Genomic DNA, 57,671 nt, shown 5'->3' with positions numbered 1-57,671 from the left:
TCAGGGGCTAAACCCATCAACAACACATCGCTAAAGTCCATTGGCTCGGTTTGACCACGGGTACTGATATATTTCATGTCTTAGTCTTATCCTGTCAGAAGATTACATAAACTTTAATAGAAACGTAAATTACAAAAAGAGTAGCATATTTTTAAGTATAAGCCATATTAAATAGATGGTTTTAGAGTTTTTGGGGTGATTTTTAACTCAATATGTGTGGCTATTCCTATTTTACGCTTGAATCTGTCTTAATTGGGGCTAAACCGCTCCGCAATGCAACGCAACAAACATTAGCTTCAATAATTATGTTCATACCGTAGCGTGTGCCTTGCGCACCTATTGGAAAACTTCTCCCTAGACTAAAAAAGGTGCGCACGGCGCACCCTTGTATCTACAGTACTTATTTAGCAATATTCTAATATATATATTCATATATCAATGTATAGTTATAAGCAAGCGTAGGCTGGGCATTTTGCCCAGCGAATATACGTTTAGAATCATGAAGCTGGGCTAAAGCACCAGCCTACAAAATCATGGTTGAAGATGGTATCTACTATCAAAAAACAGATAACATGAAAGCATAAAAAGAGTAGCCTATTTTAGGCATAAGCCATATTAAATAGATAGTTTTAGAGTTTTTGGGATAATTTTTAACCCAATATATGTAGCTACTCCTATTTTACACTTTTATCAGCCTTAATCAGATCTAAACTGCTCCGCAACACAACAAACATTCACGGCGTACCCTTGTATCTACAGTACTTATTTAGCAATATTCTAATATATATTCATATATCAATGTATAGTTATAAGCAAGCGTAGGCTGGGCATTTTTCCCAGCGAATATACGTTTGAAATCATGAAGCTGGGCTAAAGCACCAGCCTACAAAATCATGGTTGAAAATGGTATCTACTATCAAAGCCCAGATAACATGAAAGCATAAAAAGAGTAGCCTATTTTAGGCATAAACCATACCAAATAAACGTCTCATAGTTTTTTTGATAGCTTTTAACCTTAGTCACGCTACACAACTAATTTGTTAGTCATACCATTTAATGTTATAAATACTTTAACTACGTCTGGCTAATAATAGTCAGTCTAGAGATTAGTTTAACCACTTAACAACTTATAAAAAGGAATAGCAGCATGGCAGATATTGAAATCGAAAAAGAACACAATTTAGAATTTAGTAAAGCCCGCGAACAAGGCAAAAAATGGCTTGAGAATGCCAAAGAAAAGTTTGGTCTTGATGCCACCTATGTAGAGGGCGAGAATGAGGATAAGGTAACTATTAGCCGTAAAGGTATTGATGGCAAAGCCACTTTGGATGCCAATAAAATCCGCTTTGAAGCGACTTTAGGATTTTTGGCCAAGCCATTAAAAGGCAAGATTAAAGAAGTATTGCAGTCAGGGATTAACAAGTATTTTAGTTAATCGGCTATAGCTTAGCGTCATTAGCTCTATAAAATAAAAACCCCATAAGTTGGATTCAACTTATGGGGTTTAGTTTGTTTTAAACAGACACTTTTCTCAGCACCGCATAATAAAAACCATCGCCACCAACTGCGGGTACAGTGGTTTGTTGCTCGATATCCTGATCCACAGCTGTCGGCTCTAAGGCTTCAGTCATTTTATAGACTGGCAAACACTGACGACCCACTTCCTGCTCGATGCCCCAATTGGTTTGATCATTATCAAAAGCGACGGCCACTGCATCTTTATGACGCGTTAAGAAAGCTTGCATCTGTTCCACGTTTTCTTGTTTTAGTATTGAACAAGTAACGTATAACAAATAACCACCGACTTTTAGCTGTGGCCACAAGTTATCCAAGATTTGCTGTTGCAACTGAGCAGTATGTTGCACATCTTCCTCGGTACGCAGCAAAGTAATATCAGGATGACGGCGAATAACCCCGGTTGCAGTACAAGGGGCATCTAATAATATCGCATCGAATCCCGAATCAGACTCTTTAGCAGCTGGCTTAGCTTGCCAAGTAGTCGCATCAACGCATTCAATATCCAGATGCAGTTTGCTATTCACAATGGGAGCTGGAAGCTGTAGACGCTCTAAGTTCTCAAAAATACGAGTGATACGGGGCGCTTCGTTATCAATAGCAGTCAGCTCGACTTTGCTTATAGGATTGTCTTGACCGTCAGCCTGTTTCACGTGAAACAATCCCATTTGCTCAGATTCTTGCACGCCCAATAATTCGAGCCAGTGTGCCAATTTGCCACCCGGTGCTGCACAGGCATCCAATAAACGGATTGAGTCAGACGCTTCGCTGTTTGCTAACTTATTTTGTAATAAAGACTGAATGATTGGGGCCGCCAACTGAGCATGCGCATCTTGTACGCTAGCAATGCCCTCTTCAAATTCGGGTAAGCGACTAACCGGCACACTGTCGATCAGCTCTATTAGTTGTTGTTTAACCTCAACAACTTCTTCAGCCTCCCCATCTTTAATTGAAGTTTGAAGTGATACCAATTCTGCAGCTATCTCTGCTTCAACTAGCTGTCCCAAATAGCTTTCACTATCACTTTGCAGGCCATTCACTCGTAAAAACATAGGGGCTGACTGACGCAAACTTTGAGTCAGCTCATCATAATGCTCCCGCCAATCCGCTTTTAACTGCTGAGCTAGCCAATTAGGCAGGCTGTGGTTTTTGTTGGCTTTTTTGCGAAACTTATTGGGGTTTTTGGCCACTTTACGCAGCACTGCATTGACCAAACCTGAAGCGCGCGCAAAATCAATATGCTTCACCGCTTCTACCGTTTCATGAATGGCAGCATGGTCAGCGACATTGAGATAAAGCAACTGCGTGATGCCCAGCTGAATGGTGGTACGCACTTCCACCTCATCAATCGGATTATCCGCTAAGCTGTCTAATAGGCGTGCAGTGGCGTGCCAGTGACGCAAAGTCGTCAGCAATAAAGCATGAGCAAACCCTTTATCATCGCCATGTAAGCTGTTTAATAAAGGGTCTAGCAGACTGCTAAGTGACTGCCCTTGCTGAATGGATAGCAGGGTATTAATTACCGCAACACGGACGTTTTTGTGATGAATTTTGTTTTGGATAGTGCTATTTGGTTTGCTGCTCATTTAAATGAATGCCTAATAATGACGAGATGTGGTTAATGCGATGGGTTGGGTAAAAACTTATGGTTTTCTATTTCTATCAAACTTGTTCGCCTGCCTTTATACAAGCTTAGCTAATATAAAAGCTTGGCTAGTATAAAGGCCTAGCTAACAAGCTATTTGGCCGCTGCGACAAACTTATCACCATCATTAAGCTGATTGCCATGACACACTTGCTCAGCGGTAACTGGCTTGCTGCCCGCGAACTGCAATTGGGTCAAACGTAATGTCGTGCCCTCTGCATCAGCTTCTGGCTTACCACAAGCTACTAAAATGGCGTTCTTACCGACACTAATTACTGTTCCAGGCTCTGCTACTGTGGTCTGTGACGGGTTCACCGCCAATGCTGCCAGCACCTTAACGCGCTTCGGCTCACTTTTACCCTCTGGATCTGCCAAGAAGGTATAAGCACCAGGATAAGGATGCATACCTCGTATTTGACGTTCGATTAATTCAGCCGATTGAGTCCAGTCAATTTCACCCTCAGACTTGCTTAATTTTTCAGCATAATTAGCCAGACTATCGTCCTGCTTTTCCGCCTTAGCCTGATAACTGGGTAAATCTTTTAGTACCGTAACGATGGCTTCAGCACCCAGATCGGCCATTTTGTCATGCAAACTTGCGGTAGTTTCGTCAGCGGCGATGTCATATGCCACCTTATACAGCATATCGCCAGTGTCTAGACCTTTGTCCATCTGCATGATGGTAATGCCGGTTTTTTCATCACCGGCTAACAGCGCCCGGTGGATAGGAGCAGCGCCACGCCAACGCGGTAATAACGAGGCATGAATGTTTAAGCAGCCATGCGTTGGGGTTTCTAATACTCCTATTGGCAATATAAGACCGTAAGCGGCCACTACCATAATGTCTGGCTGATAATTCGCTAGGGTTTCACGAGCAGCTTGCCCCTCCTCCACCGACTTTCTAAAGGTCAGTGGCTGTTCAACTGGTAAGTTATGCTCAAGCGCCAGTTGCTTCACTGGAGAAGCGGTTAGTTTTTGACCCCGGCCTGCCTTGCGATCTGGCTGAGTGTAGACCGCAACAATCTCAATGTTGAGCGCCTGCTGCTGCTCAATAAGGGCTTTTAGGCTAATAGCTGCAAACTCGGGGGTTCCAGCAAAGATAACACGTTGTTTACAATAAGACTGATTTTCAATATTCATAATTTTTATTCGATATACAAGTTATAAAGTTAAGCGGGACAGCGGATATTCTAAGCTTAGCCCAGCCTTTGTTTCATTATAGTGAAATTATGGCTTCCCTGCCATGAGACCGAGGACTGCCTGTTAATTCTGCCAAAAATTTATTCCGAAGAGCTGGAGCTGGCTTAAGTTTTATCGGTTTAACCGGTGTTAGCTTAATCGTATTGGATTAACTTGTATTGGCTTAATTGGGTCAGCTTAAAGGGTAATAAAACAAACTGGCCATAAAAGCTGGCCCAAAGGTAATCACCCCAAATATTAATAATAAAAAAAGCCCTCCTAAGCTTTAAGAAGGGCTTTGATTTGCGCTGACCAATTAATAGCAAATAAAGTCATAAAACAAATTTACAAGTCATAGCGCTCTGTAGCGCTATATATGCTTAAAGCTGACTTATTCAGCAGCCACACTGGTCAGACGCTCAAGATAACGTGCAATTAAATCTACTTCGATATTCACCGCACCACCTATTTTCCAGTGGCGACCAATATTAGTCACCTCAGCGGTGTGTGGAATAATATTTAAGCAAACAATATTGTCTTTGACTAAGTTAGTGGTCAAGCTGATCCCATCCACGGTGATTGAGCCTTTAGTGGCTGCGTATTTCTTTAACGCTTCTGGAATGGCGATTTCTATATAAATAGAACGTGCATCTTCAGTCATCACTTCAATAGTGCCTACCCCATCCACGTGACCCGATACCATGTGACCACCAAAGCGAGTGGTTGGTAACATCGCTTTTTCTAAATTTAAGGTATCGCCTTGTTGCCAATTACCCATGGCCGTTTTGGCTAGAGTTTCACGTGAAACATCAACTGCATAACTATTGTCATCCATATCAACCACAGTTAGGCAAATACCATTGTTGGCGATGGAGTCACCTAGCTTGACATCACTAAAGTCTAAATCATCCGACTCAATTACTAAGCGCACATCACCGCCAACTTCTGTAATAGATTTCAAAGTACCTGTGCTTTCGATAATACCTGTAAACATACTTACTCCAACTTATTTAACTTTAAATAAAAATATTTAAAACCCAAAAGACTTTCCACAATAATAAACAGCCTATTTTAAACAGCCTATTTTGTACACAATCAAACAAAAACAGCCTGTGGATAACTTTTTAAAACTACTGTATCCAGTGTGAATAAAGGTGGGTAGTCATATAGTTATCCACAGCCTTGTATAAAACCACAACCTTATCCACCTTACTCACAGTTCCACGTGGAACCCTTGATTTTCGTAACTCTCAGAAAAATACATCAATAAGTCAGTTCCATGTGAAACATAATTAATCCACAGTTTCATGTGGAACATTAGCAAACGCTATCTTATTGCGGGGATAAATTTTGTAAATTGTGGATAACTTTAATTAGCTATGTCTGTCTAGACCGTTATATTCCCTACTTATAGCGTCGAATTTATAGCATAGAGCACTTAGACTATTTAACACCCTATTAACGCTCTATTAATACCCTACCTGTTAAAACCAAACAAGAGTTCGTTAAAGCTAAGCTTGGTTTGCTCTATAAACGAGCTTAAGATCAGTGCCAACTTGAGCACAGTCTATTAACTGAAAGCGGCGTTGACAGCACAAATTTTCAATATCAAGAGTGAGCATAGGTTTAGCACTGTGCCCCAACACACAGGGGGCCTGATACACTATTAACTCATCTACCAAACCAGCTTCTATAAAGCTTCCAGATACCTGAGAGCCGGCTTCAACCAGCACATCGTGAACTTGATACTCAGTAACTAGTTTGTGCAATAAGTGGCTTAAATCCGGCTCGGTCCATAATAAGGTGTCAGGGGTCTCAAAGACCTTATACTGGTCTTTATCTAGTCTCCGCCTTCTATCTAGCACCACAATTCTAGGCTGTGGCACCTTATCCACCGGCACACCCAGCTGATTTGAGCGCACATTTAGGCTAGGATTGTCCTCAATAATGGTCTGACTGCCAGTGATAATAGCGCCACTCATAGCCCGCAGCTTCTGTACATCTTCACGTGCTGCTGGGCCTGTAATCCACTTCGACTCTCCAGAGGCCATTGCCGTTCTCCCATCTAAGCTACTGGCAATCTTTAGTCTGACATAAGGCATTTTATGGCGCATAGATTTCAAAAAACCCAGATTCAGCTGCTCTGCCTGCTCAGTGCAGACCCCTACTCTCACCCTTATTCCCGCCTCTAATAGCATAGTCACGCCTCGACCCGCTACTTTGGGGTTAGGATCTAGGCCTGCTATGACCACTCTACTGACACCAGAGTTGATTAATGCTTCGGCACAAGGGGGTGTTTTTCCAGTATGACTACAAGGCTCTAGAGTGACATAAGCCGTTGCACCCTTTACTGATTGTGTAGAATTCCTTAAAGCAAACACTTCTGCATGAGGTTGCCCTGCCTTAGGGTGAAACCCAGAACCTATAATTAAGCCATTCTTAACTATTACACAACCTACTGCAGGATTAGGACGAGTGGTATAAATCCCTTTTTTGGCCTCTTCTATCGCCAAATTCATGTAATAAAAGTCTTGCGTTTCAGCCGCTTTAATACCATCGATAGATGCTAGATTGTTACTATAACAATCCTTTTTAGCAGACGCAGAAAGCTTGGATACAGTGGCAGATTTTGCAGATTTGGGAAGCATAAATATGGACCCTATTTAATCGAAAATTTTCATTAATTGGGATTAAGCTCATTCAAAACACAGGGTATAGGTCACGATTAAGTGACCGATTAAGTGACCTGAAACTGTGATTTCCCTTAAGCTTGTATGTGGTTACTTTTATGTTGTTACTTAGCTTCTGTAGGCTTGATATTTTGTAATTCTTGACGGAACGCTTCTATATCTTGGAAGTCTCTATAAACACTGGCAAATCGCACATAGGCCACATCATCAAGCTCTTTTAGCTCAACCATTACCACTTCGCCCAGTGATTTACTGCTGATTTCACGTTCCCCCAATTGACGAATGCGCTTCTCGATACGGCTGATCATCGCTTCTTGCTCATCTAGAGTGACCGGTCTTTTTTGGAGTGGTAACTGGATAGAGCGCCTAAGCTTTTGGGAGTCATAGGGCTCAATTCGCCCATTGGATTTAATAATACGAGGCATAACCACTTCTACCACCTCGAAGGTAGTGAAGCGCTCTTGGCATTTATTACACTGACGGCGACGGCGAACTTGAGCGCCTTCTGCAGCCAGCCTTGAATCAATAACCTTAGTATCATCAGCATTACAATATGGACACTGCATAGTTTCTTCCCATTAACATCAAATTAATTAGCGATATAAGCATAAGGCGATAAAAGGCAACACAGCTACTTACCAATACAGAAGCTGCCAAATATGCGTCCCAATAGATCATCCGCACTAAATTCGCCGGTGATTTCACCGAGGCTATATTGACCTTGGCGCAAGCTTTCTGCTACCAGCTCTCCGGCTTGATAATCCACCAATTGCACCTGAGCTTCTTGTAGATGCTGCTGTGTTCTGCGTAAAGCGTCTAGATGTCTAGTACGGGCAATCAAGCTGTTCTCAGGCGGGTGAAAGCCTACTTTATCGCATAAAGTATCAATTAAAGTCTGAATACCCTCTAATGTTTCACATGAAACATTCACTTGTTCATAACCAGCAACTTCGACTTTATCGGCCATTTCCTCAGACTGGGCTTGCTGCAGCAGATCTCTTTTATTGCCAATCAGTAGCAGCTTAGAGGGGTCATAATTAGGGCTGCCATCCTCTTTTTTACCAAACAGCTCTGCCGCTAATTCTAAGGGGTTGGCCTGGGTTGAAAGGTCATGTACCAGTAGCAGTAAATCCGCTTGATTGATGGCGGTACGCGCCCGTTCTATACCGATACGCTCCACTTCATCTGTGGTATCGCGTAAACCGGCGGTGTCAGTCAAATGAATGGTCAACCCATTGAGTACGATAGTCTCTTGCAAGGTGTCTCGAGTGGTTCCTGCCACATCGGTGACAATGGCCCGCTCTTGACCCGCCAAGCTGTTCAGTAAGCTAGACTTACCGGCATTGGGTCGTCCTGCTAACACCACATGCACCCCGTCGCGTAGTAATTGACCTTGCTGAGCGGTGGCTAAAATGGTCTTTAACCGCTGTTGGATGCTCTTTAATTTAGACTCAATTACCCCATCACTTAAGAAGTCCACATCTTCTTCATCCGGGAAGTCAATAGAGGCTTCGACATACAAGCGTAGCTCAATTAACGCCTCTAAAATATCATTAATTTTATTCGAAAACTCTCCGGTTAATGATCGGATAGCACTGCTGGCAGCTGCTGCACTGGTGGCATCAATGGCATCGGCAATGGCTTCTGCTTGTAGCAAGTCCAGCTTGTCATTTTCAAAAGCACGATAAGAGAACTCACCCGGTTGTGCTTGATGTGCTCCAAGCTCAAAAACACGCGCTAACAGCTGGTTTTGTAGCACCATGCCACCATGACCCTGTAGCTCGACAACATCTTCACCAGTGAATGAATAGGGGGCTTTAAAGTACAATACCAAGCCTTCGTCTAACACATTACGCTGCTCATCATAAAAGCGACAAAAGCTCGCTAGGCGCGGAGTAAAGCTGTCTTTACCAGTAAGCTGACAGGCAATGGCATAAGCTTTGGGGCCGGACAATCGAATAATCCCCACCCCACCCCTTCCTAAAGGTGTGGCGATGGCGGCAATGGTTTTAGTATTTGACATAAAAATTAGCTCTGATTATTAGCTCTGATTAATAGGTTAGCACGTTGATATTTTTATACTGATATTTTTGTATTGGCATTCTGATAAAGATTGCTGTAGATGGTCTTATAGTAGGTGCTAAATGGGCTTTATTCAATGTTAGTTAGTTTAACCGTTGCTATAAAACAAAAGCACCTATATGCGACATATAGGTGCTTTAAAAGTTATTGCTGAGAAGTTATAGCGAGAGCAGTGCTAGCTTAAGCTGCTGTTCTCTCCGCTTTTTCTCTTTGCTCTCTTTCTACTTTTTTGTTCACAATGTACTGCTGAGCCATGGTAAACAAGTTGTTCACAGTCCAGTAAAGTACCAAGCCTGCTGGGAAGAACATCATGAATAAAGTGAAGATAATAGGCAAGAACTTCATCACTTTGGCTTGCATCGGATCTGTCGGCTGCGGGCTAAACATTTGCTGTGCAAACATAGACGCCCCCATCAGCATCGGCAGGATAAACCAAGGATCCATGGCTGATAGATCTTGAATCCATAGAATCCAAGGTGCGTGACGCAGCTCGACACTCTCAACCAATACCCAGTATAAAGCTAGGAAGATTGGCATCTGTAATAAGATTGGCAAACACCCAGCCATTGGGTTTACTTGCTCTTCTTTGTAGATGGCCATCATCTCTTGTGACATCTTCATGCGGTCGTCGCCATGCTCTTCTTTCAGCGCTTGTAAGCGAGGCGCAATGGCACGCATCTTAGCCATCGAGTAGTAGCTCTTATTTGAGAACCACATTAAGGCAAGTTTCACTAAAATTGTTAGAGCGATAATTGACCAACCCCAGTTGCCTATCACTTTGTGAATGCCTTCCAAGATAGCAAACAATATTTTTGAGATTGGCCATAAGAAGCCATAATCTACCGTTTTGTTTAGACCAGGAGCTACTTCAAGTAGTGCTTTTTGATCCTTTGGTCCGGCATATAAAGTTGCTGCGATGTCTTTTTGCTTGTTGGCAGGTACCACAAAGCTTTGGCTGTTCATACCAATAAAGTGGTCGCCACTTCTTTCACGGCTAAAGAATTGGCCTGTGAAGTTCTGAGGCGTCCAAGCTGATACGAAGTAATGCTGTACCACACCAACCCAGCCTTCATTGCTAGACGCTTTTAAGTCGCCATCATTGAAGTCTTTAAACTTAAGTTTGTTGTAGTCATTGTCTGGCGTACCCCAAGCACCGCCTAAGTAGGTGGCCATGCTCAGTGCCCCTTTATCGGACATACCAGGGTCTTTACTGCTATCACGCTTTAACTGCGCAAACAGTTGACCATTCCAATCTTTACCGCTAGTGTTGTTAATATTGTAATTAACACTGATAGGATATTTACCTTCAGTAAAGGTGAAGGTCTTAGTAATGGTCACACCGTCATCTTGTTTATAAGTTAAGGGCACTTCCAACTTTTTCTGACCTGGCTGCATCACATAGCTGTCAGATTGATAGCTGTATTTTGCTCGTCCTGCTGCAGTATCAATGCCGTTAGGACCAATCAAACCTGACTGAGCAACATACACACGGCGGCCCGAGTTCTCTAATAAAACAAACGGCTCTTCACTATCTAAAGTGGCATCATAGTCACGTAAAGCGGCATAAACGACGTCGCCACCCACGGGATCAATTTTGACTTGATAGCGATCAGTAGTGACATTAATCAAGTCACCTTGTTTGGCATTGGTTGTCTCACCACCCACTTCGCTAGACGGTACATCGGTTGGTGCTGATGCGGTTGCTGCAGGTATATCACTGTCACCGGTACTAGTAGGAATATCAGCACCCGTGTTAGAAGTGGATACAGAAGGGGTTACTGCGTCTGCTGATGTGGCTGGCACATTGGCATAATCTCTTTGCCAAGCTAGCACCAACAAATATGCGGTAATCAACATCGCAATGATGATGAGCACCCGTAGTATCTTTTGCATAAGATTGTCCTAAACAACTCTAAATGAAGTTTTTAAATAAAAAAGGGTTGGCTTATTTATCCGGGATTTACTCAAAACAAGCTTACAGCAAATCCTTTACTTTTATGGCAGCTATTGTGAGTGTAACCTCATCTGTGTTGCCACCTTACCCTTAAAATATTTACAAAATGGGGACTATTTTACTAAAAAACCATCACAAATGATATAGAAGCAGTTTTTTTAGCCCTTATTGGCGATAAGAAGATATTGATAACCTGTTAATTTGCACTAACTTTTTTTTAACCTATATTTTCATTTATGCGCCAGGGGTAATTTTGCGGGTTAGGCAAATTTACGATTAATAGCTGCTGTGTAACTGCTTCTGTCTTTATACACCCCACGTTCTATAATTATTGTTTCACGTGAAACAGTAGGTGCAGATAATGTGGTAAAAATCATTTTGTATAAGGGAAGAGGCACAAAGTCGATACCGTGACCCCCTAAAGGATGACAGCGACATATTCGCTTAACGGCAAGCCACCCTCCCCGTGCTGGTCCATGCCAAAGCACGGCAGTTTTACCATAATCAGAACAGGTCGGGTAATAGCGACAGCGAGCAGGCAATAGCGGACTAATAAAAGTTTGATAGCCGTTAATAATAGTTAGCAGTAAGCGTGAGAAAAAACGTGACCACATCCCTCTACTCCTCTTATATCGCCACTATGGCACTAACTATAACTGAACTCTATGGCTGAATTAAACGATAATAAAATGGTTAATCACTCAATTATGACTGACTGTTTTTGGAGTTGGCTGCCAAATGACGACGCTGCTTAGTAATTACTTTGGCTAAGATGTCATCAATTTCTTGACGCATCTGATCATTGTTCAAGGCCTTAGTAGATTTTTTTAAAATAAAAACCAGATCTAACGCAGGTAACTGCGGGTGTTTATGACGAAACTGTTCCCGAATGATACGCTTAATGGTATTTCTCGCCACCGCTTTGGGGATTCTCTTCTTTGTAATGGCCATACCTAGTCTGGCTTGCTCGTTTTTGGAGTCATAAGCAAATGCCATAAAGTGCGAGCTGTGAATTTTAAAAAGAGGCTGGTTAAATACAGCCTTAAACTCATCAGGCTTTAATAACCTTTTTGCTTTGGGATAACAGTAATCAGTCATGGTAGGTCAACATACAATAAAAAATAACAAGGATTTTGGTACACATAATTCACAACGAAAGCATATAGGGATTGCTTTAACCCCAGCCCCTTATTTTTGCAGGCCATAATCAAAAAAAGCACCTAATAATTAGGTGCTTTTTATAAAAATCTACGAATTACTTGTCTGTCTAAAGTTTTTCGGTAATTAACTATCAATCGGTAATTAACTATAAATAAGTATAAAACCATCAATGAGTATAATTAATTACACAGTTAAACGATGACGACCTTTTGCACGACGACGTGCTAAAACTTGACGACCTTTTTTAGTTGCCATGCGAGCACGGAAACCATGAGTGCGCTTGCGTTTGATAACGCTTGGCTGGAATGTACGTTTCATAAATCACCTTTGACAGCAAAGAAATTAAAAATAAATAGCGTTCACTAAGAATTTGTTGTAGCGAGCGATTATGCCAGTTCAGCTTCTTATTGTCAATAATAAATAAACGTTTTAGGCGGTTAATGACAACGGATTGGGTAAAGTAGTCACTCAAGCTTAGCCAGTTAGCTAAAAATTAGCAGCGATTGCTAGGTAGCTGGTGCAAAAAACTAGGATCTGGTGCTAAAAACTGCGCTGATAACTGTGCTGATAACTGTGCTAAAAACCAGACCACTAATAACTGATACTGACAACCCTATTTCTCCACAAATCAACAAGCATTTCTACGAAGATGTTTCCCCGTCTTTTTTGCGTCAAACCAATTCTTATCGTTCGTAACTAAAACAGTTTGCAAAAAAGCTCTATCAATCGCCTATTTATAAAAATTACACAGCACTATTTTATCGCACTTTTTTCTTATTTGTATAGCTAATCTTAACAAATAGACGCGGTTTTTCCTACCTATTTTGGCGATTTATATTAAGATAAATTACATGATAGTTGTTTTTACAGCGGCCTGTTTTGCAATTTTTTTCTAATGAGCTAATTTTTTGGTTAAAAACTGCCCTTCGTACTTGGCCAAAAGTTATAAGTTTTAAATTTATGCTATTCACTGTGTATCACGGCGGTTTTTAAACATCTTGGATTAAGTGGCGAGCTATGCTGCTTAGCATTCAAAAATAAGTCCTTAGTACCACCGGACTACAAGACTAGACCGATAAGCAGACTGCTTTTTTGTACACTCAGTTTCTAATAGCAAACACTAACCCGCTGGCTTTAGTGAGTATTTAGCGCTAATGAGTGCTTGCTATGAGTATTTACCGTGAATGCTTATTCAATAAATATCTAACTTCAAACCAGTTTCAAACTAACTTCAAATTAAGTTCAAATTAAGTTCAAAACAGGAGTGATGTTTGCTTTATGCTGAATACTAAAACTTAGCTAGAGATCTTATTATTAGTAATTAATCTATTTTGTTTTAGAGTCTATTTAGCTGCTGTTAAGCCTGTTTTAAATTTTGTTTTCAGTTTAATTACTGGGCTAAGTCCTTGTTTTCTAGGTGATGCCTTTGTTGTTTTACTGCATAGGATTTTAATTTTGTTAAAAACTTATCCACAGAAAGCGATGTTGTCCATAACTATATATATAATAGTTCTTTTGTTATTGTTAGTACCCTATTTATCTGTGAATAACTGGAAAAAATACAATTAAATCAGTATTTTATCCTGTGGTTATTGTTGTTGATAACCTGTTGCTAAACTCTGTATAACTCTTCAAAAAAAGTTATCCACAACTTTAATCACAAAGTTATCCACAGAATAATTGTGATGATATTTGTGATTTTATATGTTAAAGTAGCCCCATAAAACAGGGTGAGACCGTCTTTTTTGCCTCCCCTGCTCTTCTTCTTTTGTCCGTTTTACTAGGGTTAATGGGTCATGTCAGATAGTTTGTCGTTATGGGATAGGTGTCTTAATGACTTAAGATATCAGCTCAAAGAAAATGAGTTTACGATGTGGCTTAGGCCACTGTCTGCTAAAGTGGTTGGCAATAAGTTAGAGTTACTGGCACCCAACCAATACTTTGTGTCTCATGTACAAGAAAATCACTTTAATGCGATCGAACAACTGGCAAAGCAGCACAGCAATGGGGAAATAAGCCAAGTTGTTATCCAGGTCGAAAGTAGTGTGCAGCAAGCCCCTCGGGACTCAGTAGACCATCAAGCTACTGCAGCTGGCCAATATATTGGTGCCAGGTCGAGCACGCACCCGGCCGGTGTGGAGTCTGCTGCTACTGAAGCTTCGCAGCTAGGCGCTGATAAATCACTAAGTTATATCAACCCCTATTTTACCTTTGAGACTTTTGTCAGTGGTAAGTCAAATATGTTGGCTTACAAAGCCTGCCAAGAGCTGGGTAAGAAGCAGTCACAAAACCGGCATAATCCGTTGTTTTTATATGGGGCATCGGGACTGGGTAAAACCCATTTAATGCATTCAGTGGCTCATAAATATTTAAAGATTGGCAAAACTTTTTATTATTTTTCTTCAGAGAAGTTTATCAATCAGCTGGTTTATGCGCTGCGTAACCAAAAGATTGAGCAATTTAAACGCAAAATTAAACGGGTAGATCTGTTAATTATTGACGACGTGCACGTTTTGGCTGGTAAAAGCAAATCCAGTAATGAATTCTTGTCGTTGTTTGCAGACTTTATGGTCGAGGATAAGCAGGTAATCTTGGCCTCTGACCGTCACCCATCTCAAATGACAGAATTTGATGAACGCTTTCGCTCCAGGTTTTCATCTGGTTTGGCAGTGGCAATAGAGCCGCCAGAGATGGAAACTCGGATGCAGATTTTGCAGAAAAAAGCCACCTTGTCAGGGGTAGAGTTGCCAAAAGAATGTGCGCTGTTTATCGCTCAAAACGTGGTGTCTAACGTGAGACGCTTAGAAGGAGCGCTAAATCAGGTGGTGGCCAATGCCAACTTGACCGGTAATCCTATTGACTTAGATATGGTGCAATATGCCCTAAAAGATGTGATAGCCATTCGCTCGCAAGCGGTAAGTATGGACAATATCCGTAAAGTAGTGGCCGAGTATTATGATGTGTCGGTGAAAGATTTGATGAGTAAGAAGCGCACTCGTAGTATTGCACGTCCGCGCCAAATTGCCATGGCTTTGGCTCGAGAGCTTACCAAAGATAGCTTTCCAGACATTGGTCAGTCTTTTGGGGGCCGGGATCACACCACGGTGATGCATGCTTGTGAGAAAGTCGCTCAGTTACGCAGTGAAGATCCAGTATTAGACAAAGAGTACAAAGCGTTATCGATGACACTACAAGCAGGATAATGAATCGGGTAGGGCGATAATCAATTATGATGCTTATTGTGCACAGCGCTTCTCAATTGGTTATACTTAACTGCTCTAACCATAAAAATAATTACCGACAATAAAAGTGTTAGCGAAACCAAATAAGTAATATTAAACTGGGTATAATCCCCATTAAGACCCCATTAAAGAGTCCAATATTATGCAACTGTCTATAAACCGTGAACTGCTGTTAAAAGCCATCAACTTGATTGCCAAAGCAGCAGACAAACGCCATAACATGGTCGTTCTGGGTAATATAAAGCTGGAAGTTACTGAGCAACTACTGATTTTGACGGCTTCGGATTTAGAAGTAGAGTTAAGTGCGGAGGTTAAGCTGGGTAATGGTGCCACAGGCGTTATAGGTGCCACCACATTACCGGCCTATAAACTGCATGAAATCTGTAAGTTATTGCCCAAAGACACCATGATCAATCTGACTGCTGAAGCCAACGAGCGCTGTATTATCACCAGTGGTAAGAGCCGTTTTGTACTGGGTACGTTACCTGCATCAGAGTTCCCAGTATTGGGTAATCCTGCCAACATCACACCTTTGACTTTAAGTAGAACTGTGTTGATGGATCTGATGGCGAAAACCCAATTTGCGATGGCCATTCAAGATGTGCGCTACTACTTAACCGGTATGCTTTTTGAGGTGGCGCAGCGACAGCTAACTACTGTGGCCACTGATGGTCACCGTTTGGCATTGGCCCGAAGTGTCATTGATGTGGCTGATGACTTTACCATGCAGGCTATCTTGCCCCGTAAGGCAGTTATTGAACTTGAGCGTTTGGGCAATGAGCTGGGTAAGTTAGTAGGCGATAACGATGGTAATTTGACCCTGGTATTTGGCAGAGAATTTTTACAAGTTACTTTGCCTTTTGGTAATGTCGATAGTACCGGTCAGATTGACGACAGTATCAAAGTGACGTTTACTGCGCGTTTAATTGACGGCAAATTCCCTGATTATCGCCGAGTAATGCCCAACAATACTGATAAAATAGCCTTGGTTAATAAAGATCAGATGACAGATGTGCTAAGACGCGTCTCTATTCTTAGTAATGAGAAGTCACGAGGGGTTATTTTTACATTCTCACAAGATGGCAATGTCGAAGTTCGTGCCAATAACGCTGAGCAAGATGAGGCAGTAGAAGCATTACAGGTGAAGTATCAAGGTGAGCCGATCGAATTGTCTTTCAATGCCGCTTACTTACAAGATGTGTTAGATGTATTGGCAGGGGAGGTTCAACTGCACATGAGCCAAGCCAACAGCTCGGTACTGGTGAATCAGTTGAATGATACCCAGCATCAATATGTCATCATGCCGATGCGTATTTAAACCTTGTTTTATCCAGTCCGTTATTGTAGTTTATCTAAAAAAGCAAAACCTTAAGGTTTTGCTTTTTTATTGCATAAAAAATATTTTTTCTCGTAAAGTTGTGATATATAAGGGTTTAACTAATTTAACATAATATAAGATAGGTGGTTTATATATATTATGTTAAATGAAATAGACCGGTTTGTTATTAAGGATAGTTATGAAAAACTTAATAATATCTGGTTGGTAATAATACTGGGCTTTAATCACGAGGGCAGTGCCCTCATCTATAGCATTCAATAGATAATAAAGGCGTGTTCTATGCTGACCCAACTTAGTATTCATCAATTGCGTAACTTGCAAGCGGTTCATATTCAGCCGGGGCAGTGTAATGTTTTTATTGGCGCTAATGGTAGTGGCAAAACTTCTTTATTAGAGTCTTTATATCTTCTTTCTCGCGGCAAAAGCTTTCGCCACCATCAGCCAAAACGCTACATTTCGCATCATGCGCCTCATACCACGGTATTTGCTAAGTTTGCCAATGGCAGTAGTATGGCGATTCAAAAGGCGCAAGATGCCAGCAGTATTATGCGTCTCGACCAGCAAGCAGTTTATGTCCAAAGCGCCTTGACCAAGCAGCTCCCTACTTTGCTTATTGATCCCTCTTCTATGGATATTTTGGAGATTGGCAGTGGCAGCCGTAGACAGTTATTGGACTGGATAACGTTTCACGTGAAACCTGGATTTCATCCTCAGTGGTTATCGTACCAACGCTTACTAAAGCAAAGAAATGCATTATTAAAGCAATCACCTAAGCTGTCTGCCTATCAGTTACAAGAGCTAGCAGCCTGGGATAAAGGGTTGGCCAATCACGCCGCGCTTATTACTCATTACCGTCAGCAGGCTTTTGAGGAGTGGCAGCCTTTATTTAACACCCTTATTCAACAGCTTTTACCTGACTACGCCCCTTTTATTCAGCTTAAGTTTTCAGCAGGGTATAACACCGAAGTTGCTTTGGACGAGCTATTGCAGCAGCGTTTGGCTCAGGATTGTCAGACAGGATATACCCGCATTGGTTGTCACCGAGCGGATGTGCAGGTGCTGTGGGTTGAAGATGAGACAGCAAGACAGCAAGTAGCCGCTTTTGAAGATACAAGCTCTCAACAGGTAGGGTCTCAAAAGATAGAGCAACAAGATACAGAACTTGAAAGTTTAGAATCACAAGCTTCAGAATCTATATTGGACCCCGATCAGCCCTATCAGGCAGCGCAGGACTTCTGTGACGCAGAGGAATCTAGCTTGTTAGGCAATGTACGAGAGCAGGCCGCTAATGTACTCTCTCGTGGTGAAAAAAAGCTATTAATCACCGCCTTAAAGTTATCACAGTTGCCGTTACTGGCGACCATGAAACAAGAAGAGGGCTTTGCCGCTATAAGTGAAGAGAAGTTGATGCCTCTGGTGCTGCTAGATGATATTAGTGCTGAATTGGATGAACGGGCCTTAAATATCTTATTAAACTCCCTGTCACAGCTTTCTTGCCAAGTATTTATTACCAGTTTAGAGCCGCAAATAATGGCTAAAATCAGTCATTATTGGCCACAGGCTAAAATGTTTCACGTGAAACAGGGACAGGTAACTGAAGCAGCAGCAAATTAAGCCTTCATCAATATAAGGTAGGGCAATTCAGCCCCATATCTCTCATGCTTTTATCCCCAAAAAATGCTATAATGCCGAATAAGTTTTATAGTGAAATTATTGGCATAGAAAGCTGCGTATTTGGCTAGATTGGAAGGCCAAACACTGCTTGATGGGCACAGATTTAACCAGATAAATTATAAATTAGATCCCCCGTTGAGTAAGTAAACAACCAGTTAAGTAAAGTTGAGCGAAAATGTGGGTAACATTACAAGTGAGCTGTCAAAACCCCTATGCCATTTGAATTGCTGATGATATCAGCATTGCCGTTTTAGGAAAGGATATAACATGAGTGAATCAAACCATAATACCGAGCAAGAGCTAGCTGCTAGCTTGCCTGAAGGGGTCGATTTATCAGACATCCCTGAAGGGGTGCACCCAGAAGAATATAGCTCAAAGAATATTCGAGTATTAAGAGGGCTTGAAGCAGTACGCGTACGTCCAGGCATGTATATCGGCGACACCGATGACGGCACGGGCTTACATCACATGGTATTTGAAGTCGTCGACAACTCCATTGATGAGGCGTTAGCAGGACATTGTGACCAAATTGATATCATCATCCATGAAGATGAGTCGGTTAGTGTCATGGATAATGGTCGTGGTATTCCAGTAGATGTGCACCCTGAAGAGGGCGTATCGGCCGCTCAGGTTATTATGACCGTATTGCATGCGGGTGGTAAGTTCGATGATAACAGTTATAAAGTGTCCGGGGGTTTGCACGGAGTAGGGGTATCAGTAGTAAACGCGCTGTCTAAAAAGCTTGAAATGAATATCTGGCGTGAAGGTCATCATTATCAGCAAACCTATAGCGATGGGGTGCCTGATGGTGACATCCAAATGCTAGAGGAAACTGAGCGTACGGGTACTCAAATTCGATTCTATCCTAGCCCAGAAGTGTTCACTGGCACGACTTTTGATTTTGACATTCTGGCCAAGCGTCTGCGTGAGTTATCCTTCTTAAACTCAGGGGTACGCATTGTTTTAACTGATGAGCGTAAAGATAAGCAGCATGTCTTTGAACACAAAGGCGGCTTGTCAGAGTTTGTGGCTTATATTAACTCCGGTAAAGAGGGGCTGAACGAAGTCTTCCATTTTGTTAGTGAACAAGATGACGGTATCGTGGTTGAAGCAGCCTTGCAGTGGACCGACACTTATAATGAAAAAGTGTTGTGCTTCACCAACAATATTCCGCAAAAAGATGGCGGAACTCACCTATCAGGTTTCCGCTCAGCGTTAACTCGTTGTCTAAATACTTATATGGACAATGAGAACATGCTAAAAAAAGATAAGATCAACACCACAGGGGATGATGCTCGTGAAGGCTTAACGGCCATTGTTTCAGTGAAGGTTCCAGATCCTAAATTCTCAAGTCAGACCAAAGATAAACTGGTATCAAGTGAAGTAAAATCTGCTGTCGAATCCGCAATGCATGATAAGTTTAGTGACTATCTGCTTGAGCACCCAGGCGCAGCCAAAGCCATTGCCAGTAAGATTATTGACGCCGCTCGTGCTCGTGATGCAGCGCGTAAAGCTCGGGAATTAACCCGCCGTAAGACCTCGTTAGACATTGCAGGTTTACCAGGTAAATTGGCAGACTGTCAAGAAAAAGACCCGGCCCTGTCTGAGCTGTATATTGTGGAAGGGGACTCTGCGGGCGGCTCTGCCAAGCAGGGTCGTAGCCGTAAGACACAAGCCATTTTACCGCTAAAAGGTAAGATTCTTAACGTGGAGCGTGCTCGTTTTGACAAGATGTTATCGTCCGCTGAGGTGGGTACCCTAATTACTGCTTTAGGCTGCGGTATTGGTCCGGATGAATACAATCCAGATAAAGTTCGCTACCATAAGATCATCATCATGACCGATGCTGACGTCGATGGGTCACACATTAGAACGCTACTCCTGACTTTCTTCTTCCGTCAGACACCAGAGCTGATTGAGCGTGGTTACATCTATATTGCTCAGCCACCTTTGTATAAAGTGAAAAAAGGCCGTCAAGAGCTGTATCTAAAAGACGATGAAGCATTAAAAGCTTATCTATTGTCATCAACCATTGATGAGATGAAATTACACATCAGTGAAGATGCACCGGCTATTACCGGTCAAGCGTTAGAGAAGCTATTAAATGACTATAACCAAACCCAACTGGTGAAGTCTCGTCTACAAATCCGCTATCCTGCGGTGTTGTTAGATGCCCTAACCCATGTGCCTAAACTGACCACTGAAATGACTTATGACTATGATGCCATGAGTGAGTGGAAACAGCAGTTACAGCAGCAACTAGAACGCTTTGGCAGTGACTTACGTCCATCGATTGAGCTTGATAACATCCATGACCCGCGCACCGATGAGCTGTCTGAAGCGGCAAAAGATGCCAATAATCAGTTCAAATTTAAGCTAGGCGCTAAAGTAGATAGCCCAAATGGGGATATTGAAGGAGCAGAAGTTGTGGAAGGCGAAGACAGCGAAATGCTGTCGACTAAGCCGCAGTGGTTGCCACGCATTACCATCTATGTGCATAATTTAGCGCAGCACTATTTGCTTGATGCCGGCTTCTTAAACTCAGGGGAGTATGCGCGCTTAATCCGTCTGTCTGCAGAATGGAATACGCTATTAACCGATACCGCATTTATTCGCCGTGACACCACAACAGGCACCGTAAAAGATGTGCTGCTTCGTGACTTTGATCACTTATGGCAGCAAGTGATGCAAGAGGCGCGCCGCGGCTTGTCTGTTCAGCGCTATAAAGGTCTGGGCGAGATGAACGCCGACCAGTTATGGGATACCACCATGGATCCTGAAAACCGCCGTATGTTGAAGGTAACGATTGAAGATGCCATTGCTGCGGATCATTTATTCACTTGTCTGATGGGCGATGATGTAGAGCCTCGCCGTCAATTCATTGAAGAAAATGCGCTGACTGTAAGTAACTTAGATATCTAATATCAACGTGTCATAATTAGTGTTAAAAGAAGTCATCTTGCTCGCAAGGTGGCTTCTTTGTTTCACGTGAAACATAGTTTTTAGGTTTAGACCGTAAAATTGAGGCTATAAAAGCGGCTACTGCTAAGTGGATAGGAAGTAGATCATGATCGAAGTTTTATTTTTGGCCATTGCCTTAGCGATGGATGCTTTTGCGGTGTCTATTGGGTTGGGGGCAAAACAGAGCAATACTGCCTATTCAAGCTCAGCAAAGGCGAAGGCTATGCTGTTGAGATTGGCACTGATGGCAGGGGTCTACTTTGGGATAGCCCAAGGGATTATGCCTTTAATTGGCTACTTATTAGGCTCAGCCTTGCTAGGTTGGTTGGCTTCAGCGGCCCCTTGGATTGGCTGTATTATCCTAGTGGTTCTGGGAGCAAAAATGCTGTATGAGGCAATAAGTGGCGAGGAAGAAGAGGAGATTGGAGTAGAGGACAATACAAAAATTGACCATAAGCTGATGACCACTATGGCGATTGCCACTAGCATTGATGCGATGGCAGCAGGGTTTACTCTAAATTTATTGGCAGTGAATGCTTGGATGGCTTGTCTAATTATTGCATTGGTTACGGCTATGTTTAGCTTTGGCGGGGTGTATCTAGGTCGTCAATTCGGGACATGGCTTGAGGATAAAGCAGAGATTTTAGGCGGTGTAGTATTGATCATCATCGGTATTAAAATGGTTTTATAGCGGCTATTTTGTATTATAGAAATATAAAATTTTACACATAAAAAAAGACCCTTTGTTCAATAACAAAAGGGTCTTTTTTTTGGGTTTAAATAAGTGAGCGAGGGTTAACTGCTGCTTATCTAACGCACTATTTAAAACGCCACGCCAAAATGCGACTGGCCTTTTGACCATGTTGCATGTTAATGGTTTTAATCTGTCTGGCGCCGACTTTTCTTAATAAGGCATCAAGGGGTTTTAAATTTTCAGCCCGTGAAACCAAGGTGGTAAACCAATTGACTTGCTGCGCATAGTCGACACTTTCATTAATCATGCGGCTAATAAAGGCAAATTCGCCGCCTTCAGTCCACAGCTCTGCGTTTTGACCGCCAAAGTTTAAGTTGTTTTTGGCATCAGCAAACTTATTGGCTTGACCATTGGGATTACGACGGGCACGGTTCTTTTGCAGTTTGCTTTGTTTGCGATTATTGGCATCCAGTACTTCTTGCATTGACCCATGAAACGGTGGGTTACATACGGTAATATCAAAATAATCGTGCTCACCGATGATGCCTTTAAAGATATGCTTTGGGTTCTTTTGCTGCTTAACGCTGACCAACTTCTTCAAGTTGGGATTGATTTCACAAATGGCCTTAGCAGTATTAATTGATACCGGATCGATATCGGTGGCGGTAAAGTACCAGCCATAGCTCTGACTGCCGACAATCGGATAAATCAAACTGGCCCCAGTGCCAATGTCTAGTACATGTGGCTTCTTGTTTTCTGAACCACTGTTATTATTGGCCAATAGATCCGCCACTTGATGGATATAATCGGCTCGACCCGGGATAGGCGGACACAGATAACCTTTGGGTAAATCCCAGTATTTAATATTGTAATGAAGGGCCAATAAGGCTTTATTTAGAGTTAATACCGCATCGGCGTCGGAGAAATTAATGGTCGGTTCACCATTAGGATTGGTGATGGTGTGCTTGGCAAGCTCAGGTAAGGCTTTGGTTAGTTTCTCAAAGTCATAGCGGCCCTGATGCGGGTTGCGCGGGTGTAAAGTGCTTTTTGCAGGGGCGGTCTTGGCGTGCTGTGTCATAGGTATTCAAGGCTTTTAAAAATATAAGAGGTAGGACTATAAACGGCTAGTTTAACAGGTTTACAGTAATTAAAACGTATTCAAATAATGTCAGTACTATTTGCCAACTTACTGTGCTGTATTTATTCGGTTGAAAGGCCTGGTGATACTTGTAGCCAATCACAGCATTAATGATATAAATAGTATAGGATATAAATACTAACGTATATAAAGTATAAAAAAGCCTACTTAATAAACGTACAATAAACTTAATAAACGTAAAATAAAATACCAACTATAAAACCTATAAGGGAATAGTCATGACAACTACTTCGACAGGAAACACTCAAAACCAGCGAATTACTTATGAAGCAGACGGTCATCTGTGTCTCATTGGCCTCAACCGAGCTGATAAGCGCAATGCCTTTGACAGTCATATGATTGCTCAATTATCACAGGCACTGACGGACTATGATGCGGATAACAGCCTACGCTGTGCGCTTATCTTCGCCCACGGAGAGCACTTTACTGCAGGACTTGATCTGATGGAGTTACAAGACAAACTGGATAAAGGGGTATTTGCTTTTGATAGTACCCAAATTGATCCGTGGGGCATCAGTGGCAAACTGCGCACTAAGCCTGTTGTCGTTGCGGTACAAGGTACCTGTTTCACAGCAGGTATTGAGCTGATGTTGAATAGCGACGTGGTGGTTGCCAGTGAGAATTGTAACTTTGCCCAGATGGAAGTACAGCGTGGCATCATGCCCTTTGGCGGGGCAACGGTTCGCTTTGTGCGGGCTGCTGGTTGGCAAAAAGCCATGCCTTATCTATTAACCGGCAAACCTTTTGATGCAGCTACAGCGGAGAAGCTAAATCTGGTGAGTGAAGTGGTAGCGTCAGGTAAGGAGTATGATAGAGCTTATGAATTGGCGGTTGAGATTAGCAAGGCCGCACCGCTAGGCGTTCAAGCGCTACTTGCGTCAGCACTCGACGGTGCGCGTAATGGCGCAGACAGTGCCCTGGGTAATATTCATAGCTTTTTACCGCCACTGTTTCATTCTGAAGACGCCAAAGAGGGCGTGATGTCTATGGTTGAGCGCCGTGAGGCACAGTTTAAGGGACGTTAACGTTCTGTTAGATAATGTCTTTAAGTTATCGAGGAGAGTATCAGTGATTCAAGTTTTAGGATAAAAGCTCATCCTTATCTAGCTTGTGCTTATCGAGGCTATGTTTTGTTAGTCATAGCCTTCTTAATTTTATAGATATAAGACTTTAATGACCAATTACAAATGGGACAGAAAATGAGCAAATCTATAGAATTTTGGGACACTGCTTCAAAAAAGTATGACAAAACAGAACAGCGTTTTGAATACATTCATAGTAAATCTAGGGAAAATACTAAAAAATATCTAAAAGATGATGATGTTGTTTTGGATTATGGATGTGGAACGGGCACCACATCCTGTGCACTTGCTCATCATGTGAAACAGATTCATGCCATTGATATATCGTCAAAGATGATTGAGATTGCCAAACAAAAAGCTATTGTGGGTAAAATTGAAAATGTAAATTTCTTACAAACTGATATTTTTGATAAAAGATACCATAATGACTGTTTTGATACGATTTTGGCTTTCAATATGCTGCATACCGTATCTAACCCTGAAGAAGTCACTCAAAGAATATATGACTTATTAAAACCAGAGGGGCTATTTATTTCGGTAACGCCCTGCCTACGGGAAAAGATGTCATTTTCAGTTAGTGCTCAAATTCAGTTGGTTCGAATGTTGTGTAAAATCGGCATCATTCCCATTGAAATTAGAATGCTTAAAAGTTCTGATTTAGATGACTTAATGGCGAATGCAGAGTTTGAAATTATTGAAACTGAAAAAATATATAAAGGTGCCTCTAGTTATTTTGTAGTCGCAAAAAAAACTTAAGAAGTAAAAATGCTGATAATTGGCTATTTAAAAAAGGGCCAATTAGTACTCCCATAAGTATATCCAAGTCTTACTTAGAGTAGTACTAATTCTTGCTATTGTTCTTATTAGACTGCATATTTTTTGGCCCCTGCCACACAAACGATAGCCCCTAAAGTGCTCACGATCATACTCAAGCTTATTGTCTCATGAAGCAATAACGACGCCAGCATTAATCCCATAAAAGGCTGTAGTAATTGCAATTGACCGACAGCAGCAATGCCTCCTTGAGCCAGACCTTTATACCAAAATATAAACCCGATAAACATGCTAAACAGTGACACATATCCAAGGCCTATCCAGCCTGTCATGCTGACGTTTGCAACACTTTCTGGTCGAGTGAATATAGCCAATGGCAACATAATAGGCAATGAAACAATAAGCGACCAACTGATAACCTGCCAACCACCGAATTCTTTGGTGAGTTTTGCCCCTTCTGCATAGCCTAGCGCACAAGTTACCACTGCACCTAACATAAAAAGCCCTCCAAGCATTGAGCTATGCCCTTCACTTAGCGCCGCAAAACCTGCTACAAAAGCGCTACCTGCAAACGCAAATAACCAAAACATCATTGGTGGTCGCTTGTCACCAAGCCATACCGCAAAAATAGCGGTCAATAAAGGCAGTATGCCTAAGAACACGATAGCATGTGCAGAAGTAATATGTTGCAGTGCCAATGCGCTAAGTAATGGAAAACCTACTACGACCCCTAAGGCAGTCACCACTACAGAAGCTAAATATTGTTTGTCGGGAACTTTTTGTTTGAATGCTATTAAAACAATAGCCCCAATTAATGCAGGGACGGTTGCTCGAACCGCAGTTAAAAAAACTGGGTCAAAGTCCATAACTGCAACTCGAGTAGCGGGTAATGACCCTGCAAAAATCACCACCCCGATAAAGCCATTTACCCAGCCTGCTGATATTTTGTTCATAAAAACCTCATAATTTATTTGATGTTTATTACAACAAATTATTATGTGGTTAACGACAGACAATCCAGTACAATTTATATAAACTGTTCGCTATCAATTACCCATACAGTTAGAATCAGACCTTAGAGGTTTCTAACTGCATGACAATCCCTCAATAACCTAATTGACTGAACTCACTCAGAACTAGATAGGGCTAACTGGCAGTTATTTATTAATCGTCTAAAAGGTAGTAGCAGATGTTTTATAAGTAATCACCAGTTGCTTAAAGGATGGTAACATCATATTTTTGCATAGGTTCAGTTGTAAGAAGTAGCTTAATGAAAACAGATAAAAAAGCCCCATCCACACGTATTGAACAAATCATGGAGAGTGTGAAACAAAAAATAGCCACAGTCACCTATCTACCTGGCACTCGTTTACCTTCAATACGTTTAGCGGCGAAAAGTCACAATGTATCTCCATCTACGGTGGCAGAGGCTTATGAACGATTGGTGATCGAAGGCGTTATTTATTCTAAAGTTGGGTCTGGCTTTTATGTGGCCAACAATTCGCTACCCTTATCTTTATCAGATTTAGGCCCTAAGCTTGATAGGGTGGTTAATCCTTTATGGATATCTAGACAATCATTAGAAATGGGTGATAATTCAATGAAGCCGGGCTGTGGGTGGCTTCCTGCTGATTGGTTATACGAAGAAGGTATGCGTCGAGGGTTACGTCAAGCATCTAAAGCGGACTCTAGTGTGGTTGGGGAATATGCTACGCCTTTAGGCTTGATTGAACTAAGGCAATATTTAGTACGGCGTATGTTGGGATTAGGGATTGAGACAACGCCTGAACAGGTGATGATAACCGCATCAGGAACACAAGCAATTGACTTGATTTGCCGCTATTTATTATCTCCTGGCGATACCGTTGTGGTTGATGATCCCTGTTACTTTAACTTCAATGCCATGTTATTGGCCCATCGAGTAAATATTGTTAGTGTTCCTTATACTAAATCAGGACCAGATATTGAATCGTTTAAGTCTGTTTTATCTGCTTGTAAACCTCGGCTGTATATAACAAATGCAACCATTCACAACCCTACTGGCGCTTCCTTATCGTCTAGTAAAGCTTATCAGGTTCTTAAGTTGGCACAAGACGCCGGAATTTATATTATTGAAGATGATATTTTTGCAGATTTTGAGGTTGCTGATTTTAAAAAACACCCTGCGCCAAGATTGGCAGAATTGGATGGTTTAAATAACGTTTTTTATATCGGAAGTTTTTCTAAAACGATTTCTGCATCTTTGCGCTGTGGGTTTATATCAGCACACAAAGAGTTGATAGACGAACTGGTAGATTTAAAAATTGCGACTGGATTTAGTGGTAGTCAATTGGCTGAATCTATTATTTTATCAGCATTGACTCATAAGGATTATAGTAAGCATATACAGGCTCTTCATGATCGTTTGGATCAAGTTCGTAAACACGTAGTTGAACGATTGGGTGAATTAGGAATTGAACCTTGGTTAATTCCACGATCTGGCATTTATTTATGGTGTCGTCTTCCTGAGTCTATTAGTGCTTCTGAACTTGCCAGACAAGCCTTACACCATAATCTTGTACTCGCTCCTGGTAATGCATTTAGTCATACCCAAAGCTGTGATAATTTCATGCGCTTTAATATATCTCAATCGATTGAGCCTTGTATTTACAAGGTATTAGCACAGGTTATTAGAGAAGTTGAAACTAATTAATACTAAATTAATTTCATTAAAATGATCCAAACTCAAAATTAATAACTCCTTATTCAATAAGTAATTTAACAAGTAACTTCTCTCCAACCAACTAGGCCAAACCTTATACTTATCTGTCCAATGACAGTGAACGATTACGATGCGGTATATCAGCTGTGGATAAACACCCTTGGTATGGGCTTAAACGATATCGATGACTCTTATCAAGGTATCGAACATATGCTAACCCACAATCCAACGCTCAGTTTTGTGGCAGAAAATGAATATAAAAAATCATAGGCGTTATTATCGCCGGCGCGGTTATATTTACCACACGGCGGTATTGCCGGAATATCGTAACCAAGAAATCGGTCAGGCATTGGTAAAAAATGTATTAGACCAAATGAATCAATTGTCCATATCGAAAGTGGGGTTGTTTATCTTCAAAGACAACCAAATCGGCAATGGCTTTTGGGACAAATTAGGCTTTACGGCGGGTATTAAGCTGATGTTGAATGCCGATGTGGTAATCGCCAGTGAAGACTGTAATTTTGCCCAGATAGAAGTACAGCGTGGCATCATACCCTTTGGTGAGGCAACGGTTCGCTTTGTACAGGCCGCTGGGTGGCAAAAGCCATACCTTATCTATTGACTGGCAAACCATTTAATGCGGCTACAGCAGAGGAACTAAACCTAGTAAGTGAGGCGGTAGCGACAGGCAAACAGCATGATCGAGCTTATGAGTTGACGGTTGAGATTAGCAATGCCGCACCCTTAGGTGTTCAAGCTTTGCTGGCTTCAGCACTTGATGGGACACGTAATGGTGCAGACAGTGCGTTTGGTAATATTCATAGTTTTTTACCGCCAATGTTCCACTCTGAAGGTGCCAAATAGGACATAATGGCTATGGTTGAACGCCGGGAGGCTCAATTTAAAGGTCGTTAATTTAAGCTGTTATACTTATTGCAGAACTGATTTATTATAATGGTTGAACCAGTGGTTGGTCGCCTTTAAAAGCTCTGTGTTTTCTCTTTTTAAACTCAGCTTTATTTATGCTCAGCAGAAAAGCGTGCCAAGCTGATCTCCCATCTTGATACCAAGCGGCAGTCTTATCTATGTTAGACATCCTCAACATTACCGCACCGATTTTTATCATTATCGCTCTGGGTTATCTGAGCGTGCGCACCCGCATTATTGACCCAAGCCACGCCAAAGGCATGGGCACTTTGGTACTGTATATTGCTTTACCTGCACTGATGTTTAACGCCATTGCAGAAATGCCGTTTCAGGAAGTCATATCGCCAAGCTATATCCTTATCTATGCCATAGGTTCAGTCTTGGCGTTTGTGATAGGTATTATTGTGACCAAAGGATTTTGGGGCCAGGATAATGTCTCTGCTGCTCTAAACTCTACGGCGTTGGCGTATGCAAATAGTGCTTTTATTGGTTTTGCGGTATTGTCAGCAGTCATCGGGCCTACGAAGGCAGCCACTTATTTATCCATGGTGGTGTTGATAGAGAGTTTTATCATGCTACCTATGCTGTTTATCATGGCAGATATGGGCACCAACTCCGGCCAGTCTTTGGGTCAATTATTACTGCGTATTGTCAAAAACCTCTCTCGTAACCCGTTGATTATTGCCATTATCGTCAGCGTGAGTTTCTCGATTTTTAGTATTCCTGTCCCGCAGATAGTGGCTCAAACGGCACACATGCTTTCAGGCGTCGCCGCCCCCGTTGCGCTGTTCGTTATTGGTATGAGCTTATCTGGTTTAGAGTTAAAAGGTGATTTACCCAAGATTACCACCATTGGCTTAGGTAAGCTTATTGTACATCCATTAATGATGTTAGTTGCGATTATGCTTATCCCAAGCGCATCAATAGAAAGCAAATATGTGGCCATGCTGTTTGCGGCCGCCCCGACCTTTTCAACCATTGCCATCATCGCTCAGCATTATGGGTTGGTTGAGCGAGTGTCGGCTATTGTTATTATCTCAACTATTGGCTCGTTTTTTAGTATGAGTGCGGTGCTTATTTATTGGGAGAGGATGGTTGGGTTTTAGGGTAGGAGATTATATTCTCAAATTAAAAAAGTGGTTGGAGAGAGACTTTCTTGCTTTAGTTTTCATTTATTATTTTAAATAATGAGATAATCAACCTATCCTTGTAGGGTGTTCGCATAATTCAATGCGCAAGGCGTACCCTACAGTTACTGCAAGATTTTAACTACCCAAACTAAACTAATCCCAAAACTAACAAGCAAACCCAACCAAATGCACAGAGCCGGTCGCATTCTGTTTATCTAAATCAGCACGGCGCACCAATGGCTCAGTACAACCTCGTGGTTGAATATAAGTTTCGCCAATCAGCGCTGCCACATTTCTGCTAATACGCTTCTCATCTGTTCGGCGTACCAATACATAATAAGGCTGTTCAAACGGCACAATAAAGGTATCTAAAACATAAGTACCGTCTGCAATCTTGGTCTGATGATGATTTTCTTCAACCAAACTCAAATCATAGGTTAAGTTTTCAATATCAGCTGCAATGTTGGTTCTTTGATTGCTGTTTTGACTGTTAATATTGTTTGGCTGAGCAGTTGACGTGGTTTGGCACGCTGTAAGCGGTAAAGCAAGTGCTAATAGTAGTGTAGGTAGTGCTTTGGACAGTGTTATATTAAATATTGTCATGATGTTAAGTCTCTGTTTTGTTAGCATAGATAAAAACTATAGTTGACCAAAAAATCGGTAAGTTAAGCTTTGAGCTTAGTCTTAATATACACTATAAAAGATGATGTTTTCATTGAACTTTATTCCTGTATCTTAGCCAACCAACAAGGCCAACCCCATGCTCATCCGCCCAATGACAATGAACGATTACGATGCAGTATACCAGCTGTGGATAAATACTCCTGGAATGGGATTAAACGATATAGATGACTCTTATCAAGGTATCAAGCGTATGCTAACCCGTAATCCAACGCTTAGTTTTGTGGCAGAAAATGAATATAAAGAAATCATAGGCGTTATTATCGCCGGAGAGGATGGTCGGCGTGGATATATTTACCATACAGCGGTGCTACCAGCATATCGTAACCAAGGACTTGGTCAGGCGTTGGTAAAAAATGTATTGGACGAAATGAGTCAATTGTCCATATCGAAAGTGGGTTTATTTATCTTCCAGCGTAATGAGATTGGTAATAAATTCTGGGAGCGATTGGGCTTTAACGTGCGTGATGATCTTTATTACCGTAATAAAGCAATAACAGTATTGGAGCGCATTGATACTTAAGGGCTAACAACAGAGGGGACGTGATAAAAGATAAGTTGTTGATTATCAACTCTCTGTCCTTGACGGTTGATTGTATGCCAGCCCACGCCATCAACGATTTTTACACTAAATAAGTCATTGTTAGAGGCACCAACCAAATCATATTTAAATGGAAGGATAACGTCACCCTTATGATTAATAAAACCATACTTATCATCAGTCATTACCGCTGCTAATCCGTCTTTAAATGATAAAGCGTGCTCATATATAAATGGAATTGTGAGGTGCTGTTCAGGGTTTATAAATCCATAGTTATCCTCCTTTTTAACAAGGGCAAGTCCCTCACTAAAGCCTTCTGCTTCTTCATACTGTAAAGGTATAACTATATTGGCTCGTTGATCTACATATCCCCATTGATCGTCCTTTTTTACCGCTAATAAGCCCTCTTCGTCAAAATAACCAATGTCATCGTATTCAATGGGAATTATGATATCTCCTTTTTTATTGATGACGCCCCACTTATCTTGTTGCATAACCCTTGCCAATCCATCGATAAAATCAAGGTAATGATTGTCGAATATAAAGGGGATAACAATCTCGCCATAGGTGTTTATCACGCCAGTTTTGGTATTTTTATGTACTGAAGCCAAACCTGCTTGGAACAGACTAGCATCATCAAAAAGCGGGAAGGCTAGCTGGCCTTGAGTATTAATAAATCCCCATTTATCATTAATTTGAACTCTTGCCAAACCACCTTCCGCGAAAGTATTAGCATGGTCGAATTTAAAGGGTATGACAACTTGATTATGACGGTCGATAAACCCGTACTTATCGTTTTTTTGCACAGGGGATAAACCTTGTGAGAAGGGTGATGCTTGTTCGTATTCAAAGGGAATAACAGTCTCGCCTTGATAGTTAATAAAACCACATAAAAAAAGATGAGTATCATCTTCGATTTGTACCCCAATTAGCCCCTCACCGAAACCGATTATGCCTAGGTATTTAGGTTCTATGATTAAGTTGCCTGACTTATCCATAAACCCGTACTTATTATCAACTTCAATAACTACCAAGCCCTCGTAAGAATTATTTAGATGAGGTTTGTTTATCATTGAATAGTAGGTTGTAGAGTTATTTGAGGGTGATAAATTTGACTGTGTCATAAGTTGCTTTTGGCTGTTATATTGCATGACTTGGTATAACCGCTGAGAAAGTGTGCTAGGTTGAGGGCAGTATCGAGGCAACAGATAATCTTCTGCTCTATAATGGGTGAGTATATACGTTTATTTGGGTATTTAGGAACAATCCATGCAATACAATTTTGATGAAGTCATAGACAGAAGCAATACCGGATCAATTAAGTGGCATTATGCAGATGATACCATTCCGCTGTGGGTGGCAGACATGGACTTCAAAGCTGCTCAGCCTATTTTGGATAGCTTACAGCGTGTTGTGGATCACGGCATCTTGGGCTATACCAAGCAAACAGATGAGTTGTACCAAGCGATTATAGATTGGCACACTCGCCGCTATGGACTGGCGCTGGAAAAAGAGCAGATATTGTTTTCCCCTGGGGTGGTGCCGAGTATCTCTTTAATGCTCAATCTGTTTACTGAAGTGGGTGATGCGGTATTGATTAATGACCCGATTTACACCCCATTTGTGACCAAAACCAAGTTGAATGGCTGCAAGGTGATCAGCTCAGCACTGGTAGAGAGGCAGGGACGTTATGAGTTTGATTTGGCGGACATGGAAGCCAAGATTAAGAAAAATAAAGTCAAAGTGTTTTTGCTGTGTAATCCGCACAATCCAGGTGGGCGAGTGTGGACACCCGATGAGCTAAAGGCGGTATTAGAGCTATGTAAAAAGTATCAAGTGGCCGTGGTCAGTGATGAGATTCATCAGGATTTGACGCTGAGTGGTCATAATTTCACCCCATTTTTAAGCCTGGCCAAAGGCTATGAGCACATGGTGGTGAGCTTAACCTCGATGACCAAAACCTTTAATGTGGCAGGTATTAAAGGCTCGATGATCTTTGTAAAAGATAAGGCGTTAGCGACGCAAATCAAGCAGCAACAGCAATTAAACGATGAATATGAGTTGAATTTATTTGCTTATACAGTGATGCAAAGTGCGTATAAGCAGGGTGGTGAATGGCTCGAGCAGGCTTTGGCTTATATTGAGAAAAATATCGATTTTACGATTGATTACTTGGCCACTCATTTGCCAGACATTAAGGTGATGCGTCCTGAGGCCTCTTATTTGATTTGGTTAGATTGTTCGGCTTATGCTGATGAGGATAAGGCATTATATGATGCGCTGCGTGATGCCAAAGTCGAGCTGAATTCCGGTATTCAGTATGGGGAAGAGGGACACTTAAAACTGCGTATTAATGTGGCTTGTCCCCAGTCTATATTGGCGCAAGGATTAAATAGAGTAAAACAGGCTTTGGTCTAGCCTATAAACTGTAAATCGCTACGTTAGTTATCAAGATTAAGCACAAAAAAAGGTTGGATTAGTCTGCTAATCCAACCTTTTTTACGGCTCTATTTTACGATTACGTGCTTCGGCTTTAGGGTTATGTGCGGAGAAAACTAGCTGTCACGTTTGTCTAGCGTTTCTGCGTTTTTTTCTTCCCCATTTTCCTCACGCATCTGCTCCCACTCATCTTGTAAGGCCAAAATTGAGCCTTCTGGAGCTTCTGAAGTTTTGCCTTCTTCCCAAGGGGCACTCTCTGCTAGCTCTTCAATATGAATCGTTTTTAGATAATAGTCAGGCTGATAATAAAGGTCATAACGTGCTGCTTTTATTACCGATAGCATCATTAAAGACAGAATAACAATCAGCGGTGCACCAGCGATAATCGAGGCAGTTTGTAGCGTCGCTAAATCGCCTAAGAACATCAAAATCGCAGGCAATAAACACAGGGTAAATGCCCAAAATAAACGGTTCCAACGGTGTGGCTCGTCGTCCACCTCTACTTGTACCACAGACGCTAAGATATAGGAGATTGAGTCGAAGGTGGTCGCGGTAAAAATAACCGCTAAGAAAGTGAATACTGCCACTACCGCATAAGGCATGGGTAAGCTGTTTAGGATAGCAAAAATAGCCGCGGTAGCCGATTCGTTATTAAGAATACTCACCACATCGACAGTACCGTTTAACTGTAAATACAAGCCATAATTACCTAAGATAATCATGAACATTGCACAGCCTAACGAGCCATAAAACATAGAGCCTACCACCATATTTTGAATGGTACGACCGCGTGAAATTTTGGCGATGAATAGACCAATGGTAGGGGCAAATACTAGCCACCATGCCCAGTAGAATACGGTCCAGTCTTGTGGGAAAGTAGTGTGTTTGAACCCGAAGTCACCAAAGTCTTTGAAAGGCTCAATATAAGTCATCATCCGTGGCATTTCAGCAATAGAGCGACCCAAAGCTTCAAGTCCGGTATTAAAAATAAAGACAGTCGGACCAGCGATAAGGATGAATAATAACAGTGCCACTGCTAAGTAAAAGTTAATATTCGATAGTTTTTGAATACCGCCTTTTAAACCTTGATAAGCACTATAAGCGAAAATTAAGGTGGTCACTAATAGCACTACCAACTGCATGGTAATGTTGCGTGGTAGGCCAAATAAGTTATATAGGCCCTCGTTAATTAGCGGTGACGCCAGACCTAAAGTGGTAGCACCACCCCCAACCATACCGAATACAAACAGCACATCGAGCATCTTCGCCCAATTGCTTCCCGCCAACTTCTCACCCAGTAAAGGCATTAGGGTTTGACTCACCTTCAATACTGGAGTTTGACGCACATAATAAAAATAGGCGATGGGGACAGCGGGCACTAGATAAATGGCCCAAGCCACAGGTCCCCAGTGGAAAATGCCATAGGTTGTGGCCCAGCGGATGGCATCAGTGGACTCAGCAGCAATGCCAAAGGGTGGGGCTTGGTAATAATAGGCCCATTCAATAAGACCCCAATACAAAATACTGGCCCCAATACCACCACAGAATAGCATGGCTGCCCAAGAGGCATCATTAAACTCTGGGGTGTCCTCGGGGCGACCGAGCTTGATATTACCAATGTCAGAGAAGACGATGTAAATTACAAATATCATCGCCAAAATACCAAAGGCCAAATAGGCAAAGCCAAAATTGGTGGTAACAAAATTACGTGCAATCTCTACCCAATGTTTCCCTTGTTCTGGAAAGAAAACTAAGGGAATACAGATGCCTAATAGAATCACCAAAACCATGCCGAACGTGAACTTGTCGATACGAGTGTCAGGCTCGTGATCGGGACGGCGCTGAGTGATGTTCATTGGCGCATTAAAGGTGCCTAAACGGGGTGGCCGTCTATGCTCGTAAGTACTTCGAATAAAATCAGGAAGATACTCTTTTGAGCTATGTCGCGAGTGGCTGGTTGAGCTGTGGTTTTTTTTGAGCCCACGCTCTGTGTCGTTACTCCGGTTATTACTGGAGTTTGTCATATTGCCTCTCCTGAGTTGTTATTAGCACTAAGGCTCTTTAATAAAACTTAATAGGTAGCGCTATCTTAACACAGTCTATTAAATTTATAGGAGTGCTTGAGCCACTGATAAACAATGAGGGGATAACAGAAGAGGGAAGCTAGTTTAGTAGGCTTATCTGTTACTTTGACCGCCGGTCTCGCATAAGAGTTAGCAAATAAAATAAACCAGTAGTAATAATGCTGAGTATGGCTATATAAGACAGGTCTTGTCCCAACTTTAATAGCATATTCAGCAAATAGTTGAGAATAAAGACGACAATAAAAAAGACAATTAACTGGGTAATTTTCATGAGCGGAGTCTTATGCTAAAAGGGTTATTTTTTTGGGTAGCCAGTAATGTCCTGAATACTATGATATAAGGGCTTTAAGCGGTCATACATCTTCAGATAAACCTCATTGTACAGGCGTTTATAAAGCGCAACATTTTCAGGGATGGGCAAAAACTCATCGCCCAAATGGGTCATAGCTTCAACTGCGGTAGAATAATCTGGATAAATGCCAAGGCCCACGGCACAGTTTATGGCAGCCCCCAATCCGGAAGCCTCATAAGTATGAGGGCGATAGGCTGGCATGGCAAAAATATCTGCGGTCAGCTGCATCGCTGCATCGCTTTGAGCTCCGCCACCAGAGACACGAAGGTGTTTAATGGTTTGGCGAGTGCGCTTCTCAATGGTATCAAACCCAAGTTTTAGCTCATAAGCCAACCCTTCCAAAATAGCCCGATAAACATGAGCGCGGGTATGCACATCACCAAAACCAATCAAGGCGCCTTTGCCTTCAAGTCCAGGGTGACGCACACCAGGTGACCAGTACGGCTGTAACATTAATCCCATGGAGCCGGCAGGAATGTCCTTAACCGCTTGATCCAATAAGTGTTCAGTATCAATGCCTTGGGTCTTCGCCAGCTGTGCTTCGTAATGGGCAAACTGCTCTTTAAACCAGCTGACCATCCAAAATCCGCGGTAAATCATATACTCGTGGTTGTAGTAATTTGGGGCCGCTGCGGTATACGCGGGCATGTGTTTTATCACCTCGATATAACGGGTTGAGGTGGTGTTAATAGTGGCCGTGGTGCCAAAGCTTAGGCAGGCGGTATCGGTAGATAAGCCGGCGCTGCCCAGTGCTTCACAAGCCTTGTCACTGGCCGCAGCAATCATCGGTGTTCCCTCAATAATACCTGTGGCTGCTGCCGCTTCGGCGGTAATATGACCCAGTTTTTGGCCAGGCTCGACCAGTCTTGGCATCTGTTCAATGCGGCAGCTGAATAAGCGCCACTTAAAGTTACTGGGCTTCATCCACTGTTGCGCCTTGTAGTCATAAGGCAAGTAGCCGGTGGTCTGACCCGATGAGTCGACTAAATCATCGGTCAGCTTATAAGTCAAATAGGCCGATAAGTTGACATAATGGGCAGTCTTCGCCCAAATTTCAGGCTCATGACGGGATAACCAATTACAGCGGGCTTTTTTCTGAGCCTCTTCTGCCAACTCTCCTAACCCGGCCAGTTTGATGAGGGGGTCAAAAACCCCCAAATCATTGGTCTCACCTTGGCGAAAATCCATCCAGACAATGGCCGGGCGTAGCGGCTGTTTGTCTTTATCAAGACAAATCATGGTATAGCGTTGTGTGGCCAGACTAACCCCAGCAATTTGCGAAGGCTTGATATCGCAGCTTTGCCATAATTGCTGACAGGTTTCACTAAGCTTTTGCCAATAATAATGGGCATGCTGCTCAGCAAAGTTGGCTTCAGTAGAAAAATAAGGCTCAATAGGGGTACGAGCCTTAGCAACTTCGGTGCCAAACTGATCAAAGATTAAGGCTCTGATGCTTTGGGTGCCATTGTCTATAGCCAATAAATAAATCGGGGTTTCATCTGTAACGCTCATAAAGGTGTGCCACTCGGTCATTAATAAGAAAATTGGCTTTGGGATATTGATAAAAAAATATTCCGTAGCTAGCCTACATTTTTGGATAGAGTCATCATAGGATGTTGCTAGGACTGAGGGCAGGGGATGATTAGGGAGCCTCATTATTAGGTTAAAAATATTAACCTATCAGGCCAAAAAGCGGATAACGCTTATTGCTAACCTTAAAGGTCCCTAAGAACTCAATCCTTTGAGAAACTTTATCCTTTACGACAATAGTTATAAATTAGGCCAGTTACAGAGTCAATGCGACTTACTATAATATAAGTTACTGGAAATCACGACTCTAAGCTAGCCTGTTAATCACTGTCGAAGTTGTTAAAATTGACGGATTATGCCGCCGGTAAATGGTAATAATTTTGCCAAAGGGCTTGATAACGGGCGACTTCTTGTTGCCATTTTTGTTGATCCCAACCAAGCTCTGTCTGACAAATTTGTTGCAGTTTATCGGTTACGGAATCTATCATCGCCCCTTGCGGCAAGATAAGACCTAGACGAGTACGACGCAGTAATAAATCATCTAGATGAATAACTTGCTCATAACGTGCCGCAAATCTAACCTCTGCCCACAGCGTATTGCTGTCAGCGACAGGGATAAGATCTTGATTATCTGCAAGCTCAAGTAATTGATCTAATTGACGGCCGTAAAAACCTTGCAAGCGGTACTGGAATGGGGCAGGTAACTGAGCCAATTTGTCATTGCTCGGTACCGGATTGCTAAAGACAGCATCATCTATGGCCGCATCATTGTCAATCGGTAATACCTGCTGACAGATTTCAAGCACGTCAAGGGCAATAAGACGGAAGGTGGTCAATTTACCGCCACTGACTGTGACTAAATTATTGTCCAACCACACGCTGTGATCCCGTTTCTCTTTGCTAGGACTGACCCTTTTGCCATCACCGCCTTCAGAAATCAATGGACGAACCCCTGCCCAAGTACTGATAATATCTTCGCGGCTCAACTCAGTATGATCAAACAGCCCATTTACCGCTTGTAATAGATAGTCGACTTCCTCATTGGTGATACCGACCTCTTGCTCATCAAGGGGTGGGTGGTCTAAGTCAGTGGTACCAATGACGGTTCTATTTTCCCAAGGAAAGACAAATAAGGCTCTTTTATCTACGGGGTGCAGTAAGGTATACGCCTGTTCAATCGGAAGTCGCTGCTGGCTAATCACTAAATGGCTGCCCCGAGACGGACGAATTTGCTTATGAAAGTCGCTGGATGTCTTAGATAAAGCTTGCATGCGCAGATCATCAGCCCAAGCGCCAGTGGCGCTAACCACTACTTTGGCATAAACTTCATAAGTTTCAGTGCGCTGTGGGGCGGCAGTGTCCACCAACCTTGCTCCGACCACTAAACCTTGATCGTTTTTTAACAACTGCTCAGCTTTGAGATAATTAATAGCCTGTGCCCCATCGTGCATGGCTTCAGCGAGCACTCGCATCACCAAGCGTGAGTCATCAGTGACCGCATCACTAAATTGACTGGCACCCAGTAATTTATCTTGTTTAATACCAGGGTTTAACGGTGAAAAAGCGTCTTTTTTGAAGTATCTAAAATAGCGTTTTCCGGCCAGTTTGTCATAGACCCTAAGTAGAGTGTTGAACATCCAAGGCGCTGGAAACTTGCCTTTATAATGGGGCATCATATAGTGCATTTCATTGACTAGACCCCCCGCTTCTTTCAGCATACGTTCGCGCTCACGAACACTGAGTACCGTGGTTTTGTAGTCTCCAGAGGCAATATAACGTAGCCCACCATGTACCATTTTGCTAGAGCGACTCGAGGTGCCCCAAGCGAAGTCTTTTTGTTCAATTAACAGTACCTGCAGACCACGTTTGGCGGCTTCTCGGGCAATACCAGCCCCAGTAATACCACCGCCAATAATCAACATATCCCAAGGCTCGGTACGCAAAAGGGGAGTTAAGGCGTGTTGACGCTGCTGTGTCTGGGTCATAGGTGACTCCTGATCAATGGGTGACAATTAATGTGTAGCAAAATGGCAGGGGTGGTTATTCCTACCGCTAGTACAAGCTTTAGTCTTTGAGTAATTTAGTCCTCTATTACTCCTCTAGCAAAGCACCTGGATTCATACGCTGTTCAGGGTCTAAACTTTGCAGCATGTCACGAGTCACTTGTAGCCCAAGCTCGCCTTTTTCCGCCACTAGATAAGGAGCATGGTCACGGCCCACACCATGTTGATGTGAGATCGTGGCTTTGCCGTTAGCGACACTGGTACTGGCGGCGTGCTTAATTTTCTGCCAACGCTGTAGCGTCTCATCATGGCTCTTAGCGGCTCTAAAGAAATAGGTGGTATATAAGCTTGCGCCCTGTTTATAAACATGCGAAATATGGGTAAATGCCATCACCTGTTCACCATGCTCTCGCAGTGATTCACGAACGGCTTTCTGCATAGCGGCCATTTGTTGGTCAATATTGGTCCAGTTGGTCGAGGTCTCAAAGGTATCGACCATGATGCCTTTTTCCCATAAAGTGCCACGCAAATACGGGAATTTAAAGCGGCCATGCGCCCATATTGATCCCATCAAGTCTGCTAACTTGCCACTAACACCGCCATTTTGCTTTAACAGTTGTTTAAACTGAGCCAATGCCAGTGCGTTTTGGGCTTTATTACCTGTCACGCCATAAGTGAGCATTACTTTATCAGAGCCTAATCCTTTAGATCTTAAGTAGGCAGTAATGGCTAAGAACTGACTGCGCGTGGTGCCTAAGTGCAGGTGGGCATTGGTCTCAGTGGCATTGCTTAGGCGTAACATAGATAGGCGAACATTGTTTTGAACCGCTTCTTTTAACACCTTTTTCCCAGCTTCCCAGTTGGGCAAAAATGCGACTTTAAACAGCTCTTGCTCAGGCTGAGGCTGTACCCGCATTTTGACTTCAGTAAAGATACCGGCACGGCCTTCAGTACCCATCATCATCTCACGCAAATCAGGACCGGCAGAGGAGGCAGGGATATCAGGTATGGTGAGCTTGCCTTGAGGGGTGACCAAGGTGCCGCCGGCGAACATTTGTTCGATACGGCCATAGCCTAAAGACTGTTGGCCACTTGAGCGAGCCGCAATCCAGCCGCCTAATGTCGATAATTCCCACGACTGTGGATAGTGTCCCAATCGGTAGCCACGCTCATTCAGTTGTGCTTCTACAGCAGGCCCTTGAGCACCCGCGCCAAAGGTAGCAATTTGGCTTTCCTCATCTAAATCAATGAGCTTATCCATATGTCCGGTGGCAATGGTCAATACTGGGCGAGGGTCTTTTGGTGGATTGATATGGCCGGCCACAGAAGTTCCGCCACCGTAAGGGATAACTACTAGGTCATGCTTACTGGCTAAGTCCAATAGCTTTGCGACATCTTCAGTGGTTTTTGGCATGGCGACCCCATCTGGGAAAACACCAAAATCACCACTGTGCATGGCAACCCAGTCAGGGAAGCTTTGGCCACGCGCATGTCTGACCCGTATTTCGTTGTCAGTAGAGACCATTGCCAATTCGGTTAAGGCTGTAGGCAGGCGTGAGGGAGGAACTGTCTTTAATACCGAGTCTAGACTGACAGAAGACAGTTTTTGAGTTTTGCCGATATGAGATTTAATCAGCTTAGCCCCATGAGGTGAGACCGCTTTATTGATATTGATATTGCCCCAGCCATTCCAACGGGTCTGTTCTTTGGGGGTATTGCTTTTGGCAGGGAAGTCTAATGCGGGTTGGTCGGTCTTATTGGCAGGCGACGTATTAGAAGCTGTGATTTTACGTAAAAGGGAGGTGATTTTGCTCATAGGGATATAACCTTTCCATTTGTTATAGTCATGATTTAAATAATATATTACTAATTGTTTGTATTCAATACAACACAATAAACTATTTATTAACAAAATTTAAGTAATATAGATTCAATCTATTGCCTTACTGAATTAATTACACTTTTCGAAAGCATTTAAAAACACAATTCCCCATTAGGGCTTAGATTCTTGTTAAAATAGCCAGATATAATTTTACCCCTATTTCTACGTCACGGTTAGATAACCTTTATATCAATCTGTAAATTGACCTGACTTAACTTTGAATTAGACTTGCCCAATTGGACATCACTATGAGTAATAACACACCTGCCATCAAAGAAGACCGTATTTTAATTATTGATTATGGTTCACAGTACAGCCAGCTTATTGCCCGCCGTGTGCGCGAAGCCGGTGTTTTCTGTGAGATGTATCCTTATGACATCGACACTAGCCGTATTGAAGCGTTTGGTGCCAAAGGCGTTATCTTATCCGGTGGTCCTGAAAGTGTGCACGACGAAAACAGCCCAAAAATCAATCAAGCACTTTTTGATTTGAATGTGCCTATTTTAGGTATTTGCTACGGCATGCAAGCGATGGCTGATCACTTTGGTGGTAAAGTACAAGCCAGTGATGTGCATGAGTTTGGGGCAGCAACCATTGATATTACAGGGGCTAGCACCTTGCTTGATGGCATCGAAGATGAGCATCAAGACAACAGCCGCTTGCATGTATGGATGAGCCATGGTGACAAAGTGGTTGAAGCTCCAGAAGGTTTTGAGGTGGTAGCCAGCACCCCAAGTTGTCCAATTGCTGTGATGGTTAATGAAGACAAAAAATATTATGGTCTACAATTCCATCCAGAAGTCACTCACACTTTACAGGGCGATGTTTTATTATCGCGCTTTGTGCATCAAATTTGTGGCTGTGCTGGCAGTTGGACGCCAGACAACATTATCGATATGCGTGTGGAACAGCTAAAAGAGCAAATTGGTGATAAGCAGGTTTTATTAGGCCTATCGGGTGGTGTGGATAGCTCTGTTGTGGCGGCGCTACTGCATAAAGCCATTGGCGATCAGCTGACCTGTGTGTTTGTGGACAACGGTCTATTACGCTTGCATGAAGGTGACCAAGTGATGCAGGTATTCGCTGAAAACATGGGGGTAAAAGTTATCCGTGTTGATGCTGAAGACCGCTTCTTAACTGCGCTGGCGGGTGAGACTGACCCAGAAGCGAAACGTAAAATCATTGGTAAAACCTTCATTGATGTGTTCTCTGATGCGGCGCGTGATATCAGTCAAGGCAGTGATGGTAAGCCTATTGAATTCTTGGCACAAGGTACAATTTATCCTGACGTTATTGAGTCAGCGAAGTCGCACCAAGGCAAAGCTCACGTCATTAAGAGCCATCACAACGTAGGCGGTCTACCGGACGACTTACAGTTTGAATTGGTTGAGCCTTTACGTGACTTATTTAAAGATGAGGTGCGTAAGCTAGGTGTGGCGTTAGGTTTACCGCACAAAATGATTTACCGTCATCCATTCCCAGGTCCAGGCTTAGGGGTGCGTATCTTGGGTGAAGTAAAAAAAGAATATGCTGATATTCTACGTCAAGCAGACGCTATCTTTATGCAAGAGCTTGAGAAATCAGGCTGGTATGAAAAGACTGCTCAAGCCTTTGCGGTATTTACCCCAGTGAAGTCTGTGGGTGTGGTCGGTGATGGCCGCCGTTATGCTTGGGTTATTGCCTTACGTGCGGTTGAAACCATCGACTTTATGACCGCGCGTTTTGCCCACCTGCCTTATGAGTTAATCGAGACGGTTAGTAACCGTATCATGAATGAAATTGCGGATGTGTCCCGTGTGACTTACGACGTATCTAGTAAGCCACCTGCCACGATTGAGTGGGAATAAGTTTAAGTTTAAGTTACAAATCGTATTGTTAACGAAAAAGCACCCAGTGGGTGCTTTTTTTTGTGTCAAAACATAGCCACCCCATATAAAAAAAGCACAAATAATATTTTAGTTGAAATAACACTGTTATAATTATTAGTAAGGATATCAATTAGTTAAACTTCGATGTTAGCCCTAAAACTGGGTTGAACAAATCCTTATTTTGCCGTATAAAAGACGAGCACTACTTTAAAATTAACAGCATAAAAATTAAGAGTAGAGCTATTTCACTCCTCATACTGAGAAAGGTTATTACGCTGCACTGTTTAATCTATCTTATATAGTTTAACTGCTCTAATGATAGTTTGCTCGACGTAATATGCTATTAATAACTTTTAAAACAATTAAACATTTAGAGAGAAATATGAATTCTGACAATAAAATAATAAGTCTTGAAGAAGCTTTAAGCTTGGTAAAAAGTGGTGACCATGTTGTTACAGGACTGGGAGCTGGTGAGGCAAAACTATTTTTAGAAAATCTGCATACCATCGCTGACCGTGTTGATAATGTCACCATTACTAATAGCTTATCTATGCTACAACCTAAGTTTTATGAAGCACAATATAGAGACTCTTTTAATATTGATAGCATGTTTTTTTCGTCTGTAACGAGAGGCGCGCATAAAAATGGCAATGTTAATTATGTGCCCAATCACCTGTATTTATCAGCTTCTGATAGGATGAAACATATCACACCTGATATTTTTATTGGTTCGGCGACACCTCCTGATAAGCATGGCTTTATGTCATTATCTTTATCCAATGTTTATGAAACCCAGTTTATAGAAAATGCTAAGTTGGTTATTTTGGAGATTAATGAAAATTTCCCTAGAACTTTTGGTGACAATGAAATACACATCGATAATGTGGATTATTTGGTTAAAGCGGATTATCAGCCTCCTTTAATACCAGAGGTCGAACCCAACGAAAAAGATTTAAAAATAGGTAAGCTCATCGCAGAGCATATTGAAGATGGCGATACCATTCAAATTGGCATCGGCGGAATCCCAAATGCGGTTGCTGCCTGCTTGAAAGATAAAAAAGATCTGGGCATTCATACTGAAATGATGACGACGGGCATGTTAGATTTAATCGAGCAAGGCGTTGTCACTGGTAAGAAAAAGTCATTACATAGAGGTAAGGTCGTGTTTTCGTTTGCCTTGGGCAGCCAGCGTCTATATGACTACTTAGACGACAACCCCTCAATTATTGTGGGTAGAGGCTCCTACGTCACTGACCCTTATGTGATCAGTAGAAACGATAATATGGTTTCTATCAATACCGCCATGGAAGTGGATTTAACCGGTCAAGTCTGTTCTGAATCTATTGGTTATAAGCAGTTTAGTGGTACAGGCGGACAGTTTACCACGGCTGTTGGCGCTCAGATGGCCAAAAATGGTCGTAGCATCATCGCTTTGTATTCCTCTTTTACTACCAAAAACGAGCAGGGCGAACGGATAGAGATGTCCAAAATTGTTCCTTCGTTAAAACCAGGATCTATCGTAACTTTAACCCGTAACAGTGTGGATATGGTTGCCACAGAATATGGGATTGTTAGTTTAGAAGGTACCAATATTCAGGAACGTGTTGAGCGCTTAATCTCTATCGCCCATCCTAAGTTTAGAGATCAGCTGCGTGCTGAGGCGGTAAGTTGTGGTTTGCTAGTAGAATAGTTTTTATTAATAAAAGTGGTATTTTTAACGCGAAAAGCACCCGATTGGGTGCTTTTTTTATATATATAAGATATTGATTTTAAAGCAATTAATTTTACAGTTAATTGACTTGGTAGCCGTTTTGGTAGCCTTTTAATCATATATCTATCAAATTTTCTATAAATTAACCTTTTTATAACTTTCAAAAACTAATTAAAAAAGCGTAAATTTAAAGACTTTCACATTCTTAGCTACTGCCATACTTTCTAGCTTATCGAGTAAGGCATCTCTCCCAAACAAAACAAGAGCATCAATGTCATTTAGCATCTGTTCGGGTGTTTCTGCGTGTTCTACTTTTTTAATTGATACATGATCAATAACTTTGTTAAATCAACTAACTATGCACCTTTTTTCATTGACTAGGTTTATGGCTCTTAGTTATTATTCTATTGTTCTAAATCGTTTAATTAAGTGAGGAAAACATGGGAGAGGCTGTTGCTAGTACTATTGGATCTTTAATTGTCGGTGCTGTATTTGGGATTATTTGGTTTGCTTACCAGTATTGGAAAGAGAATAAAGACAAGTAGATACTATTTCCACTAATGGGGGTTATTCAATTTTAATTGTCATTTTGTCGCAGTAGTGGGCTGTTGCAAATATTTGGTTTAAACGCTTTTTAGATTACTCAAAAACTTTCTTTAAGGGCTCCGAAAAAGTTTTTTCAGAATGTAAAAAAACTCTTATTAAGGAGTAAGGTTCATTTTATTGCAGTCCGAAAAACTAAAATAAAACTGAAGTTTTTTGAAGTAACAACGGTAGTTTTCTGTACTAGTTTTGATGTTAACAAATGTTAACAAGTAGGGAATAAAAGTTAGGTTTTATTAGGTTTTAAATTTCAGGTTTTTTCAGGTTCTGCAATGACCAAAACTTTTAATTTTGCGATAATAAATATTTATACAAGGCAGCGATCATTTAACCAAACGCTCTAAACTTTAATATTGCCCCCTGCCTTTAACATTATCTGCAAACCATTTTTTTATACGTGTGATTGCGTGTGCTGTTCTCTGTCATGGCTTATGGTTATTGCCAACACCCCCCCATGTGCTAACGTGCTGTTCTCTGGTGATGTTAACAAGTTTAACCTTTTATTCGTTTCTCTGTGGCTGTGTAAGCGTGTCTAACAACCTTTCTTTTATGGACTCCAAAAACCTCTCTAATGTGTCCGAAAAGTACATAAAGCGTGTATAAAAAACCGCTTTCTCGTGCGTGTGCGTACTGTTCCATAAACCTCCTTGTCCATAAACCTCCTTGTGTTGTCCGAAAATTACCCCTTTTTTTATAATGTTCAAAAACCCTTCCTTGTAGTTGTCACTAAATCCCTTTTTATAGCACTCCGCAAAATAAATTCAATCTGAGGTTTTCTCAGGTTTTGGTTAAAGGTTCAGATACAGTTTTAACTGCAAATAAAAAGGGTCACACTTGAAGTGCAACCCTTTAATTAACTTTAATTCTACTGGCTGAATAGTTGTTAGCTAGTTTGCCTTTGTAGCCTTTACCACGCTGTTTAGCTAAGTAACTGCCACGTTTAAACGCCTCGTTAAATTTATCTTGGTCATCTCTTTTGATTAGGTAATAGCAGTTTTTAGGCGTGTATGCAGATAAATTATATATTGATGCCATATAATCTATACGCTCGATTATTCGCTTTGGGTGTCTAACTTTGTTTGCGTCAATCATCAGCATTAAATGATAGTGCTGTTGCTTTGACTTCTCCCTTTCTCTAACCCATAGATGACCAACTTCTTTAATTTTGTAGTTGTTTCTAAGCCATTTTTTTAACTGCCTTAAAAATTTGCTTATCACCTTGTTATCATCTGTGTATTCATACAATCGAATATCGGCTCTAAGCAACATAACTTTGCAGTGAATGTTAATCATAGCAGTCATTTGGCTGTGTAAAGCTTCGAGTATTTCAACGTAACAACCCTGCTCACTATTTGCATTTACTGGCAACTCTAACCCATTCAGCACAATGCTGTTTTTATGGATTATCTGCCTCATGTAAAACCTGTATGGATTAAACACTATAAGATATTATGAAAAACCGACCTATTTTTATTAATCTATCCACGCCCCCATGCTATAGGCTGTATTGGCTATGGGGGAATGGATCAATTAAAAAATCAGGGTACAATATTGACATAGTTCACAGTTGTAAACTTAATCAGCGTTTAACCTCAAACGGCTTTTAGTGGTCATAGATAACCTTAATTTTCTAGCCAATTTGCCAAATTTTGGGGGTCTATGGGTTGACAGTACGGTATCAAGGCATAATTGCACCTTTATACTTCCCGATATACCTATAGCCCCCCTTATTTTATCTTTGCCGTTTTCTTTGACTGCCTCAGCCATATAAAAACAAATTGGTTCGCCTTTCAAGTATTTACGTGTGAGGTACTGGTCATCTAAAGGGCATATGGGGGCATTGCAACTATGAAACCGATTGCATCTATGCATTTTCATAACTCTGCCCCCTGTAGCTTATCCATAGCCATTACTGGTTTTTGCTGGCAAGTGGGAGGTATCAAAATGATTGTAGCGGTAGAAACAATCAATATAGTTGAATAGTTTTTAAAAATACGGTTTAATAATCCTGCTTGTTGCTTTGATTTGCTTTGGGTTCTGTTAAAGGGGCGATTACTTCTTAGCATGATTAATCACCTCCTTTAACGTTCCTTTAGTGCTTAACTTGCCTGCGTTTCTATCTATATCCTCTCTATCTATCCAATAAACTGCGTGTTTAACTTTCTTTCCTACCATTTCAGTTTGAATAGCTAAACCTTGTTTACGTAATCTATAGATCACATCTCGATAAGCTAGACATTTAAAATCCAGCATTAACTCTAAGCCTGTCACTTGGTTTCCTGATAATAGATATTCTTTAACTCGCTGTGTCTTGCTGCTTTGAATATTCATTGTCTAAACCTCCTGTTCTTTTTCTAGCTGTTCAAGATCAAGCTGTGAGTAGTACGTAAAATCTTGTGCTAGATATTCGCCTAAACTGGCTAAGGCTTTGGCTGAATGACCTTTATTGGTTAAATCTGTTCTGATCGCTTTGAATAGGACTTCAAAGTACGATAACCGCTCGAGTTCTACCGCTATACTGAATGAAAAGTCATCTAGTAATTCATTTGCTGATCTGATTGGTTTATTCATGATTAAGCCCCTTCTGTGCGGTGGGCTTTTTCAAGCCATGCCAATATGTCAGCATTCTTAAATAATAAGATGCCGTTAATGTTGATAGGTTTTGGGAATTTGTCAGCTTTCCACCATCTGCGTAAAGTTTGGTGATGCACGCCTACGAGGTCAGCTGTGGGCTTGATACGAATTTGCCCTTGTGGGTGTAAGCCGTACTGGTTTGAAGTGGTTTCATGAATGTTAAGCATGATGCTAACTCCTGTTTAGTTATGGGTTTAACTGATAACAGGTGTTAGCTTAGTTTATTGATATACCGTTATGGCAATACCGTTAGGAGTAACGGTGGAAGGGGTTACGGTGAGGTTACGGTACTAAATGCCATTGAGTTTTAAGAGCCTGAAGGTGTTACGGTAAAAGTTTATTTTGCACTAGGATGACGGGCAATCCTGTCTATCCACAATGCCATGCTATCGGTAATTATGGGGTAATTTTCTTTTACCCATTCTTTAATTGTGTGCTGTTTTGTGGCGTTCTTTTGTTTTGGGTCATAGTCTAGCCAAAATTTCTTAACCACTGCATTAAGAGCATCTATAGCAGGAGTAGTATACTCTGTGGTAGAAATGTCGCTTTGCTGGCTGGACTGACTAAGCTGTTGTTCAAGCTCTAATATTCGAGCTTGCAGTTTTTGCACATTATCGTCTGTAGAGCTACTAGACAACCAGTCATCCAGTTCATCTTTTTTTATTCTGACTTCGTGTGGCTTGATTTTATGCTTGATAACTTCGCTTTTATCATCATCGAGGTGGAATAGATAAAAACTATAATGATATGGGTTTATTTCTACGTGACTGTCTCTAATCCATCTGTATAACGATATAACATCAGAGTTGTCTTCTCCCTTTTCTTCTAGGTTTAAGCAAACATCTAGTTCTCCATCATACCCATCATAATTATCTAAAGCTGGTTGATCTAAAAAGCATTTTTCAAAACGAACATCTTCTTTAGATATTAAACTCTCTGTTTCAGTTAAGGTGAAATAACCGCCTATTTCAGTCACTGCCTCTGTTTCGTCATAGTGAAATTTAGCATATCCTTGAAAGAGAAAAACAGGCTGAATAACTTGGAAAGTTTCTAAATCTTTTAGGTTTTCAAATGAAAAGTCATAATCAACCTTGTTGTTAACATACTTGATAGCTTGTTCTATCGTAAAGTAATTGAACATAACCATGCCTTAACTAATCCATGCCTTGAAAAAATAAGGTGCAGGGCGTGCCAGCCTAAGGCATGAAATGGCTAGTTTTCGGGTAATTACTCCTAGCCCTGCAATTTGGTTAATGGCTCTTAGCCGTTTTGTGCTTTCTGCTGATTAAAGTCGGCATAAATCATATTATCAAACTTACCAGCTCTAAGATCGTCTAAATAGTTCGCCCAATCATTCATCATTTTGGTTCTTTGGTCTATGCCTGCCATACGGTTATAAGCCCTTCCATATTTATTAAGCATAGTATGACCTAAAGCCAGTTCTGTTATCAGTTCATCATAGCCTCGCCTTTCCATCAGCATAGTTTTAGCTGAAGATCTAAACCCATGTGGGCTATGGATACCTTTATACCCTCTTCCGTCATTCATTAAGCCACTATTTAAAACTTTGTTAACTTCTTCAGGGTTGTGGTAGGGTGCTAATTTGCGTCTTGAGTTGTAAAATACATGGTCTTTATCGCCAGTAAATTTCTGTAATTTTTTTAATATCTCTATTGCCTGCGGTGCTAGTGGTATTACCATATCGGCTACCATATCGCCCCTGTTACCTGCCTTTTGTGGCTTAAACTGCCATTGTTTAGTCAGCCAGTTAATATCAGCCCACTGCATAGATACAACATCACCAATTCGAGCACAAGTTAAAGCCAGTAACTGCAATATGCTTTTGTTGTAAAGCTGTCCAGCATCATCTAGTTGGTCAATTTCTCTTAGTAGTTTTGCGAATGGTTCAGGGTTTGTAATAGCAGGCAGATGTTTTGTCTTAGGGGTTTTAAGTGTGCCTTGCAAGTCACTTGCTGGGTTAGACTCAATAACTCTATGTTTTAACGCAAGTTGTAAAATGCTTTTAAGTGCGGTCTTAACTCTTAGTCCTTTGTTTGGGGTTTTTTCTTGTATGCCGTTAATAAACTGAATGACTATACTAGGGGTTATATCAGTAACACGCATATGTCCTAGTTGTTGTCTAATAGGTCTTAATAGTCTTTCGGTCTTTTCTATAGTGACAGGTTTTAAATTCTTGGTACTTCGAATATTCTCCCACTCATTAATAAAGTGGTCTAGGGTGTTCATACGGTCTATTAGTTCTTTTTGTTTTTGGTTATCTCGATGCTCTATCGGATCAATACCCTTAACCAATAATGCCATATTATCACTGTGCATCTGTCTAGCATCAGCAAGGGTTAAGGCTGGATATTGTCCTAAAGTCATATATGGGCGTTTGCCAGTAATAGGGTGGGTGTAACGGTGTCTGAAGTCGGCTGTGGCATCAGTGCGGTCTTTATGTGGGCGTATTCTAAGTTCGAGCCCTTTATAACCTATCAGCGGTTTAATAGTTGTTTTGCCGTCTTTGATTGCTTGCTTAATTGCTTTTTCTATTTGGGTTATTGTAGTTATACCTTTGTTAGTTTTTGACATTTTCATAACCTAGGACAGTTGATAAATTCTGGTAGCCAATATGGTAGCCAATTAAAGTGCTAATGGTAGCCAATTTGTGCTAACTTGTGGTAATAGATTTTATCAGCAATCCCTTGTTATTACTAGATATTGATAATAATAGATGATATTAGGTAATCAAAAAGACGCACCCGATTGGGTGCTTTTTTAAGGTATAGAGGAGTCGCCTTACATGCTTAACAAAACCTTGTTTTTTTAGTGTTGTTGCTAGAGATAGCTATTTATAGCGTTAAGAAATAGAAAAGTTAATTTTCTTCTAAAATTAACAGTAAATATTGTCGGGTTGCCATACTTAATATAAACTATCGAGCGAAGGAATACTCTAAACTCGTTTTTTGCTTTTAAAAAGTAATTTTTAAACCAATTAATCAGTCAGTAAAGAGCACACTCACAGACAAGGAAGGCACCTATGCATTATTTCAATAAACTCACTGCAAGTATTATAGCCACTTTATTTCTCGCCTCATGTAGCAGCGGCGGTAGTAGCAGTTCAACTCAAACACCAACCACGCCACTACCTGATAAAACACCGCCACCTTCCATTAAGCCAGAACCAAAACCAGAAGCGACAAAAACTGAAACAGGTAAGTACTTAAAGATAGTGGCTTCTAATGGTGCTGAAAAAGCAACCACGGGGTCAATTAACAGCAGTAATCTTGATATGCTCAAGATTGAAGACAAAACTATAGTGATCTCTTATCCTAATATATACGCAGGAACCTGGACTAGCATAAATGATACGGCTACTTGCTGCGGCAAGACCGATTATAGCAAAATCGGCTATTACAGCGATGGACCCGCTATGAGCTATATGTTTTTTAATGGGGATGTAACTCCTGAAATGCCGAATAGTGGTATTGCTGAATATAATGGATATTTCTTATATCGGGGGGCTAATAGTGCTAAAGGCGATCTGATTGACGGAACTGCTAACTATAAAGCCGATTTTGTAAATAAAGAATTTACAGGGAAACTTAAAGCTGACAGTGTATCGATAGGTATCCAGGCTAATATAGAGGGCAATAAACTAACGGGGACAGCGCAATCCTCTTTAGATAGCTCAAAGGGCATCGTATCAGGGGGTTTTTATGGGCCTAATGCTGCTGAAGTTGCTGGCATGATTGAAGGTACCAAAGCTGGTAAGACAGAATGGACAGGTGTCTTTAACGGTAAACAGTAGTTAGTAGGCTCTACAGTTAATTGTTAGTAGAGCGGTAGGAACCATCGATTTTATGACTGCAGGTTTTGATTAAATTGCAATAAGTCTAAGTTATAGGCATTGTTTTAAAACGAAAAGCACCCGATTGGGTGCTTTTTTATTGGGTGTCTAAAAAGTTAGGCCTAAACATAAAAATAATAAAACCTGCGACAATCTATTGATTTTTAAATAAGTACTAAAATCCTAAATATAACCAAATAATTATAACTGTAGCCACGTTTATAACGATGATTGGCATTTGAACATAAAACAAAGTGCGTACGTATTTATCTGCTTTGTGGCGTTGATAAAAAATTATTTTGATGGCGATAATCGCTGCTGTTAACGCTAGGCCTAACCCAATAGTGGTAGATGTTGATAACAACAAATTTTCAGTAAAACTGCCAAAGACTAAGAAAATTATAATAAGAATAAATAATTTAAATTCCTTTTTTTTAAACATTAGTATTAATTCAAAAATGGAACAAACCAACAGAATTAAAGAAAGCAATAATGACAATATTGAAAGGTTAAAGTTCATTTAAGGGTCCTGAGTTGAAAAAAGATATTTAATGTCATTAATAGTTTTTGAGGTGAGAAAAGCTTTTGATTGCATGGAAAAGACGGGCTTTATGATAATTAGCTGACTTTAAAACCAACAATCGACCTTACCTGATCCGCTATACTTTATCATTTATTAAAACTTTATTATTAAAAATAACTTATTTAATCCATTAGTTATAATATATTTAAAGCCTTTTTAATAATCTAGATTAGAAATAGATTTTATGATTAAGCAGTATTGTTAAATATGGTTAAATCAAAAAAGCACCCACTAGGGTGCTTTTCATAACTCTATCTATAATCGGCTCGAATACTATCAACTATCTTCATTTTATAGACCGCTCTTAACCTTCAATCGTATTAAGGCCTTAATAACACCTTGCCTTTTTTACCCTTTTGCACCTTACCCGACACAGCTTCTTTAATATCCTCAAGGTTATAAATGGCTTCTACGGGTAGCTTAAGCTGTTTATTAACGCCACGTTCAATGAGCTCATTGATTAAGCGTCTTTTGTTATTAAGATCCATTTCACGGCTGGTTTTACTGCCCCAGAAGCCTTTGATTACTGCTTGTTTGAAAATCAAATTACTAGGGTTTAAAACCATCGGCTCACCGGCCATGACACCAAAAGAAACCAAGGTGCCATTAGAGCCCAATAGGTCTAATAAATCATTGCTGGCTTCACCACCCAATGAGTCTGCTGCAGCACTGATTTGAGCCTCACCAACGAGTTCACGGACCTTGTCTTTCCAGTTAGGCTCAGAGGTATCAACCACATGCTGAAGTCCTAAGTCCCTAAGCTCTTGAGCGGCATCGCTGCGGCGTACCAAGCTGATGGTATGGATACCACGGGCCGCAGCAATCATCGCAAAAGACTTACCTACTGCACCATTAGCTGCGTTTAAAATGGCCCATTGACCGGGCTGTAACTGCATAAACTCCAGCAGCATCAAAGCACTAAGTGGCATAGCAATCAATTGTGCCGCTATTTCATCTTCAAGCTCATCTGGCACAGGGAACACCATAGTGGCTGGCGCGGTAAAGTACTCCGCCCAGGTACCGTGAACACTGGCTGCTGCTACCCGATCGCCGACCGAGAAACCTTCAACGTTTTTGCCTACCGCATCGATTACTCCTAAAGCTTCACTACCAGCTGTGGCGGGTAAATCTGGTTTATCCCCATATTGTCCCTTCACAGTAATCAAATCGTGATTATGGATACTGGCCAAGATAGTTTTTACCCGAACCTCATTGGGGCCAGGTTCAGGCATAGGGTTGTCAACTATACTTAAAACTTCAGAGGGTTTGCCAAAACTGTTATAAGAAGCACTGCGCATGGGAGAATCCTTTTTTATTATTAATCGTCAAATGGTTTTTTAGTTTGATCTTATAGGGGTTATAACCATAACAAGGCACTGAGGATGCTATCAGTATTACTTTAGTTAATAGTGTATTTGGTTAATACTACGCAGTAGCTTTTAATAAACTTTACTCTGGGTCAATCACTTCAAAGTCGCTATTGACCATATTGGTGAGCAGCGGTTCGCCTTTATCATTCACTCGAAATAAGCCATATTTTGCTTGCTCAAAAGCCGCGGCCTGACCTTCTTGAAAGAAGAACGCATTGGTAGCGATTTTTAGTTGACCATGACGCAGCCGATACGCCAAGAGTAATTCCTCTTTTGCCAAGCTTAATTGATCCTCCTCCGAAGGACTCACCAATCGCACAAAATGGCCCACACCTTGCGAATCCTTTTTGATTACCACTAAGCCATCTTGAGACAGGTTATATAAATTCTCTATCTGCTGTTGATCCTCAGTAGAGGTCAATTGCTGTTCTATTGCCGCCATAATTTGCTCAGAGACAGCATAGTTTAAGGCCATATAATCGCCTTGCATTAAGCTACGGGGGTCAACTGGAGCCAGTTGTAGTAGCACCTTCTCAGCAGTTGCCAAATGAGTTTCATATTTTTTTATACCCAGATTCACCACTACTAACACGACGACTAAGCCAATAATGGCCAGTAATAGGTTGAATTTAGAAGAGGATTGAGGGGTAGGCTTTAATCCAACTGAACTCATGGTAACTCCTCATCTTTTGTGGTGGTCTGTTCTGGTGCAGCAGTCTCAAGCTTAGGCAGACTAGTATCGTCAGAGTAGGCTATCTTTATTAATTTATAAATTGCAAACAATACTAGGGATACCGCCAATAATGACCCTGATTTCTGTAGCAAACTGGTATCAAGCTGATAGTAATACCAAAATATATAACCTACTAGGGCGCTAATTCCTAACGTTAATAAGGTCTTATTGGCATTAGCAATGGCTAATACTATCACTAGGCTAGTGGCCAATACACCAGAGATATAAATAGAAACCAGGCCTAAGCCGATAATGGCTAGGGCAATCAGTCGGCCTATTTTTGAGGTTAGCTTTAACGAATATTGGCTCAAAATAATGTGGGCCACATATAAGCAAACAGCGATAAGTAGCCCTTGCGACAAGAAATAGTTGTAAAAGAAGTCACCTGCGACCCCAACGATAGATTGTGAGTTTTCAGCGACAATAAACACTACCGACACCATAAGTAACATTATTGTACTGGCGTAATTCAGGGCTCTAAATAGAGTATATCTATGAGGGGCTTCGCTGCTCTGAGCGGCAGTCATTACTTTAGAGTTGGGCAAAGAAACCACACTGGCAATCAAGGCTAATAAAGGAGCCGATAATTCAGGTAGTTGAAAATAGCTGAGCAACCAAACCATACACCCTAAAGCCATAAAGGCACTAAAAAAACGATGTAGGGTGTCTTTAAAGACTATCAATAAAACTAATTGAAGCAGCATAAAGGTCGAAACCACGGTTACAGTAGCTTCAAACTGCTCAACCAGGGCTACCGCTAAAAATGCCTGAGCTGACAAACTTAAAGCAAAGGCAAGGCCATCACTAAAGGTATACGGTTTATGTAGAGTATCGGAGCTTTGGCGTTTGAATAGTGCTAGGTTAAATAGCACAAAGCTAATCAATAACAATAGCGCACTTAGTATCAGCTTCATCAGCATATCGCGCAAAGTATTGCCAAAAACCACCATTAAAAATCCGGTTATCAACGCTCCAGAAAATAGGCCACTTAAGGTCAATAACAGTTGTATATACCAAGGAGTGCTGACTGTAGAGTGGGTAGGGGAATTGTCTACCTCTACATTTACAGCACCAGAATCTATTGTGGTCTGAAGTAGGGACTCAGGCAGCAACTGAGGCAGAAATTCGGGCGACTGCTGGGCCACAGCGGACGGCTGTTTTATCGAGTGGTTTAATTGGCGTAACCAATTTACGGCAAGAGCAGTGACAGCGATGAGTAAAAATGCCATAACAAATAAAGCTGCATCGCCTAAATAGGGAGCTATATACTGTGAGGCCATCACCATTAGTACTAGAATGACTGAGCCACTAAGCAAGGTAAGCATCAGCAGATCAATTTGTTTCTTATAAAAGCGCCAATAAAAGAAACCCATAACACCCGCCCACGCCGCAAGACTGATGGGGGTTGCTACTCCTTTCTCGAAAAGAAAAACAGAAAATAACCCTAAGCGTGTCGCCCAAAACATCACCGCTATGGCTATAAGATATAAGCTCCAGTGCAAAGAGCGGCTACTGAGCTTAGGCTGTGCTTTATCTTTAAACGCCATCAAGCCCATTACAAGGGCCAAAAGGTTTATTGCGGTCAAGACCAATAGACGCAGTAAGTCAAAGGAAACGGCACTGGTAACGAAAAAGCTAGCGGCTGAGGTATAAAACAGGAAGCTTAGATTAATCAGTCCCAACCAAAGCAGCCAAAGCGCTGGCAGGCGAGCCACAATGACCCACGGAATAATCAAAACAGCCCAGCCAAAAAATAGTTGCCAACTGTCAGCCCCCGTCTGGTAAACCTGACCCACCAAGGCCAATAGGCTTCCAGTTATAAGGCTGGCAATAAGCAGTAACAGCGGTTGACCCAGTTTAAAAAGCCCTTTATGAGCCAGTAGCGCATAGCCTAAGACGGTGAGGACTAAAGCCGCCTCTACTAAACCAAATTTACCTAGCTTACCCAGAGCCATCCAGTTATAAGCCACAAAAAACACTAACGCCAATACCAGTGAAATGGCAGAGGTTATCGCAGTAAATCGAACGAAGAACTGGTACCAAGTCTCACTGCTAACTCCAGGCGTAGTAGTTTGGACTGGGGCACCAGATAGAGGTGAAGGAGTAGTGGGGCGCGTCATAATGCTCTCAAGGCTAGAGGTTACTGGTTACTAATTTAGGGGGGGTCACAATCTTGTTGTGTTGTCAGCGGGTATGGGAATAGCATACAGCAGACAGAGGTATTGGCAGTATTTATAAAAGGTAACCACGTTCAATCTATAGGTTAAATTATTAGGTTAAACCACTAGCGATACTAGGCTAATTTTTCAATTCTGCTAAAACTAAGTCAGTCAGTTACAAGATAACAAGAAAATAAACTTCCTAGTCAAACCTAATGTAAGTAGTTGATAATTAATAATTAACTTTAAATCTCGTAACATAAATGCATGAATATTTGTTGACACGATGATATATTTTTTTTATTAATATACCTATAATGAATAACAACTGTAAGCTTTGGTTACCTTAATGAATAGATATTAGTCTTTAAGTGACCATTGTTAATTAATTGTTTTTGAACTATATTGCTCGCGGTTGTCATGACCTAAAAGCTATTTAAGCTATTGAAGAAGCTAATTATTTTGGCTTCTACTTGCCATTATCTAAAAGGATTTTATTGTGCGTAAATCAACCTCCTTAGTGAAGAAAGTATTAATTCCTACCAGCTTAGCCGCCGCCATGATGATGGTAGGTTGTGGCGATAAATCGGCTGGTACTAGCAACTCAGCAAACATTGATCCCAATGTATTAGCCGACACACAAGAGTTAGTTATTAATAACTCAGCTGAACCAGAGTCACTAGATCCGCACAAAGTATCTGGCGTGCCTGAAGCAGCTATTATTCGTCAAATGCTAGTG

At 41.5% G+C, this 57,671-nt stretch carries 47 protein-coding genes and 1 pseudogene (2 of these 48 cut by a window edge); 18 read left to right on the top strand and 30 right to left on the bottom strand.

Features of this window, described 5'->3' with window-relative positions:
* On the bottom strand, positions 1–77 hold the beginning of the coding sequence (gene thrC, locus G561_RS0100530; RefSeq protein WP_028857792.1) for a threonine synthase. The gene continues 1,339 nt to the left of window position 1, outside the view; only the first 77 of its 1,416 coding nucleotides appear in the window; it begins with the start codon at positions 75–77; its stop codon lies beyond the left edge, outside the window.
* 1,070 nt (positions 78–1,147) lie between these two features.
* Between thrC and G561_RS0100525 the strand changes: the two genes are divergently transcribed.
* On the top strand, positions 1,148–1,435 hold the full coding sequence (locus G561_RS0100525; RefSeq protein ID WP_028857791.1) for a polyhydroxyalkanoic acid system family protein: 288 nt from the start codon (positions 1,148–1,150) through the stop codon (positions 1,433–1,435).
* 79 nt (positions 1,436–1,514) lie between these two features.
* Here the strand turns inward: G561_RS0100525 and G561_RS0100520 are convergent, their stop codons facing one another.
* From G561_RS0100520 to rpmH, 10 genes are all read right to left on the bottom strand, one after another.
* Positions 1,515–3,101: a transcription antitermination factor NusB gene (locus G561_RS0100520; RefSeq protein WP_028857790.1), complete on the bottom strand. Its 1,587-nt coding sequence runs from the start codon at positions 3,099–3,101 to the stop codon at positions 1,515–1,517.
* A 152-nt stretch (positions 3,102–3,253) separates the two neighbouring features.
* A complete protein-coding gene (gene fmt, locus G561_RS0100515; protein ID WP_028857789.1) occupies positions 3,254–4,300 on the bottom strand; it encodes a methionyl-tRNA formyltransferase in 1,047 nt (348 codons plus the stop codon).
* A gap of 430 nt (positions 4,301–4,730) precedes the next feature.
* On the bottom strand, positions 4,731–5,333 hold the full coding sequence (locus G561_RS0100510; protein ID WP_028857788.1) for a riboflavin synthase: 603 nt from the start codon (positions 5,331–5,333) through the stop codon (positions 4,731–4,733).
* Between the two features lie 517 nt (positions 5,334–5,850).
* Positions 5,851–6,987, bottom strand: a complete 1,137-nt coding sequence (gene ribD / locus G561_RS0100505) for a bifunctional diaminohydroxyphosphoribosylaminopyrimidine deaminase/5-amino-6-(5-phosphoribosylamino)uracil reductase RibD (protein ID WP_081794327.1) — start codon at positions 6,985–6,987, stop codon at positions 5,851–5,853.
* 146 nt (positions 6,988–7,133) lie between these two features.
* Entirely contained in the window at positions 7,134–7,595 is a 462-nt protein-coding gene (gene nrdR, locus G561_RS0100500) for a transcriptional regulator NrdR (protein WP_028857786.1), read from the bottom strand.
* 65 nt (positions 7,596–7,660) lie between these two features.
* On the bottom strand, positions 7,661–9,052 hold the full coding sequence (mnmE, locus tag G561_RS0100495) for a tRNA uridine-5-carboxymethylaminomethyl(34) synthesis GTPase MnmE (protein WP_028857785.1): 1,392 nt from the start codon (positions 9,050–9,052) through the stop codon (positions 7,661–7,663).
* Between the two features lie 239 nt (positions 9,053–9,291).
* Positions 9,292–11,004, bottom strand: a complete 1,713-nt coding sequence (gene yidC / locus G561_RS0100490; protein WP_028857784.1) for a membrane protein insertase YidC — start codon at positions 11,002–11,004, stop codon at positions 9,292–9,294.
* 321 nt (positions 11,005–11,325) lie between these two features.
* A complete protein-coding gene (gene yidD / locus G561_RS13680) occupies positions 11,326–11,679 on the bottom strand; it encodes a membrane protein insertion efficiency factor YidD (protein ID WP_037031424.1) in 354 nt (117 codons plus the stop codon).
* Between the two features lie 91 nt (positions 11,680–11,770).
* A complete protein-coding gene (rnpA, locus tag G561_RS0100480; protein WP_028857783.1) occupies positions 11,771–12,163 on the bottom strand; it encodes a ribonuclease P protein component in 393 nt (130 codons plus the stop codon).
* 246 nt (positions 12,164–12,409) lie between these two features.
* A complete protein-coding gene (gene rpmH / locus G561_RS0100475) occupies positions 12,410–12,544 on the bottom strand; it encodes a 50S ribosomal protein L34 (protein WP_007394757.1) in 135 nt (44 codons plus the stop codon).
* Between the two features lie 1,478 nt (positions 12,545–14,022).
* On the opposite strand from rpmH, the gene dnaA reads away from it, so the two are divergent.
* The 5 genes from dnaA to G561_RS0100445 all read left to right on the top strand — a co-directional run bounded on the left by dnaA (position 14,023) and on the right by G561_RS0100445 (position 22,133).
* Positions 14,023–15,429, top strand: a complete 1,407-nt coding sequence (gene dnaA, locus G561_RS0100470; RefSeq protein ID WP_028857782.1) for a chromosomal replication initiator protein DnaA — start codon at positions 14,023–14,025, stop codon at positions 15,427–15,429.
* A gap of 181 nt (positions 15,430–15,610) precedes the next feature.
* On the top strand, positions 15,611–16,786 hold the full coding sequence (gene dnaN / locus G561_RS0100465; protein WP_028857781.1) for a DNA polymerase III subunit beta: 1,176 nt from the start codon (positions 15,611–15,613) through the stop codon (positions 16,784–16,786).
* A gap of 300 nt (positions 16,787–17,086) precedes the next feature.
* Positions 17,087–18,421 (top strand): DNA replication/repair protein RecF, encoded by a 1,335-nt coding sequence (gene recF, locus G561_RS0100455; protein ID WP_028857780.1) that lies wholly within the window; start codon positions 17,087–17,089, stop codon positions 18,419–18,421.
* Between the two features lie 327 nt (positions 18,422–18,748).
* Positions 18,749–21,403 (top strand): DNA topoisomerase (ATP-hydrolyzing) subunit B, encoded by a 2,655-nt coding sequence (gene gyrB / locus G561_RS0100450; protein ID WP_028857779.1) that lies wholly within the window; start codon positions 18,749–18,751, stop codon positions 21,401–21,403.
* 145 nt (positions 21,404–21,548) lie between these two features.
* The gene (locus G561_RS0100445; RefSeq protein ID WP_028857778.1) at positions 21,549–22,133 is read left to right on the top strand and encodes a manganese efflux pump MntP; all 585 of its coding nucleotides are present in this window, start codon (positions 21,549–21,551) and stop codon (positions 22,131–22,133) included.
* A gap of 127 nt (positions 22,134–22,260) precedes the next feature.
* On the opposite strand, the gene rlmF is transcribed toward G561_RS0100445, so the two are convergent.
* Positions 22,261–23,214: a 23S rRNA (adenine(1618)-N(6))-methyltransferase RlmF gene (rlmF, locus tag G561_RS0100440; RefSeq protein ID WP_028857777.1), complete on the bottom strand. Its 954-nt coding sequence runs from the start codon at positions 23,212–23,214 to the stop codon at positions 22,261–22,263.
* 299 nt (positions 23,215–23,513) lie between these two features.
* Between rlmF and G561_RS0100435 the strand changes: the two genes are divergently transcribed.
* Positions 23,514–24,320 carry a crotonase/enoyl-CoA hydratase family protein gene (locus G561_RS0100435; RefSeq protein WP_037031423.1) on the top strand — a complete coding sequence of 269 codons (807 nt, stop codon included), beginning with the start codon at positions 23,514–23,516 and terminating at the stop codon, positions 24,318–24,320.
* Positions 24,321–24,494: 174 nt separating this feature from the next.
* Positions 24,495–25,133 (top strand): class I SAM-dependent methyltransferase, encoded by a 639-nt coding sequence (locus tag G561_RS0100430; RefSeq protein ID WP_028857775.1) that lies wholly within the window; start codon positions 24,495–24,497, stop codon positions 25,131–25,133.
* Between the two features lie 107 nt (positions 25,134–25,240).
* Here G561_RS0100430 and G561_RS0100425 read toward each other — a convergent pair whose 3' ends face one another.
* Positions 25,241–26,104 carry a DMT family transporter gene (locus G561_RS0100425; protein ID WP_028857774.1) on the bottom strand — a complete coding sequence of 288 codons (864 nt, stop codon included), beginning with the start codon at positions 26,102–26,104 and terminating at the stop codon, positions 25,241–25,243.
* 317 nt (positions 26,105–26,421) lie between these two features.
* Between G561_RS0100425 and G561_RS0100420 the strand changes: the two genes are divergently transcribed.
* The 4 genes and pseudogenes from G561_RS0100420 to G561_RS0100400 all read left to right on the top strand — a co-directional run bounded on the left by G561_RS0100420 (position 26,422) and on the right by G561_RS0100400 (position 29,885).
* Complete coding sequence (locus G561_RS0100420; protein WP_037031422.1) at positions 26,422–27,843, top strand: aminotransferase-like domain-containing protein; 1,422 nt, start codon at positions 26,422–26,424, stop codon at positions 27,841–27,843.
* A gap of 120 nt (positions 27,844–27,963) precedes the next feature.
* Positions 27,964–28,122 (top strand): hypothetical protein, encoded by a 159-nt coding sequence (locus G561_RS15575; protein WP_227673995.1) that lies wholly within the window; start codon positions 27,964–27,966, stop codon positions 28,120–28,122.
* A pseudogene (locus tag G561_RS13670) lies at positions 28,103–28,716 on the top strand (GNAT family N-acetyltransferase). The gene G561_RS15575 and the pseudogene G561_RS13670 overlap by 20 nt, the downstream one beginning before the upstream one ends.
* Before the next feature lie 221 nt (positions 28,717–28,937).
* A complete protein-coding gene (locus tag G561_RS0100400) occupies positions 28,938–29,885 on the top strand; it encodes an AEC family transporter (protein ID WP_028857770.1) in 948 nt (315 codons plus the stop codon).
* 189 nt (positions 29,886–30,074) lie between these two features.
* Here G561_RS0100400 and G561_RS0100395 read toward each other — a convergent pair whose 3' ends face one another.
* The gene (locus G561_RS0100395; protein WP_028857769.1) at positions 30,075–30,512 is read right to left on the bottom strand and encodes a hypothetical protein; all 438 of its coding nucleotides are present in this window, start codon (positions 30,510–30,512) and stop codon (positions 30,075–30,077) included.
* 157 nt (positions 30,513–30,669) lie between these two features.
* Between G561_RS0100395 and G561_RS0100390 the strand changes: the two genes are divergently transcribed.
* Positions 30,670–31,113, top strand: a complete 444-nt coding sequence (locus tag G561_RS0100390) for a GNAT family N-acetyltransferase (protein WP_028857768.1) — start codon at positions 30,670–30,672, stop codon at positions 31,111–31,113.
* On the opposite strand, the gene G561_RS13665 is transcribed toward G561_RS0100390, so the two are convergent.
* On the bottom strand, positions 31,110–32,255 hold the full coding sequence (locus G561_RS13665; RefSeq protein ID WP_051584273.1) for a WG repeat-containing protein: 1,146 nt from the start codon (positions 32,253–32,255) through the stop codon (positions 31,110–31,112). The two genes, G561_RS0100390 and G561_RS13665, sit on opposite strands and share 4 nt — an antisense overlap.
* A gap of 145 nt (positions 32,256–32,400) precedes the next feature.
* On the opposite strand from G561_RS13665, the gene G561_RS0100380 reads away from it, so the two are divergent.
* On the top strand, positions 32,401–33,549 hold the full coding sequence (locus tag G561_RS0100380) for a MalY/PatB family protein (protein ID WP_028857767.1): 1,149 nt from the start codon (positions 32,401–32,403) through the stop codon (positions 33,547–33,549).
* A 137-nt stretch (positions 33,550–33,686) separates the two neighbouring features.
* Here the strand turns inward: G561_RS0100380 and G561_RS0100375 are convergent, their stop codons facing one another.
* The 4 genes from G561_RS0100375 to G561_RS0100360 form a co-directional block, all read right to left on the bottom strand.
* Complete coding sequence (locus G561_RS0100375) at positions 33,687–35,594, bottom strand: BCCT family transporter (protein ID WP_028857766.1); 1,908 nt, start codon at positions 35,592–35,594, stop codon at positions 33,687–33,689.
* Between the two features lie 355 nt (positions 35,595–35,949).
* Positions 35,950–37,518 (bottom strand): FGGY-family carbohydrate kinase, encoded by a 1,569-nt coding sequence (locus G561_RS0100370; RefSeq protein ID WP_028857765.1) that lies wholly within the window; start codon positions 37,516–37,518, stop codon positions 35,950–35,952.
* Positions 37,519–37,889: 371 nt separating this feature from the next.
* On the bottom strand, positions 37,890–39,521 hold the full coding sequence (locus tag G561_RS0100365) for a glycerol-3-phosphate dehydrogenase/oxidase (protein WP_028857764.1): 1,632 nt from the start codon (positions 39,519–39,521) through the stop codon (positions 37,890–37,892).
* Positions 39,522–39,627: 106 nt separating this feature from the next.
* A complete protein-coding gene (locus G561_RS0100360) occupies positions 39,628–41,355 on the bottom strand; it encodes an FAD-binding oxidoreductase (protein ID WP_028857763.1) in 1,728 nt (575 codons plus the stop codon).
* Positions 41,356–41,669: 314 nt separating this feature from the next.
* Between G561_RS0100360 and guaA the strand changes: the two genes are divergently transcribed.
* Both guaA and G561_RS0100350 read left to right on the top strand, forming a co-directional pair.
* Entirely contained in the window at positions 41,670–43,268 is a 1,599-nt protein-coding gene (gene guaA / locus G561_RS0100355) for a glutamine-hydrolyzing GMP synthase (RefSeq protein ID WP_028857762.1), read from the top strand.
* Positions 43,269–43,671: 403 nt separating this feature from the next.
* On the top strand, positions 43,672–44,979 hold the full coding sequence (locus tag G561_RS0100350; RefSeq protein ID WP_028857761.1) for an acetyl-CoA hydrolase/transferase family protein: 1,308 nt from the start codon (positions 43,672–43,674) through the stop codon (positions 44,977–44,979).
* A 1,473-nt stretch (positions 44,980–46,452) separates the two neighbouring features.
* Here the strand turns inward: G561_RS0100350 and G561_RS0100335 are convergent.
* The 7 genes from G561_RS0100335 to G561_RS0100300 all read right to left on the bottom strand — a co-directional run bounded on the left by G561_RS0100335 (position 46,453) and on the right by G561_RS0100300 (position 50,829).
* Positions 46,453–46,896, bottom strand: a complete 444-nt coding sequence (locus G561_RS0100335; RefSeq protein WP_162165202.1) for a YagK/YfjJ domain-containing protein — start codon at positions 46,894–46,896, stop codon at positions 46,453–46,455.
* Positions 46,897–47,477: 581 nt separating this feature from the next.
* Entirely contained in the window at positions 47,478–47,669 is a 192-nt protein-coding gene (locus G561_RS0100325) for a hypothetical protein (protein ID WP_028857758.1), read from the bottom strand.
* Positions 47,656–47,934 (bottom strand): helix-turn-helix domain-containing protein, encoded by a 279-nt coding sequence (locus G561_RS0100320; protein WP_028857757.1) that lies wholly within the window; start codon positions 47,932–47,934, stop codon positions 47,656–47,658. Before G561_RS0100320 ends, G561_RS0100325 begins: the two co-directional genes overlap by 14 nt.
* Before the next feature lie 3 nt (positions 47,935–47,937).
* On the bottom strand, positions 47,938–48,174 hold the full coding sequence (locus G561_RS0100315) for a hypothetical protein (RefSeq protein ID WP_028857756.1): 237 nt from the start codon (positions 48,172–48,174) through the stop codon (positions 47,938–47,940).
* 2 nt (positions 48,175–48,176) lie between these two features.
* Positions 48,177–48,404: a helix-turn-helix transcriptional regulator gene (locus G561_RS0100310; RefSeq protein WP_037031421.1), complete on the bottom strand. Its 228-nt coding sequence runs from the start codon at positions 48,402–48,404 to the stop codon at positions 48,177–48,179.
* A 170-nt stretch (positions 48,405–48,574) separates the two neighbouring features.
* Positions 48,575–49,378 carry a hypothetical protein gene (locus G561_RS0100305; RefSeq protein ID WP_028857754.1) on the bottom strand — a complete coding sequence of 268 codons (804 nt, stop codon included), beginning with the start codon at positions 49,376–49,378 and terminating at the stop codon, positions 48,575–48,577.
* 119 nt (positions 49,379–49,497) lie between these two features.
* Positions 49,498–50,829, bottom strand: a complete 1,332-nt coding sequence (locus G561_RS0100300) for a tyrosine-type recombinase/integrase (protein WP_028857753.1) — start codon at positions 50,827–50,829, stop codon at positions 49,498–49,500.
* 448 nt (positions 50,830–51,277) lie between these two features.
* Here G561_RS0100300 and G561_RS0100295 point away from each other — a divergent pair, with 448 nt between their 5' ends.
* Positions 51,278–52,048, top strand: a complete 771-nt coding sequence (locus G561_RS0100295) for a Slam-dependent surface lipoprotein (protein WP_028857752.1) — start codon at positions 51,278–51,280, stop codon at positions 52,046–52,048.
* 214 nt (positions 52,049–52,262) lie between these two features.
* Here the strand turns inward: G561_RS0100295 and G561_RS0100290 are convergent, their stop codons facing one another.
* From G561_RS0100290 to G561_RS14890, 4 genes are all read right to left on the bottom strand, one after another.
* The gene (locus G561_RS0100290) at positions 52,263–52,607 is read right to left on the bottom strand and encodes a hypothetical protein (RefSeq protein ID WP_028857751.1); all 345 of its coding nucleotides are present in this window, start codon (positions 52,605–52,607) and stop codon (positions 52,263–52,265) included.
* A 383-nt stretch (positions 52,608–52,990) separates the two neighbouring features.
* The gene (locus G561_RS0100285) at positions 52,991–53,968 is read right to left on the bottom strand and encodes a zinc-binding dehydrogenase (RefSeq protein ID WP_028857750.1); all 978 of its coding nucleotides are present in this window, start codon (positions 53,966–53,968) and stop codon (positions 52,991–52,993) included.
* A gap of 151 nt (positions 53,969–54,119) precedes the next feature.
* Positions 54,120–54,713, bottom strand: a complete 594-nt coding sequence (locus tag G561_RS0100280) for a GDYXXLXY domain-containing protein (RefSeq protein WP_051584272.1) — start codon at positions 54,711–54,713, stop codon at positions 54,120–54,122.
* The gene (locus G561_RS14890; RefSeq protein WP_028857748.1) at positions 54,710–56,893 is read right to left on the bottom strand and encodes a DUF2157 domain-containing protein; all 2,184 of its coding nucleotides are present in this window, start codon (positions 56,891–56,893) and stop codon (positions 54,710–54,712) included. Before G561_RS14890 ends, G561_RS0100280 begins: the two co-directional genes overlap by 4 nt.
* Positions 56,894–57,491: 598 nt before the next feature.
* Between G561_RS14890 and G561_RS0100270 the strand changes: the two genes are divergently transcribed.
* Positions 57,492–57,671 carry the start of an ABC transporter substrate-binding protein gene (locus tag G561_RS0100270; protein ID WP_115343038.1) on the top strand. 1,422 nt of this gene lie beyond the right edge of the window, so only the first 180 of its 1,602 coding nucleotides appear in the window; it begins with the start codon at positions 57,492–57,494; the stop codon falls past the right edge of the window.

It is taken from the genome of Psychrobacter phenylpyruvicus DSM 7000 = NBRC 102152, assembly GCF_000685805.1.
GTDB classification, from domain to species: Bacteria; Pseudomonadota; Gammaproteobacteria; order Pseudomonadales; family Moraxellaceae; genus Psychrobacter; species Psychrobacter phenylpyruvicus.
Note: the sequence above shows the minus strand (reverse complement) of the source record. Positions and strands in the feature narration are given on the sequence as shown.

Bases quoted from the DNA above. Each gene is read 5' to 3' on its own strand.
- G561_RS0100525 (WP_028857791.1), top strand. From the start codon at position 1,148: ATGGCAGATATTGAAATCGAAAAAGAACACAATTTAGAATTTAGTAAA.
- G561_RS0100425 (WP_028857774.1), bottom strand. From the start codon at position 26,104: ATGAACAAAATATCAGCAGGCTGGGTAAATGGCTTTATCGGGGTGGTG.
- G561_RS0100390 (WP_028857768.1), top strand. From the start codon at position 30,670: ATGCTCATCCGCCCAATGACAATGAACGATTACGATGCAGTATACCAG.
- G561_RS0100420 (WP_037031422.1), top strand. From the start codon at position 26,422: ATGAAAACAGATAAAAAAGCCCCATCCACACGTATTGAACAAATCATG.
- yidD (WP_037031424.1), bottom strand. From the start codon at position 11,679: ATGTGGTCACGTTTTTTCTCACGCTTACTGCTAACTATTATTAACGGC.
- G561_RS15575 (WP_227673995.1), top strand. From the start codon at position 27,964: ATGACAGTGAACGATTACGATGCGGTATATCAGCTGTGGATAAACACC.
- dnaA (WP_028857782.1), top strand. From the start codon at position 14,023: ATGTCAGATAGTTTGTCGTTATGGGATAGGTGTCTTAATGACTTAAGA.
- dnaN (WP_028857781.1), top strand. From the start codon at position 15,611: ATGCAACTGTCTATAAACCGTGAACTGCTGTTAAAAGCCATCAACTTG.
- G561_RS0100290 (WP_028857751.1), bottom strand. From the start codon at position 52,607: ATGAACTTTAACCTTTCAATATTGTCATTATTGCTTTCTTTAATTCTG.
- G561_RS0100295 (WP_028857752.1), top strand. From the start codon at position 51,278: ATGCATTATTTCAATAAACTCACTGCAAGTATTATAGCCACTTTATTT.
- G561_RS0100335 (WP_162165202.1), bottom strand. From the start codon at position 46,896: ATGATTAACATTCACTGCAAAGTTATGTTGCTTAGAGCCGATATTCGA.
- G561_RS13665 (WP_051584273.1), bottom strand. From the start codon at position 32,255: ATGACACAGTCAAATTTATCACCCTCAAATAACTCTACAACCTACTAT.
- G561_RS0100325 (WP_028857758.1), bottom strand. From the start codon at position 47,669: ATGCTAAGAAGTAATCGCCCCTTTAACAGAACCCAAAGCAAATCAAAG.
- G561_RS14890 (WP_028857748.1), bottom strand. From the start codon at position 56,893: ATGACGCGCCCCACTACTCCTTCACCTCTATCTGGTGCCCCAGTCCAA.
- rlmF (WP_028857777.1), bottom strand. From the start codon at position 23,214: ATGACACAGCACGCCAAGACCGCCCCTGCAAAAAGCACTTTACACCCG.
- G561_RS0100365 (WP_028857764.1), bottom strand. From the start codon at position 39,521: ATGACCCAGACACAGCAGCGTCAACACGCCTTAACTCCCCTTTTGCGT.
- G561_RS0100310 (WP_037031421.1), bottom strand. From the start codon at position 48,404: ATGCTTAACATTCATGAAACCACTTCAAACCAGTACGGCTTACACCCA.
- rnpA (WP_028857783.1), bottom strand. From the start codon at position 12,163: ATGACTGATTACTGTTATCCCAAAGCAAAAAGGTTATTAAAGCCTGAT.
- G561_RS0100395 (WP_028857769.1), bottom strand. From the start codon at position 30,512: ATGACAATATTTAATATAACACTGTCCAAAGCACTACCTACACTACTA.
- G561_RS0100280 (WP_051584272.1), bottom strand. From the start codon at position 54,713: ATGAGTTCAGTTGGATTAAAGCCTACCCCTCAATCCTCTTCTAAATTC.
- G561_RS0100435 (WP_037031423.1), top strand. From the start codon at position 23,514: ATGACAACTACTTCGACAGGAAACACTCAAAACCAGCGAATTACTTAT.
- fmt (WP_028857789.1), bottom strand. From the start codon at position 4,300: ATGAATATTGAAAATCAGTCTTATTGTAAACAACGTGTTATCTTTGCT.
- G561_RS0100370 (WP_028857765.1), bottom strand. From the start codon at position 37,518: ATGAGCGTTACAGATGAAACCCCGATTTATTTATTGGCTATAGACAAT.
- guaA (WP_028857762.1), top strand. From the start codon at position 41,670: ATGAGTAATAACACACCTGCCATCAAAGAAGACCGTATTTTAATTATT.
- mnmE (WP_028857785.1), bottom strand. From the start codon at position 9,052: ATGTCAAATACTAAAACCATTGCCGCCATCGCCACACCTTTAGGAAGG.
- G561_RS0100445 (WP_028857778.1), top strand. From the start codon at position 21,549: ATGATCGAAGTTTTATTTTTGGCCATTGCCTTAGCGATGGATGCTTTT.
- recF (WP_028857780.1), top strand. From the start codon at position 17,087: ATGCTGACCCAACTTAGTATTCATCAATTGCGTAACTTGCAAGCGGTT.
- yidC (WP_028857784.1), bottom strand. From the start codon at position 11,004: ATGCAAAAGATACTACGGGTGCTCATCATCATTGCGATGTTGATTACC.
- G561_RS0100285 (WP_028857750.1), bottom strand. From the start codon at position 53,968: ATGCGCAGTGCTTCTTATAACAGTTTTGGCAAACCCTCTGAAGTTTTA.
- G561_RS0100305 (WP_028857754.1), bottom strand. From the start codon at position 49,378: ATGTTCAATTACTTTACGATAGAACAAGCTATCAAGTATGTTAACAAC.
- G561_RS0100510 (WP_028857788.1), bottom strand. From the start codon at position 5,333: ATGTTTACAGGTATTATCGAAAGCACAGGTACTTTGAAATCTATTACA.
- G561_RS0100300 (WP_028857753.1), bottom strand. From the start codon at position 50,829: ATGTCAAAAACTAACAAAGGTATAACTACAATAACCCAAATAGAAAAA.
- G561_RS0100375 (WP_028857766.1), bottom strand. From the start codon at position 35,594: ATGACAAACTCCAGTAATAACCGGAGTAACGACACAGAGCGTGGGCTC.
- G561_RS0100315 (WP_028857756.1), bottom strand. From the start codon at position 48,174: ATGAATAAACCAATCAGATCAGCAAATGAATTACTAGATGACTTTTCA.
- rpmH (WP_007394757.1), bottom strand. From the start codon at position 12,544: ATGAAACGTACATTCCAGCCAAGCGTTATCAAACGCAAGCGCACTCAT.
- ribD (WP_081794327.1), bottom strand. From the start codon at position 6,987: ATGCTTCCCAAATCTGCAAAATCTGCCACTGTATCCAAGCTTTCTGCG.
- G561_RS0100360 (WP_028857763.1), bottom strand. From the start codon at position 41,355: ATGAGCAAAATCACCTCCCTTTTACGTAAAATCACAGCTTCTAATACG.
- G561_RS0100350 (WP_028857761.1), top strand. From the start codon at position 43,672: ATGAATTCTGACAATAAAATAATAAGTCTTGAAGAAGCTTTAAGCTTG.
- gyrB (WP_028857779.1), top strand. From the start codon at position 18,749: ATGAGTGAATCAAACCATAATACCGAGCAAGAGCTAGCTGCTAGCTTG.
- G561_RS0100380 (WP_028857767.1), top strand. From the start codon at position 32,401: ATGCAATACAATTTTGATGAAGTCATAGACAGAAGCAATACCGGATCA.
- nrdR (WP_028857786.1), bottom strand. From the start codon at position 7,595: ATGCAGTGTCCATATTGTAATGCTGATGATACTAAGGTTATTGATTCA.
- G561_RS0100320 (WP_028857757.1), bottom strand. From the start codon at position 47,934: ATGAATATTCAAAGCAGCAAGACACAGCGAGTTAAAGAATATCTATTA.
- G561_RS0100520 (WP_028857790.1), bottom strand. From the start codon at position 3,101: ATGAGCAGCAAACCAAATAGCACTATCCAAAACAAAATTCATCACAAA.
- G561_RS0100430 (WP_028857775.1), top strand. From the start codon at position 24,495: ATGAGCAAATCTATAGAATTTTGGGACACTGCTTCAAAAAAGTATGAC.
- G561_RS0100400 (WP_028857770.1), top strand. From the start codon at position 28,938: ATGTTAGACATCCTCAACATTACCGCACCGATTTTTATCATTATCGCT.